49 protein-coding genes and 1 riboswitch (1 of these 50 running past the window's edge) are annotated in these 57671 nt (G+C 52.3%); of the genes, 26 read left to right on the top strand and 23 right to left on the bottom strand.

Annotated features, from left to right (window positions below; all coding sequences use genetic code 11):
- A protein-coding gene (locus OGY71_RS00780; RefSeq protein WP_126957433.1) for an SLC13 family permease crosses the window boundary here: on the top strand, positions 1-389 show its end. The gene continues 916 nt to the left of window position 1, outside the view; only the last 389 of its 1305 coding nucleotides appear in the window; the start codon falls outside the window, past its left edge; the stop codon is at positions 387-389.
- A 113-nt stretch (positions 390-502) separates the two neighbouring features.
- Positions 503-1975 carry a DASS family sodium-coupled anion symporter gene (locus tag OGY71_RS00775; protein ID WP_218667709.1) on the top strand — a complete coding sequence of 491 codons (1473 nt, stop codon included), beginning with the start codon at positions 503-505 and terminating at the stop codon, positions 1973-1975.
- A 39-nt stretch (positions 1976-2014) separates the two neighbouring features.
- Here the strand turns inward: OGY71_RS00775 and tpiA are convergent, their stop codons facing one another.
- Positions 2015-2782 carry a triose-phosphate isomerase gene (tpiA, locus tag OGY71_RS00770; RefSeq protein ID WP_003028783.1) on the bottom strand — a complete coding sequence of 256 codons (768 nt, stop codon included), beginning with the start codon at positions 2780-2782 and terminating at the stop codon, positions 2015-2017.
- Between the two features lie 228 nt (positions 2783-3010).
- Complete coding sequence (locus OGY71_RS00765; protein ID WP_149335648.1) at positions 3011-3613, bottom strand: YiiQ family protein; 603 nt, start codon at positions 3611-3613, stop codon at positions 3011-3013.
- 100 nt (positions 3614-3713) lie between these two features.
- Between OGY71_RS00765 and OGY71_RS00760 the strand changes: the two genes are divergently transcribed.
- On the top strand, positions 3714-4142 hold the full coding sequence (locus OGY71_RS00760) for a DUF805 domain-containing protein (RefSeq protein WP_003825201.1): 429 nt from the start codon (positions 3714-3716) through the stop codon (positions 4140-4142).
- A gap of 63 nt (positions 4143-4205) precedes the next feature.
- On the opposite strand, the gene fpr is transcribed toward OGY71_RS00760, so the two are convergent.
- The 4 genes from fpr to OGY71_RS00740 form a co-directional block, all read right to left on the bottom strand.
- A complete protein-coding gene (gene fpr / locus OGY71_RS00755) occupies positions 4206-4952 on the bottom strand; it encodes a ferredoxin--NADP(+) reductase (RefSeq protein ID WP_063941742.1) in 747 nt (248 codons plus the stop codon).
- 95 nt (positions 4953-5047) lie between these two features.
- Entirely contained in the window at positions 5048-6058 is a 1011-nt protein-coding gene (gene glpX, locus OGY71_RS00750) for a class II fructose-bisphosphatase (protein WP_063941743.1), read from the bottom strand.
- 135 nt (positions 6059-6193) lie between these two features.
- Positions 6194-7702 (bottom strand): glycerol kinase GlpK, encoded by a 1509-nt coding sequence (gene glpK / locus OGY71_RS00745; protein WP_003028792.1) that lies wholly within the window; start codon positions 7700-7702, stop codon positions 6194-6196.
- Positions 7703-7724: 22 nt separating this feature from the next.
- Positions 7725-8570: an MIP/aquaporin family protein gene (locus OGY71_RS00740; RefSeq protein ID WP_003825195.1), complete on the bottom strand. Its 846-nt coding sequence runs from the start codon at positions 8568-8570 to the stop codon at positions 7725-7727.
- Between the two features lie 428 nt (positions 8571-8998).
- Between OGY71_RS00740 and zapB the strand changes: the two genes are divergently transcribed.
- The 3 genes from zapB (at position 8999) to OGY71_RS00725 (ending at position 10391) form a co-directional block, all read left to right on the top strand.
- The gene (gene zapB / locus OGY71_RS00735) at positions 8999-9244 is read left to right on the top strand and encodes a septal ring assembly protein ZapB (protein WP_095533156.1); all 246 of its coding nucleotides are present in this window, start codon (positions 8999-9001) and stop codon (positions 9242-9244) included.
- A 92-nt stretch (positions 9245-9336) separates the two neighbouring features.
- Entirely contained in the window at positions 9337-10005 is a 669-nt protein-coding gene (locus OGY71_RS00730) for a hypothetical protein (protein WP_032934070.1), read from the top strand.
- Positions 10002-10391, top strand: a complete 390-nt coding sequence (locus OGY71_RS00725; RefSeq protein ID WP_003825190.1) for a hypothetical protein — start codon at positions 10002-10004, stop codon at positions 10389-10391. Before OGY71_RS00730 ends, OGY71_RS00725 begins: the two co-directional genes overlap by 4 nt.
- Before the next feature lie 37 nt (positions 10392-10428).
- On the opposite strand, the gene rraA is transcribed toward OGY71_RS00725, so the two are convergent.
- The 7 genes from rraA to priA all read right to left on the bottom strand — a co-directional run bounded on the left by rraA (position 10429) and on the right by priA (position 18415).
- Positions 10429-10914, bottom strand: a complete 486-nt coding sequence (gene rraA / locus OGY71_RS00720; RefSeq protein WP_003825188.1) for a ribonuclease E activity regulator RraA — start codon at positions 10912-10914, stop codon at positions 10429-10431.
- Between the two features lie 92 nt (positions 10915-11006).
- Positions 11007-11936: a 1,4-dihydroxy-2-naphthoate polyprenyltransferase gene (gene menA, locus OGY71_RS00715; protein WP_003825185.1), complete on the bottom strand. Its 930-nt coding sequence runs from the start codon at positions 11934-11936 to the stop codon at positions 11007-11009.
- Positions 11937-12003: 67 nt separating this feature from the next.
- Positions 12004-13335, bottom strand: coding sequence for an ATP-dependent protease ATPase subunit HslU (gene hslU / locus OGY71_RS00710; RefSeq protein WP_003028803.1), 1332 nt, complete (start codon positions 13333-13335; stop codon positions 12004-12006).
- Between the two features lie 9 nt (positions 13336-13344).
- Entirely contained in the window at positions 13345-13875 is a 531-nt protein-coding gene (hslV, locus tag OGY71_RS00705) for an ATP-dependent protease subunit HslV (RefSeq protein WP_003028805.1), read from the bottom strand.
- 91 nt (positions 13876-13966) lie between these two features.
- Positions 13967-14941: a cell division protein FtsN gene (gene ftsN / locus OGY71_RS00700; protein ID WP_072025521.1), complete on the bottom strand. Its 975-nt coding sequence runs from the start codon at positions 14939-14941 to the stop codon at positions 13967-13969.
- Between the two features lie 93 nt (positions 14942-15034).
- Positions 15035-16060 (bottom strand): DNA-binding transcriptional regulator CytR, encoded by a 1026-nt coding sequence (gene cytR / locus OGY71_RS00695; RefSeq protein WP_003825179.1) that lies wholly within the window; start codon positions 16058-16060, stop codon positions 15035-15037.
- A 156-nt stretch (positions 16061-16216) separates the two neighbouring features.
- Positions 16217-18415, bottom strand: a complete 2199-nt coding sequence (gene priA, locus OGY71_RS00690) for a primosomal protein N' (RefSeq protein WP_063941745.1) — start codon at positions 18413-18415, stop codon at positions 16217-16219.
- Positions 18416-18747: 332 nt separating this feature from the next.
- Here priA and rpmE point away from each other — a divergent pair, with 332 nt between their 5' ends.
- The 3 genes from rpmE to OGY71_RS00675 all read left to right on the top strand — a co-directional run bounded on the left by rpmE (position 18748) and on the right by OGY71_RS00675 (position 21483).
- Positions 18748-18960 (top strand): 50S ribosomal protein L31, encoded by a 213-nt coding sequence (gene rpmE, locus OGY71_RS00685; protein ID WP_003028810.1) that lies wholly within the window; start codon positions 18748-18750, stop codon positions 18958-18960.
- Between the two features lie 339 nt (positions 18961-19299).
- Positions 19300-19980 carry an oligogalacturonate-specific porin KdgM family protein gene (locus tag OGY71_RS00680; protein ID WP_003825173.1) on the top strand — a complete coding sequence of 227 codons (681 nt, stop codon included), beginning with the start codon at positions 19300-19302 and terminating at the stop codon, positions 19978-19980.
- A gap of 78 nt (positions 19981-20058) precedes the next feature.
- A complete protein-coding gene (locus OGY71_RS00675; protein ID WP_003825170.1) occupies positions 20059-21483 on the top strand; it encodes an MFS transporter in 1425 nt (474 codons plus the stop codon).
- Between the two features lie 58 nt (positions 21484-21541).
- On the opposite strand, the gene metJ is transcribed toward OGY71_RS00675, so the two are convergent.
- Positions 21542-21859 (bottom strand): met regulon transcriptional regulator MetJ, encoded by a 318-nt coding sequence (metJ, locus tag OGY71_RS00670; protein WP_003825168.1) that lies wholly within the window; start codon positions 21857-21859, stop codon positions 21542-21544.
- Between the two features lie 265 nt (positions 21860-22124).
- Here metJ and metB point away from each other — a divergent pair, with 265 nt between their 5' ends.
- From metB to katG, 4 genes are all read left to right on the top strand, one after another.
- Complete coding sequence (metB, locus tag OGY71_RS00665) at positions 22125-23285, top strand: cystathionine gamma-synthase (protein ID WP_003028818.1); 1161 nt, start codon at positions 22125-22127, stop codon at positions 23283-23285.
- Between the two features lie 2 nt (positions 23286-23287).
- Positions 23288-25720, top strand: a complete 2433-nt coding sequence (locus OGY71_RS00660; protein WP_149335650.1) for a bifunctional aspartate kinase/homoserine dehydrogenase II — start codon at positions 23288-23290, stop codon at positions 25718-25720.
- A 372-nt stretch (positions 25721-26092) separates the two neighbouring features.
- The gene (gene metF / locus OGY71_RS00655) at positions 26093-26980 is read left to right on the top strand and encodes a methylenetetrahydrofolate reductase (RefSeq protein WP_003825161.1); all 888 of its coding nucleotides are present in this window, start codon (positions 26093-26095) and stop codon (positions 26978-26980) included.
- Between the two features lie 168 nt (positions 26981-27148).
- Positions 27149-29329 carry a catalase/peroxidase HPI gene (gene katG / locus OGY71_RS00650; protein ID WP_003825159.1) on the top strand — a complete coding sequence of 727 codons (2181 nt, stop codon included), beginning with the start codon at positions 27149-27151 and terminating at the stop codon, positions 29327-29329.
- A gap of 86 nt (positions 29330-29415) precedes the next feature.
- Here katG and gldA read toward each other — a convergent pair whose 3' ends face one another.
- Genes gldA through ptsP form a run of 3 tightly spaced genes read right to left on the bottom strand, consistent with a single transcriptional unit; the run spans position 29416 to position 33711 of the window.
- The gene (gene gldA, locus OGY71_RS00645; protein ID WP_003825158.1) at positions 29416-30519 is read right to left on the bottom strand and encodes a bifunctional L-1,2-propanediol dehydrogenase/glycerol dehydrogenase; all 1104 of its coding nucleotides are present in this window, start codon (positions 30517-30519) and stop codon (positions 29416-29418) included.
- Positions 30520-30531: 12 nt separating this feature from the next.
- On the bottom strand, positions 30532-31194 hold the full coding sequence (fsa, locus tag OGY71_RS00640; RefSeq protein ID WP_286612641.1) for a fructose-6-phosphate aldolase: 663 nt from the start codon (positions 31192-31194) through the stop codon (positions 30532-30534).
- A gap of 15 nt (positions 31195-31209) precedes the next feature.
- Positions 31210-33711 (bottom strand): phosphoenolpyruvate--protein phosphotransferase, encoded by a 2502-nt coding sequence (ptsP, locus tag OGY71_RS00635; protein WP_286612671.1) that lies wholly within the window; start codon positions 33709-33711, stop codon positions 31210-31212.
- Positions 33712-34019: 308 nt separating this feature from the next.
- Between ptsP and OGY71_RS00630 the strand changes: the two genes are divergently transcribed.
- From OGY71_RS00630 to OGY71_RS00610, 5 genes are all read left to right on the top strand, one after another.
- Positions 34020-35099, top strand: a complete 1080-nt coding sequence (locus tag OGY71_RS00630; RefSeq protein ID WP_003825153.1) for a PTS fructose transporter subunit EIIC — start codon at positions 34020-34022, stop codon at positions 35097-35099.
- Positions 35100-35113: 14 nt separating this feature from the next.
- The gene (locus OGY71_RS00625; RefSeq protein ID WP_003825151.1) at positions 35114-35434 is read left to right on the top strand and encodes a PTS fructose-like transporter subunit IIB; all 321 of its coding nucleotides are present in this window, start codon (positions 35114-35116) and stop codon (positions 35432-35434) included.
- A gap of 169 nt (positions 35435-35603) precedes the next feature.
- Positions 35604-37901 (top strand): formate C-acetyltransferase, encoded by a 2298-nt coding sequence (locus OGY71_RS00620; protein ID WP_286612639.1) that lies wholly within the window; start codon positions 35604-35606, stop codon positions 37899-37901.
- A complete protein-coding gene (locus tag OGY71_RS00615) occupies positions 37867-38745 on the top strand; it encodes a [formate-C-acetyltransferase]-activating enzyme (protein WP_286612637.1) in 879 nt (292 codons plus the stop codon). Before OGY71_RS00620 ends, OGY71_RS00615 begins: the two co-directional genes overlap by 35 nt.
- A gap of 1 nt (position 38746) precedes the next feature.
- Positions 38747-39103: a PTS fructose-like transporter subunit IIB gene (locus OGY71_RS00610; protein ID WP_286612635.1), complete on the top strand. Its 357-nt coding sequence runs from the start codon at positions 38747-38749 to the stop codon at positions 39101-39103.
- On the opposite strand, the gene OGY71_RS00605 is transcribed toward OGY71_RS00610, so the two are convergent.
- The 4 genes from OGY71_RS00605 to argE form a co-directional block, all read right to left on the bottom strand.
- Positions 39090-39950 (bottom strand): helix-turn-helix transcriptional regulator, encoded by an 861-nt coding sequence (locus tag OGY71_RS00605; protein ID WP_003825144.1) that lies wholly within the window; start codon positions 39948-39950, stop codon positions 39090-39092. The genes OGY71_RS00610 and OGY71_RS00605 overlap by 14 nt on opposite strands.
- Before the next feature lie 151 nt (positions 39951-40101).
- The gene (locus OGY71_RS00600) at positions 40102-41835 is read right to left on the bottom strand and encodes a phosphoethanolamine transferase CptA (RefSeq protein ID WP_126957417.1); all 1734 of its coding nucleotides are present in this window, start codon (positions 41833-41835) and stop codon (positions 40102-40104) included.
- 210 nt (positions 41836-42045) lie between these two features.
- A complete protein-coding gene (gene ppc, locus OGY71_RS00595) occupies positions 42046-44697 on the bottom strand; it encodes a phosphoenolpyruvate carboxylase (RefSeq protein WP_003825139.1) in 2652 nt (883 codons plus the stop codon).
- Between the two features lie 269 nt (positions 44698-44966).
- Positions 44967-46118 carry an acetylornithine deacetylase gene (argE, locus tag OGY71_RS00590; protein ID WP_003028848.1) on the bottom strand — a complete coding sequence of 384 codons (1152 nt, stop codon included), beginning with the start codon at positions 46116-46118 and terminating at the stop codon, positions 44967-44969.
- Positions 46119-46273: 155 nt separating this feature from the next.
- On the opposite strand from argE, the gene argC reads away from it, so the two are divergent.
- The 4 genes from argC (at position 46274) to oxyR (ending at position 50791) form a co-directional block, all read left to right on the top strand.
- Complete coding sequence (argC, locus tag OGY71_RS00585; RefSeq protein WP_286612632.1) at positions 46274-47278, top strand: N-acetyl-gamma-glutamyl-phosphate reductase; 1005 nt, start codon at positions 46274-46276, stop codon at positions 47276-47278.
- A 10-nt stretch (positions 47279-47288) separates the two neighbouring features.
- Entirely contained in the window at positions 47289-48062 is a 774-nt protein-coding gene (argB, locus tag OGY71_RS00580; protein WP_003028854.1) for an acetylglutamate kinase, read from the top strand.
- Between the two features lie 108 nt (positions 48063-48170).
- Positions 48171-49541, top strand: a complete 1371-nt coding sequence (gene argH / locus OGY71_RS00575; RefSeq protein ID WP_003825132.1) for an argininosuccinate lyase — start codon at positions 48171-48173, stop codon at positions 49539-49541.
- Positions 49542-49873: 332 nt separating this feature from the next.
- Entirely contained in the window at positions 49874-50791 is a 918-nt protein-coding gene (gene oxyR, locus OGY71_RS00570) for a DNA-binding transcriptional regulator OxyR (RefSeq protein ID WP_003028858.1), read from the top strand.
- Here the strand turns inward: oxyR and sthA are convergent.
- Positions 50774-52174 carry a Si-specific NAD(P)(+) transhydrogenase gene (gene sthA / locus OGY71_RS00565; protein WP_003028860.1) on the bottom strand — a complete coding sequence of 467 codons (1401 nt, stop codon included), beginning with the start codon at positions 52172-52174 and terminating at the stop codon, positions 50774-50776. The two genes, oxyR and sthA, sit on opposite strands and share 18 nt — an antisense overlap.
- Positions 52175-52365: 191 nt before the next feature.
- Between sthA and fabR the strand changes: the two genes are divergently transcribed.
- Both fabR and OGY71_RS00555 read left to right on the top strand, forming a co-directional pair.
- Positions 52366-53001: an HTH-type transcriptional repressor FabR gene (gene fabR / locus OGY71_RS00560; RefSeq protein WP_003028862.1), complete on the top strand. Its 636-nt coding sequence runs from the start codon at positions 52366-52368 to the stop codon at positions 52999-53001.
- Positions 53002-53016: 15 nt separating this feature from the next.
- The gene (locus tag OGY71_RS00555) at positions 53017-53376 is read left to right on the top strand and encodes a YijD family membrane protein (RefSeq protein WP_003825114.1); all 360 of its coding nucleotides are present in this window, start codon (positions 53017-53019) and stop codon (positions 53374-53376) included.
- Between the two features lie 82 nt (positions 53377-53458).
- On the opposite strand, the gene trmA is transcribed toward OGY71_RS00555, so the two are convergent.
- Positions 53459-54559 (bottom strand): tRNA (uridine(54)-C5)-methyltransferase TrmA, encoded by a 1101-nt coding sequence (gene trmA, locus OGY71_RS00550; RefSeq protein ID WP_063941750.1) that lies wholly within the window; start codon positions 54557-54559, stop codon positions 53459-53461.
- Between the two features lie 115 nt (positions 54560-54674).
- Positions 54675-54861, top strand: a riboswitch (cobalamin riboswitch).
- Between the two features lie 65 nt (positions 54862-54926).
- Between trmA and btuB the strand changes: the two genes are divergently transcribed.
- Together btuB and murI are read left to right on the top strand one after the other, a co-directional pair.
- Positions 54927-56783 (top strand): TonB-dependent vitamin B12 receptor BtuB, encoded by a 1857-nt coding sequence (gene btuB / locus OGY71_RS00545; RefSeq protein ID WP_286612630.1) that lies wholly within the window; start codon positions 54927-54929, stop codon positions 56781-56783.
- Complete coding sequence (gene murI, locus OGY71_RS00540; protein WP_003825097.1) at positions 56728-57579, top strand: glutamate racemase; 852 nt, start codon at positions 56728-56730, stop codon at positions 57577-57579. Before btuB ends, murI begins: the two co-directional genes overlap by 56 nt.
- The last annotated feature ends 92 nt before the right edge of the window (positions 57580-57671 follow it).

Genomic DNA, 57671 nt, shown 5'->3' with positions numbered 1-57671 from the left:
GTATTGGTAGCGCCGTTGGCGAAGCGCTGTTACAGGTGATGCCGCTGGATGCGGAAAAGCCGTTTACCAGTTTCCTCGCGCTGACCGGTATTACCACTGCGCTTAATTTTATTATGACGGCGAACGGTGTTCCGGCGCTGTATACCACGTTGGCGCAAAGCTTTGCCGATGCGACGGGATTCCCACTGCTGTCGGTGATTATGATCCAGGTGCTGGGTTATTCCACACCACTGTTGCCGTATCAGGCTTCACCGATCGTGGTGGCGATGGCGCTCGGGAAAGTACCTGCAAGGGCGGGGATGCTGCTGTGTATCGCACTGGCGGCGGCAACATATCTGATTCTTCTGCCGCTGGATTACGCTTGGTTTACGGTGTTGGGAAAACTGTAGCTGTATCAAAATGTTAATTTTTTGTTTTGTGAGTGAGTGAATTGTATTATGCGCGGCAATATTGGTTAATGCCTGAGCGCAGATTTGCGCACTGGAAATTCAAGGATTGATTCATGGACAGTTTAACCCCCATCCGCTGTTGGCCTGCCATCATCTCGCTCGTGATTACGCTGACCATCTGGTTTGTTATCCCGTGTCCACCTGACGTAACCCCGCAAGCGTGGCACCTGCTGGCACTGTTTATTGGTACGATCGCTGCGATTATCGGTAAAGCCATGCCGATTGGCGCAATTGCGATTGTGGCGATTATGCTGGTGGCGATGACTGGCGTTACTAACCCCGGCAAACCCTCCGCGGCGTTGAACGATGCGTTGAGTGGTTTTTCTAACCAGCTAATCTGGCTGATCGGTTTATCCATTATGCTGTCGCAAAGTCTGTTAAAGACTGGCCTGGGAGCGCGTATTGGCTACGGGTTTATTGCGCTATTTGGTAAAAGAACGCTGGGCATTGCGTGGGCATTAACCCTTGCGGAAACGCTAATTGCACCCGTAACGCCAAGCAATACCGCGCGTGGCGGCGGCATTATCCACCCGGTAATGCGGGCGATTGCGGAGAGCCTCGGCTCGCAGCCAGGCCATGCCGAGAATGGCTCAACGGGCCGTTATCTCGCGCTGGTGAACTACAACATTAACCCGATCAGCTCGGCAATGTTCATCACTGCGACCGCACCTAACCCGTTAATCGTCAGCTTTTTGACGAAGGGGACGGATGGCGTGCTGAACATGACCTGGGGAATGTGGGCTATTGCGGCGCTTCTTCCTGCTCTGGTATCACTGGTTGTCATGCCGATTGTAATCTGGTGGCTCTATCCGCCAGCTATCACGCGCACGCCAAATGCGCCGCAGTTCGCGCAGCAAAAACTGGATGCGCTGGGTCCACTATCACTGGCAGAAAAAATCACCCTGGCAGTGTTCATTTTGCTGCTCTGCCTGTGGGCGGGTGTTCCAGCGATGCTGATGGGCAGTGCCTGGAGCGTAAACCCTACCAGCGCCGCGTTAATTGGATTGTCGATTCTATTGATGGCGGGCGTATTGAGCTGGGATGACATTCTTAAATGCCGCGGGGCATGGGATACGATAGTCTGGTTTGCCGCGCTGGTGATGATGGCAGATTTTCTCAGCAAACTGGGGTTGGTGGGATGGCTGGCAACCAGTGTTGGTAGTGCAATCGACCATCTTGGCGTGCACTGGAGTGTTGCAACGCTGCTGTTGATTCTGCTTTACGTCTACTCGCACTACTTTTTCGCCAGCACAACTGCGCATATTACGGCTATGTTCGCTGCGTTCTTCGCCGCAGGATTAGGCCTCGGCGCGCCACCAGCATTGCTTGGTTTAATGCTCGGTTTCTCCTCCTCTTTGATGATGTCGCTCACGCACTATGGCACGGGTACTGCGCCGATCATCTTTGGTTCGGGCTATGTCACGCTGGCGGAGTGGTGGAAAACGGGCCTGGTGATGAGTGTGGTCAACCTGACCATTTGGGGGGTGACCGGCGCCTTCTGGTGGCACTGGTTGGGATACTGGTAGTTAATACAGCGGGAGGAGTGTTCCTCCCGCCTTAACAACTTAAGCCTGTTTAGCGGCTTCTGCTGCTTTAACGATGACTGCGAAGGCGTCTGCTTTCAGAGAAGCACCACCAACCAGCGCACCGTCGATGTCCGGCTGAGCAAACAGTTCTGCCGCGTTAGCTGCGTTTACAGAACCGCCGTACTGGATGATAACTTGTTCAGCGATTTTCGCGTCCGCTTTAGCAATGTGGTCACGAATAAATTTGTGAACAGCCTGAGCCTGAGCAGGAGTTGCAGACTTACCGGTACCGATAGCCCATACTGGTTCGTAAGCGATAACGACGCCTTCGAATGCTGCTGCGCCCTGAGTTTTCAGAACCGCGTCGATCTGACGTGCGCAAACTTCTTCAGTTTTGCCTGCTTCGTTTTCTGCTTCGGTTTCACCGATGCACAGAACCGGAGTCAGACCTTGCTCTTTCAGCACAGCGAATTTTTTAGCGATCAGCTCGTCAGATTCTTTGTGGTAAGTACGACGCTCAGAGTGACCGATAATGATGTACTGCGCGCCGATATCTTTCAGCATTTCAGCACTTGTTTCACCGGTGAATGCGCCAGACAGGTTCAGATCAACGTTCTGCGCGCCCAGAATGATGTGGCTACCGGCAGCGGCGTGTTTCGCCAGGTCGATATACATTTCCGGCGGAGCAATTGCTACTGCACAGCCAGCAACGCCAGCCAGTTCTTTACGCAGATTAGCAACCAGTTCGTTTACCATGTGGCGGCTGCCGTTCAGTTTCCAGTTACCCATCACTAAAGGATGTCGCATTTCATTTCTCCACGCTTGTCAGCGAATTAAGGAATATGGCCGCCCCTCAGGGCAGCATGGTCTGTGAAACAGTATAGAGATTCATCCCCCGAAAGGCTTTGCTTTTTGTCATTTCCCCGTCATTCTCCACGTTGCAGGTGCGTTGGCTGTACTCTCTCACCCCAGTCACTTACTGATGTAAGCTCCTGGGGATTCGTTGCGTCGCCGCCTTCCTGAAACGTGAATAATTTAGGGGGAATTCGACCCTTCGAGGTTTTCAGATAGAGCCAGCTTAATCGGTTCAACAGCGAAGGTCAGCCCCTTTTCACCGTTATCTGCCACGACATAGCGAATTGCGCCTTCTGTTTCGGCGTAATAGTGCTTACCTTTGCCTGCAGCGAGCAGTTTTTGCAGCTTTTTCTGGCTCTGTTCCTTCGTCAGTAGTGGTGCGACAGTGCGGATGACGGCGGTCATGTATTCCAGCGCTTTCGCTTTAGCTGCCTTTTGCTCTGGTCCTTGAATTGGTAACCAGGTTATCTGCATGCTTTTGATTTTCAGGGTGCCGCGCTCAAGGGCGGAAGACGCATACAGGTTTTCATTGATTTTACTGGCCGCGCGGGTGAGATTTGCCCGATCGCGACTGCTGTCGATAGCGCGGAACTCATTCAGGATCAGCTTCGGATTCTGTGTATTAAAGTTTTCGCGAAACTGGCTAATCGACAGGTCAAAGGTCGGCGCGCCCGCCAGTAAATAGGGGGCTGTGGTTGCCGTCGATGGCTCTTTCGCCAGTGCCGCAGTGCTCGCGGCTAAGGCTGAAAACAATAATAAAAACAGTGTAAATCCGTGCTTCATCAATCGTACCTTTCATTCTCACTGCTCACGATTAAAACGGTAACCGTCGAGCTTGTCAAAAGGGTAAACTGTTCTGGAAGGTAATAATAAAGGAACTTACATGACCATACAGCAGTGGTTATTCTCATTTAAAGGGCGCATCGGGCGCCGTGATTTCTGGATTTGGATTGGCCTATGGATCGTCGGCATGCTGGTTCTGTTTTCGCTGGCGAGCAAACAATTACTCGATATTCAGACCGCGGCTTTTTGTCTGGTGTGTCTGCTATGGCCAACGGCGGCAGTGACGGTAAAACGTCTGCATGACCGGGGGCGTTCCGGAGCGTGGGCGCTGTTGATGATTCTGGCGTGGATGCTGCTGGCCGGAAATTGGGCGATGTTACCCGGCGTCTGGCAATGGGCGGTAGGCCGCTTTGTTCCAACGTTGATTCTGGTCGGTATGCTTATCGATCTGGGTGCGTTCATTGGCACCCAGGACGCAAATAAATATGGTAAGGATACGCAGGACGTAAAGTACAGAGCTGGCTCGTAGGCCGGATAAGCGCAAGCGCCATCCGGCAAAATGCCCGGGTGTTTACCGGGCAGTAAAACGTTCTTACCAGTAGTGCTCTGCAGTCATATGGCCCGGTCGGCGGCGCAGGTGTTTGGTCATCTGCCGGGTCTCTTTCAGCAACTGCTGCGTGTCGCGTACCATCTGCGGGTTCCCACACAGCATCACATGGCAGGTTTCTTTATCCAATGGCAGCCCGACTGCTTTTTCCAGCTCACCGCTTTCAATCAGCGCCGGTACACGCCCGGTCAGCGAATCTGCCACGGTTTCACGGCTGACAACCGTCTGGATACGTAATTTACCTTCGTAGCGCTTTTCCAGCGCCTGCATCAACGGTAGATAGCTCAAATCGGCGGCATAACGCGCGGCGTGGACCAGCACCAGGTTTTTGAAGCGATCCAGGTCCTTGCCTAACTGCAGAATCGACAAATATGGGCCGATAGCCGTGCCGGTTGCCAGCATCCACAGCGTGTCGCAATCGGGGACTTCATCCAGCACGAAGAAACCAGCCGCTTCACTCACCACCTGGACTTCATCGCCAGGCTTCAGTGCTGCCAGACGAGGGCTGAGTTTGCCGTCGGGAACCGTCACCAGATAAAACTCTAAATCGGAGTTATCAGGGGCATTGACGTAAGAATAGGCACGCTGGACGCGTTCGCCGTCGATCTCAAGGCCAAGCTTGGTGAATTGACCTGCAGTGAAAGGAAGAACCGGAGCTCGCACGGTCAAACTAAACAGGGCATCGGTCCAGTTCTGTACCTTCGTGACTTTGCCTGTTACCCAATCTGCCATGGTTTTCTCCTGTCTGCTTTGATTGCCTTATCTTCGTTCGTTGGACGAAAGATTTCCAGCCCATATGGGCTGGAAGGCTCTATTGATCAAATCAATTACAGGATGTGCGCCTGCACATCGGGATCTTTACGATCGAGGTAGTGAATCGACTGAATGCGGCGGATCGTACGTGATTTGCCGCGGATCAGCAGCGTTTCGGTGGTCGCGATATTACCTTTACGGCTAATCCCTTCCAGCAAATCGCCTTTGGTGATGCCGGTGGCGGAGAAAATGACGTTGTCGCTACGCGCCATTTCATCGAGGCGCAGCACTTTGCCCGCTTCAATGCCCATGGCGGCGCAACGAGCCAGTTCTTGTTCGCCAATGCGACGGTTCTCTTCGCTGTCGCCTTTGACGTCATGACGTGCCAGCAAACGGCCTTGCATGTCGCCGTCCAGCGCGCGGATGACGGCGGCAGAAACCACGCCTTCAGGTGCGCCGCCAATGCCGTACAGCACGTCAACTTCACTGTCTGGCATGCAGGTCAGAATGGAGGCTGCAACGTCACCGTCTGGAATAGCAAAGACGCGCACGCCCAGTTTTTGCATTTCGGCGATCGTTTCATTATGGCGTGGCTTGGCCAGAATGGTGACGGTCAGTTCACTCAGTGGCTTATTGAGTGCAGCGGCAACGTTATGCAGGTTGGCTTCCAGCGACAGGTTCAGGTCGATAGACCCTTTTGCGCCTGGGCCGACAATCAGCTTCTCCATGTACATGTCTGGTGCGTTCAGGAAGCAACCTTTATCGCCAACAGCCAGTACGGCCAGCGCGTTTGCCTGACCCATTGCCGTCATGCGTGTGCCTTCGATAGGATCGACGGCGATGTCGACCGCATCACCAAGACCGGTCCCGACTTTCTCACCGATAAACAGCATCGGCGCTTCATCGATCTCGCCCTCGCCAATCACGATGGTGCCGTCAATGTTGACCTGGTTGAGCATAATACGCATGGCGTTTACCGCCGCGCCGTCAGCGGTATTTTTGTCGCCGCGGCCCAGCCATTTATAGCCAGCCAGCGCGGCCGCTTCGGTCACGCGTGAAAATTCAATGGCAAGTTCTCGTCTCATTGCAAACTCGTAGCTAAAAGGAATGGCGCGAAGTGTAGCACAGGGGAGGGGGCGAGATTATTGATGTGTGTGCGGGGTTGCCCCCGCACGAAGATATTGCCGGATAAGGCACAGTTGCCATCCGGCTATGACGTATTACTCGTCGTGATCTTCCCACGCCATGGCGCGTTTGACCGCTTTTTTCCAGCCGCTGTAACGGAAGTTACGTTCGGTGGTTTCGATGCCTGGGCGGAATTCACGCTCGATGACTGCTTTTTCCTGCAGCTCATCCAGATTCTGCCAGAAGCCTACTGCCAGACCTGCCAGGTATGCCGCACCCAATGCGGTGACTTCGCGGACTTCCGGGCGCTCAACGCGCGTGCCGAGAATGTCGGACTGGAACTGCATCAGGAAGTTGTTGGCGACCGCACCGCCATCAACACGCAGGGCGTGCAGGCGAATACCGGAGTCAGCCTGCATCGCTTCCAGAACATCACGAGTCTGGTAAGCGATAGACTCAAGCGTGGCGCGGATGATGTGGTTGGAGTTTACCCCACGGGTCAGACCAAAGATGGCGCCGCGAGCATACGGGTCCCAGTACGGTGCGCCCAGGCCAGTAAATGCCGGAACGACGTACACACCGTTGGTATCTTTCACTTTGGTGGCGAAATATTCGGAGTCGAATGCATCGCTGATGAGTTTCATTTCATCACGCAGCCACTGGATGGAGGCGCCAGCCATAAATACCGCACCTTCCAGCGCGTAGTTCACTTCCCCGGTTGGTCCGCAGGCGATGGTGGTTAGCAGTCCGTTTTCGGACTTAACGGCTTTCTCGCCGGTGTTCATCAGCATGAAGCAGCCGGTACCGTAAGTATTTTTCGCCATCCCCTCCTTCACGCACAGCTGGCCAAACAGCGCCGCCTGCTGATCACCGGCGATACCGGAGATAGGAATACGAATACCGCCTTTACCACCGATGTTGGTCTGGCCGTACACTTCAGAAGAGCGACGCACTTCAGGCAGCATTGCACGCGGAATATCCAGCGCATCCAGCATCGTGTCATCCCAGTCCAGGGAGTGGATGTTGAACAGCATGGTACGCGAGGCGTTGGTGTAATCTGTGACGTGTACGCGCCCCTGCGTCATTTTCCAGATAAGCCAGGTGTCTACGGTACCAAACAGCAGTTCGCCGCGACGAGCGCGCTCACGCGAGCCTTCTACGTGGTCGAGGATCCACTTCACCTTGGTACCGGAGAAGTACGGGTCAATAACCAGACCGGTGTTGTTACGGATGTACTCTTCCATGCCGTCACGTTTGAGCTTTTCGCAGATATCCGCAGTACGACGGCACTGCCACACAATGGCGTTATAGATTGGTTTACCGGTTTCGCGTTCCCAGACGATGGTGGTTTCACGCTGGTTGGTAATACCGATCGCTGCAATTTCATCGGAACTGATATCGGCTTTCGCCAGAACTTCTACCAGCGTGGAGCTTTGGGTCGCCCAAATTTCCATTGGGTCATGTTCTACCCAACCGGCTTTCGGGTAGATTTGTTCGAATTCGCGCTGTGAAACGGCAACGATATTCGCATCGTGGTCCATTACGACCGCGCGGGAGCTGGTGGTGCCCTGGTCGAGCGCAACGATATATTTTTTTTCAGTCATAATTTTTTGTCCCGTAGTCACATTACTGCGAAGCTTTTTGTTGAGTGTTGGCCGCAACGTCTTTTTCTTCAATCGCGCAGACATCGCACGGTAAATGACGACCAATCAGTTTGCGATATGCCCATGCGCCCAAAATCGCGCCGGTAATCGGGCCAAACACCGGAACCAGGAAGTAAGGGATATCGCGACCACCCGTGAAGGCAATCTCACCCCATCCGGCCATCCAGGCGAAGAGTTTCGGTCCGAAGTCACGTGCCGGGTTCATCGCAAAACCTGTCAGCGGACCCATGGAAGCACCAATAACGGCAATCAACAAGCCGATCAGCAGTGGTGCCAGCGGACCACGAGGTACACCGTTACCATCGTCGGTCAGAGCCAGAATCAGCCCCATTAGAATAGCGGTAATGACCATTTCAACCGCGAAGGCCTGCACAAAATTGATATGCGGGTTCGGATAGGTGGAGAAAGTACCTGCCAGACCCAGGCTCTCGGTACTGCCGCGTACGATATGGTTAGTTTGTTCGAAATCGAGGAAAAGATTGTAATAAAGCCCGTAAACCAGTGCCGCTGCGCAAAAGGCGCCGGCAATTTGCGAAATAATAAAAGGAACAACTTTGCGTTTATCAAAACAGGCGAACAGCCAGAGTGCGATGGTTACCGCGGGATTCAGGTGTGCACCAGAAACGCCTGCGGTCAGATAGATAGCCATCGCTACCCCCAGACCCCAGATGATACTGATTTCCCACTGACCAAAAGTAGCCCCAGCCACTTTAAGTGCAGCGACACAGCCCACACCGAAGAAAATCAACAACCCGGTACCGAGGAATTCAGCAATGCACTGGCCTTTTAAGGTTGATGTTTGACTCATAATCGGATCCTGAAGAGAGTTTAATGTTTATTGTGTGCGAGAAGGTCACTGACATCCCCGGAGCCGGTAGGCACACTGTTAATTTATCGTTAACGCTCAAAAACGAGAAATATCGAAATTAAAATGTGTGTACTGCATCAACAAAATGAGCGTTTTCGCGCCATTGTGAGGTATTTGTTATACAAAAATAGTGTGAGCTGAATCATTTCACTGATCAATCTGTTAACACTTAAGAGTTATGACAGTAATGTCACCAGGAGAAAGACTAAAAGTGTTGCAAACCGCAATCTGCGCGGGATGCCGCTGGACAGGGATGACGCGGCTTCATACAATCGGTGTTAAGTAGAGTGCGCTCGTTTTTATTAAGGCGTCGCCGGTTATCGGGACGAGGATTTTTATCCATCAACGCCTTGCAATTCAGGAGAGGTATGACGATGTCATTAGAAGTGTTTGAGAAACTGGAAGCAAAAGTACAGCAGGCGATTGATACCATCACGCTGTTGCAGATGGAAATCGAAGAGCTGAAAGAAAAGAACAACTCACTGTCGCAGGAAGTTCAGACTGCACAGCAGCAGCGTGAAGAGCTGGAGCGTGAGAACAACAGCCTGAAAGAACAGCAGAGCGGCTGGCAGGATCGACTGCATGCCCTGCTGGGTCGTATGGAAGAAGTCTAATTCTGATTTCTTGAAAAAGGCATCCATAATGGATGCCTTTTTGCTATGTAGAGATTAGGATATCGTATTTTTTAAATATCAAAGAATACGATATGACAAAAAGAAACGATATTATTGATGATTCGGATCGACTTATCACCAGAGATATTAGATATGGTCTTATCTATACAGATAATTTAGGATGGATTGATTTAGGCCATGCTAATCCGGCAGGGGCTGAAAAATTATGGTTTGAAATGACAAGGCCTCGTGGTGGTGATAGTGAGTTTTATGAAGTGAATTATCATCAAAGTATGTCCAAAAACATTCATGGCATAAATATCAATACTGGTATATATCGTAGATTTATGGTGCGCCGAGGATTGCAGGAGCGAACCTTACAAGGTATTGCTTTATCAATATTCTTAGGTACGTCACATCGCTTTGAGTCCTTACAGGACTTTTGGCCTTATGTTTATTTAACGGATAGTGGTTATAGTGCTGAAGATTTGGTCTCAAATCTATTTGGTTTTTACCAAGCGGTAAATTATGCAGATTACACCTCTTACCTTCAGATATGCTCGAAAGAAAAGGCTTATCGAATCTGGGACTTCTATGGCCCAGTTGGTGAGTTTAAGAATAAAAGTGTTATTCCGTTACTGTTTCCTGACCCTATCAATAAAGATAAGAGACATGAACCCTATTCGGGTGAATTACCTTTATTTATGGATGTAATAAGACCTATTGCTAATCCTGATTATGTTCGGGAACTCCACATATGAAATCCAGGAGATCAGGTTTTATTATTGTGTTTATGCTTTTTATTGCGCTATTTTATTGTCATTTTATGGTGAGCATCTATACAGAAAAAATCTACACTCAGCAGAATTTATTATTTTATCATCTGCTAACACCGAAACCTCTTAAACAGGCTCCAAGGATATCTAACGACTGGTTTTTTGTAAGCTATGCAGATGATGGTAGTCATCTTCAACGCAGTGAGATAATTTTTACCGGGATACAAAAGAGTGGCATTCAGATAGCTGAGGATAAATTAAATGCTTATATCGAAACTTATCCTGTCAGTCGTGAGACGATGAGTATCGTTGTCGAAGAAAAATATAAAAAGTATGATATTAAAGTCATTCATTACGAATCAAATGAATGAAAAAAAGGCCATCAAAATTGCTGATGGCCTTTTTCGCTTACTCGATATCGAGTGGGTCTTCGGAGAGGATTATCCCGGTGTTGTCGGCGTACAGGTGGTCGCCGGAGAAGAACGTCACGCCGCCAAAGTTGACGCGCACATCGCTTTCCCCGATACCTTCTCCTGAAGCACCTACCGGAATAGCGGCAATCGCCTGAATGCCGATGTCCAGCTCTCCCAGATCGTCTACCTGGCGGACTGAGCCGTAGATGACCAGACCTTCCCATTCATTCTGTACGGCCAGCCGTGCCAGTTCGGCATCGACCAGCGCACGACGGACAGAACCGCCGCCATCGACCAGCAGAATGCGACCACGGCCGTTTTGTTCGAGCAGATCGTACAGCAACCCGTTGTCCTCGAAACATTTTACCGTGATGATTTGCCCGCCAAACGACGACCGTCCTCCAAAGTTAGAGAACAGCGGTTCCACGACGTTGACATCTTCCTGATAGATGTCACAAAGCTCGGATGTATCGTATTTCATAGGCTTAACGTTCAGTTGCTGCGAGAATTTTTAGTATATCGCGCTATGTGTACTGTTGGCAAAATCATCAATTGTTAATTGATATTTGTCAGTTAAAGAGACCACTGACTTAAGAAAATTCCAACGACAAACAGCAGGTTAGTTAACAATGCCGCTTTTACGGTGCGTTCCAGCATCGGACGCATTGCTGCTGGGTCCATCTCGCGCATAACATAGCGAGCCTGTTTGATCAGCAGCGGAGCGGCGAGGATAAACAGCCATCCCCACAGGCTTTGCAGTGAGAACAGGTTGAACAATGCCAGACAGACCAGCGTGCCCATCAGCAGACAGGCGTGGTAGCGGCGGGCATTGACAGCGCCTAAACGTACGACCAGCGTGTTCTTGCCATTCTCTCTGTCGCTGTTGATATCGCGCAGGTTGTTGACGTTGAGCACGGCGGTTGCCAGCAGGCCGCAGGCGGTAGCAGGCAGAATCAGCGCTGGAATCAGCGTATGCGCCTGCAGATACCAGCTTCCCATCACACTGAGCCAGCCGAAAAATACCAGCACAGAAATATCGCCCAGGCCGATATATCCGTAAGGGCGATTACCCACGGTGTAGGTGATCGCGGCGATAATCGACAGACCGCCGAGCACCAGGAAACCGACAAAATCCGCCAGCGTGTGACAGGCTACAGCTACCAAGGCCAGCCCGGACAGACAGATCAGCACCACGGTGACGATCAGCGCGCGCTTCATCTGCTGTTGGGTGATAACCCCTTTTTGCATACCGCGCAGCGGTCCAATGCGGTCGGGCTTGTCGCTGCCTTTGACGGCATCGCCATAGTCGTTAGCGAGATTGGACAGAATTTGCAGCAGTCCCGCCGTAATCAATGCCAGCAGAGCAACCAGCGGATCGAAGTATCCTTGCCACCATGCTAATGCCGTACCGACGATGATCGCCGCGAAGGCGAGCGGTAAGGTCTTAGGTCGTAAACTTTCCAGCCAGGCTTGTGAGCGGCTAATTTGTTGTTGTTCAGTCATATTTAGCGCCAATAAAAATGGGGCTTTATCAGCCCCATCAACAGTGATGAAAATGCATTGAACGCGATTATAGGATAAAACGGCTCAGATCTTCATCTGCGACCAGCGCATCCAGATGTTTGCTCACATATTCGGCATCAATTGTGATGCTTTGGCCGTTCAAATCGCTCGCATCATAGGAAATATCTTCCATCAGACGTTCCAGAACGGTATGCAGACGACGTGCACCGATGTTTTCGGTGGTTTCGTTAACCTGCCAGGCCGCTTCGGCAATGCGTTTAATACCGGATTCAGTGAAGTTGATGTCCACACCTTCAGTCGCCATCAGCGCTTTGTACTGGACGGTGATGGAGGCATTCGGTTCGGTAAGGATACGCTCAAAATCGCTGGTGGTCAGCGCCTGCAGCTCGACACGAATCGGCAGACGACCCTGCAGTTCTGGGATCAGGTCGGACGGTTTGGCTACCTGGAATGCACCAGAAGCGATAAACAGAATGTGATCTGTTTTCACCATGCCGTGCTTGGTGGAGACAGTGCAGCCTTCAACCAGCGGCAGCAGGTCGCGCTGTACGCCTTCACGGGACACGTCCGGGCCGGAAGATTCGCCGCGCTTACAGATCTTGTCGATTTCGTCGATAAACACGATCCCGTGCTGCTCAACGGCGTCGATAGCTTCTTGTTTCAGCTCTTCCGGGTTCACCAGTTTGGCCGCTTCTTCTTCAATCAGCAGCTTCATCGCGTCTTTGATTTTCAGCTTACGCGGTTTTTGTTTCTGACCGCCGAGGTTCTGGAACATGGACTGCAGCTGGCTGGTCATCTCTTCCATTCCCGGAGGCGCCATAATTTCAACGCCCATCGGTGCGGCCGCGAGATCGATTTCGATCTCTTTATCATCCAGCTGGCCTTCACGCAGTTTTTTACGGAATGCCTGACGTGCTGCAGAAGGTTCCTGCGGCTGCTCTGACTGTCCCCAGTTATTTTTAGCCGGTGGGATCAGCACGTCGAGAATGCGCTCTTCCGCCATCTCTTCGGCACGGAAGCGGTTTTTCTCGATTGCCTGCACGCGGACCATTTTAATGGCAGCATCGGTCAGATCGCGGATGATGGAATCAACTTCTTTACCAACATAGCCGACTTCGGTGAATTTTGTTGCTTCGACTTTGATGAACGGCGCGTTGGCCAGTTTTGCCAGACGACGGGCAATTTCGGTTTTACCGACGCCGGTCGGGCCAATCATCAGAATGTTTTTCGGCGTGACTTCATGGCGCAACTCTTCGTTGAGCTGCATACGACGCCAGCGGTTACGCAGGGCGATCGCCACGGAACGCTTCGCGTTATCCTGGCCGATGATGTGTTTGTTCAGTTCGCTGACAATTTCGCGTGGGGTCATTTCAGACATGGGGGATCCTTACGCTTTGGAGTTCAATTCTTCGATGGTATGGAAGTGGTTGGTATAAATGCAGATATCCCCTGCAATATCCAACGCTTTCTCAGCAATCTCGCGTGCGCCAAGCTCGGTGTTTTCAAGCAGAGCGCGTGCAGCAGCCTGGGCGTAGGGACCGCCGGAGCCGATAGCAATCAGATCGTTTTCTGGCTGGATGACATCGCCGTTACCGGTGATGATGAGCGATGCAGTTTCATCTGCGACGGCCAGCAGCGCTTCGAGTTTGCGCAGCATACGGTCGGTACGCCAGTCTTTTGCCAGTTCAACGGCAGCTTTCACCAGGTGACCCTGGTGCATTTCCAGCTTGCGTTCAAACAGTTCAAACAGCGTGAATGCATCCGCAGTACCGCCCGCAAAGCCCGCGATGACTTTATCGTTGTACAGACGGCGGACTTTCTTCACGTTGCCTTTCATTACGGTGTTACCCAGTGTGGCCTGACCATCACCGGCGATTACCACATGGCCGTTACGGCGTACGCTTACTATTGTTGTCACGAGCAGACCCCTTGGTTACAAATGCAATGTACAGGCCCCGCACAGTGTACGGGGCGTAATGCAAGTATAGATGGGGGAGATTTTGGGGGTTTCAACCCCCAGTGGAGAGTCGAATGCAGTTTGTGTGACCAGCAACCTTCAGGCGGCTGATGGTGTTGTCGGCATTCTCTTTGCCTTTGACCGGACCAATGACCACACGATTCCAGCCGTTATTGGTGGTTATACGGGAGTTAAAGCCTTCAAAGGCCAGCTGTGCACGCACAGTTTCTGCCTGCTCAGCGCCTTTAAATGATCCGCACTGAACCATCCAGCGGCGTTCATCTTTTTTCTCAGCCGTCTGTTTTGGCGGCTGCGTTTCATTGGTTATTGGCGCGGCCGGCTGCGGTTTTGGCTGAGCAGCGGTGGTATGCGCTGGCGTTTGCAGCAGATCCTGATACGGCTGTTGCGCCGCCGGTTTTGGCTGCGCTTTCGGCTGCTGTACCGGCGCGGCTTGTGCTGTACGCGTTTGCTGCTGCTGATACGGCTGTTCTGTTGCCCGTGGACGCGGCTGCTGAGCCTGCTGCTGGGCATTGTTCCACTGCTGCTGTTGCACCTGACGCTGACGCTGCAGTGTTTGCTGGCGCTGTTCAGCCGTTTGCTCGTTCCACGGTACTTCGTTGAGCTGTGTCGGCTGTTGACGCATATCAGCCTGCATTTGCGCCAATAGCTGACGCTGCTCATTGGTTAGCTGATCGGCATTCAGCACCTCGCCGCCCGCAGACGGTTCGGTAGGCGCACGTACGCCAGGCTGACGGCTCTCCAGCTCTTTGATGTATCGCCAGCGCTCTTCCGGTTTTGGCGGAATGCCATTACCGGTGACTTTCTGGTTTTGCAGCGTTTCGGACTCTTCTTTCTTGTGATGCGTAATGAAGTACAGACCACCGATAAAGGTCACGAGTACGGCTGCAGCAATAGCAACCATTGCGGGCGATACCGCAGGCGTATTGCGTTGTTTTTTCCGTGATGTGCTCTTCTTGCGCCGCGAAGGTGCCGGTTGGCCGCGACGTACATAATCTCGTTGTGCCACTATCGTTTCGCTGTATTTATTCGTTCGTCAGCCCGCCATGTTACTTAAGCGGCGGGCCTTTGACCAGACAGGGGAGTCCGAAAGCACTTTACTTTACGTCAGTGCCCGGGTAGTACCCCGAATAATAAGCTCGCAGTCCAGTAAACGTGAGCCACTGCTGACGCTCTGCCCTTGTAATTGATCGAGCAGTAACAGCATAGCTTCACGTCCGATATCGAAACGCGGCTGTGCGACGGTTGTCAGGGGTGGATCACAAAATTCCGTGAGCGAAATGTTATCAAAGCCAATAATGGATAAATCATCAGGGACTTTCAGACCCTGGCGTTTGGCGTAAGAGAGTGCGCCCAGCGCCATGACGTCGCTGTGACAAAAGACCGCGGTAGGCGGCTGCGGTAGTTCAAGGAGCTGCTTCAGCGCATTGGCTCCCGCTTCATAGGTAAAGTCACCGCGCGCGATAAAATGCGGATCGACCGTAATTCCGCTGCGGCGTAATGCCTGAACGTAGCCTTGCAGACGGTAATGGCACAGCGGCATATCTTCGGGGCCGGCGATACAGCCAATGCGTTTATGCCCCAGTTCCAGCAGATAATTCATCGCGTTAAAGGCGGCGGTGAGGTTATCAATGTGTACGGTAGGGAGTTCCAGCTCTGGCGCGAACTCGTTCGACATGACCATCGGCGGTAAATTGCGCTGCTCTTCCACGCTGGCATCAAACGGCAGGCGCGAGCTGAGCAGTACCATGCCATCGATCTGCTTGGTGATAATGAGGTTAAGAAACGTCTTTTCCTGTTGGTTCTGGTGCGCGCAGTCGCCAATAAGCACCAGGTATCCCTGTTCTGCGGCAGTCACTTCAATGCCACGAATCACTTCGCTAAAAAACGGATCGCAGATATCCGGCACAATCACCAGAATGGTACGCGACTCATTACGCTTAACGTTACGTCCCATTGATTGGGGTAGATATCCCACTTCCAGCGCTGCCTGCTCAACCTTGTTACGGGTTGACTGCGAGACTTTGTCCGGGTTCATTAATGCGCGGGATACGGTTGCCGTTGAGACTTTCGCCTTCAGAGCAACATCTTTCATCGTAGCGGCGGCAACCTGCTTATTCGGTTTCACTCTTTCTCCTCGCCAGAGAGCTGCTGGCACAGACTCGTCCCTGGATAACCTTCATCTGAAACATTTTTATCAGATAGTGAATGGAAGCGGTTACAGAATTTTCATAAAAAGTGTGATGGATCTTTAATTTTACGATCCGCCTCGCATCGTGAGGGTTTATCCCTCGATGGGATCGACATCCAGCACCCATTTAACCTTGCGTGCATCGGGTAGCGTATTGATCAGTGCCAGCGTGCCGCTGACGATATGTTGCAGGCGAATTCGTGATGGATGTTGCAACAATATTTGCCAACGATAACGACCACCGCGTTTGGGCGCCAGTGCGGGAACCGGGCCGAGCACCCAGAGTTTGTCATCGGCCAACGGGCTGGCTTGAATGAGATTCCGTAGCTGCTGCAAGAACATTGGTGCATGCTGGTTGTTATGATCTTCTGCCCGCACGATCACATGGCTGGTCCACGGTGGAAGCTGGAGCGTTTGTCGCTCGGCCAGCGCCTGTTCGGCAAACGCGTCATAGCCTTTATACAGCAAGGTTTGCAGCAGCGGATGTTCAGGATGGTGCGTTTGCAGCACCACTTCGCCTTGCTTCCCGGCGCGTCCGGCACGGCCAGAGACCTGCGTATAGAGCTGGGCGAAGCGTTCTGCTGACCGGAAATCTGCGGAGAATAGCGCGCCGTCAACGTCCAGCAGCGCCACCAGAGTGACGTCCGGGAAGTGGTGGCCTTTGGCCAGCATTTGCGTGCCTATAAGTATTCGTGCGCCGCCGCGATGCACTTCCGCCAGATGCTGCTCCAGCGACCCTTTACGGCTGGTGGTGTCGCGATCTATACGTGAAATTGGTACACCGGGGAAAAAAGGTGCCAGAGCCTGCTCAAGCTGTTCGGTGCCGAGTCCTACCGGAACCATATGCGTCGAACCGCAGGAAGGGCACTGACGCGGTATTGGGCGCTGGCTGTCGCAGTGGTGGCAACGCAGGTGGTGCTGCGCCTGATGTAGCGTGTAGTAATGATCGCAACGCGGACATTCGGCAATCCAACCACAGTCGTGGCACAGCAGCGCAGGCGCAAAACCACGACGGTTCAAAAACAGGATCACCTGGTTATCCGCCTGCAGGTGCTGACGCATACGGGCGATCAGCGCAGGGGCTAGACCGGCCTGCACCTGCTGACCTTTGAGATCCAGCACGTGCTGAGTGGCTGGGCGCGCATTTCCGGCGCGGCGCGTCAGGCGCAGCATGCGGTATTTGTTCTGCCGCACGTTACACAGCGTTTCCAGTGCCGGAGTGGCTGAGCCGAGAATAATCGGGATTTGCTCGCTATGGGCGCGGTAAACCGCGAGGTCGCGCGCATGATAGCGCCAGCCTTCCTGCTGTTTATAAGAGCTGTCGTGCTCTTCGTCGATGACAATCACGCCGAGATTTTTAAACGGCGTAAACAGCGAAGAACGCGTGCCGATAACAATCGCCGCCTCGCCATTTTTTGCTTTCAGCCAGGCTGAAAGACGTTCACTGTCGTTTAAACCGGAGTGCAGGACTTCGACCGGCGCATTAAAACGTTCGCGAAAACGGGCAATAGTTTGCGGCGTCAGGCCAATCTCCGGCACCATCACCAGCGCCTGCTTGCCTTGGGCAAGGACGTTTTCCAGAACGCTGAGATAGACTTCTGTTTTGCCTGATCCCGTTACGCCCGCTAATAGCCAGGCGCTAAAACTGTCTGAGGCGCTGTGAATCGCCCCGACGGCGGTGGCCTGCTCGGTGTTCAGTCGCAGACGCTCACCGGAAACCGCGTAGTCCGTACGCCAGTCGCTAAAGCCTGGTGTTTCGCTCGCCAGATCGCACAGCCCTTTTTTCCGCAGTGCCTGTAATGCGGCATCATTAAATTCCAGTTCAGCCACCTGGTCGCGCCAGATTTTCCCCTGGCGTAGCGCAGCCAGCGCCTGTTGCTGCTTGGGAGAACGCTTTAGGCTGTTGAGGTCAATAATCTGGCCTTCTTCAGTGGCAAACCAGTACCACATGGGCGCGTTTGTCGCCGGGCGTCCCTGGCGCAGTAAAATTGGCAGAGCGTGAAACAGTACGTCACCGATGGGATGATGATAATAATCAGCCGCCCACAACAGCAGACGCCAGACAGAGGTCGAGTAGACCGGTTCGCTGTCCAGCACTTCGAGAACGGCTTTCAATTCGCTCCGCGGCAGTTCACTGTGCTCGCTGACGGAAAGGACGATACCCACGCGCTCCTGCTGCTTGCCAAAGGGCACGCGTACACGACACCCGGCTTTGGCACTCAAGCCTTCCGGCAGGAGGTAGTCAAAGGTACGAGGAAGCGGAACGGGTAAGGCAACGTGCGCAACGGGCATTGAATCATCCTGACTTGAAATCTGGCGGGTTAGTATACACATTAGTGAAGGGTAGAATGCGGATCAGTTTGCATGAGCAGGTTAATTTCTGTATGATTCGCCGCCTTTGATGCAAATTGATTGCGTCAAATACTGACCATTACCCGAGAGTTTCGCGCGGCTGGAAGGCGGCAAGCGAGCGAATCTCTGGGAGCATAGTGAACTATGTGACCAGAGTGAGTGAACGCAGGCAACGCATCAGCAGTGTGAAAGGTGACGGGGAATAATTAACATCGCGTGGTGTCTGGCGTTAGGGCTGGAAGAGCGACGCGGCCTTAAACCGAGGTTTTCCCATGAAAAAAGATATTCACCCGAAATACGAAGAAATTACTGCAAACTGCTCTTGCGGTAACGTCATTAAAATCCGCTCTACTGTCGGTCACGATCTGAACCTCGACGTGTGCAGCAAGTGCCACCCGTTCTATACTGGCAAGCAGCGTGATGTTGCTACCGGTGGTCGTGTTGATCGCTTCAACAAGCGTTTCAGCATCCCAGGCAGCAAGTAAGTTTCAGCTGTCAGAAAAAAGCGCCTTATGGCGCTTTTTTTGTTTCTGCGTTTCAGAACTGAAATATATATTGATGCATTGAATAGTCTATTTAATTTAATAAATAAAACGCTGTTTTATTTTTTCGGTAAAATATTGAGACTGGTGATCTGCATCCTTTTTATCTTCTGTCTTTTGCCACTTTTACTAGTTCCTGGCAAAATGCCAAAGGTTTCTGCTTTCTTTCTAAAATACACTTTTGTGGAAATATAAAATTAATCTAAAAGCCTTTTTGTTTTCCCATTTTATGGACAAAACGAGATGGATAATTTCCGTTATTGAGTGTGAAGAGAGATTGTCATGAAATTTAAATCTGCGTTATTACTGATTCCATTATTCTCTGCGGCCGCACAAGCGGGTTATGTTGATTACCGGCATGAATATTATGACGATGGACGTAATTACGATCGTGTTTATATGTCTCACCGTTTTGCCACGGGTTTTGGTGTCGCAGTCGAAGCCATTTCTCGTTCCGAAAACACGCAGTCAAATGATGCGTGGAATAATATGGAAAGTAACGGTAACGAGTATACCGCAAGCTACCAGTTCACATGGCAGGGTCTTGTCTGGCAGCCCGGCATTGCGATCGAAACGGGCGATAATATCGCGATTTATAAGCCTTATATCCGCGTGCAGTACAACATCAACGACAACTGGTGGACCGCGTTCCGCTATCGTCAGGAGTACATGCGCAGAAACACTGACGGCAAAGATGACCGCATGGTCTATCGTCCGGAAGCCTGGCTTGGTTATAACGTCAATGACTGGATGTTTGAGCTAAATGGTATTTATAAAATTGCCGATAGCGAAGATTTATATAACAACCGGAAAGATGATTATGAATATAACTTCCGCGTGGCGTATAAACTAGGCTCATGGGTTCCATTTGTTGAAGTTGGCAACGTTTCCTCGGGTTATAACACTACCACCACAGACGATCGTCAGACCCGTTATCGTGTCGGTCTTGGTTATAACTTCTAATCGGTAATAGTTTTCGTATTGGCTGATTACGTCGATAAGCATAGTTTGTGTGAATAATATGTCTAAGGAGTTGACATCATGTCTAATGATGGAACTATTATTGGAAATAATGAAACCACTGCCGTCAGGCCTTTCGGAATTAGAGATAAAATCGGTTATTTATGTGGTGACCTCGGAACCTGTTTTATTCTTGGCTTAGTTAATAGTTTTTTAATGATTTATTACACTAACGTCCTCGGTATTTCCGGCGTTATTGTTGGCTCACTCTATTTTGTGACCAAACTCTTTGATGCGTTCGTTGATGTTGGTGTAGGGCGCTTATGCGATACCTCTAAACTGACGGTACATGGACGTTTCAACCCGTGGGTGCGTCGCATGAAGTATCCATTTTGCATCATTGCGGTTGTCCTGTTCCTGCCGTTTGTGAATGATTTTTCTTATACGGCGAAAATCATCTACATCTGTTGCTCCTATTTCATTTACGGTTCGCTGTTATCGACCGTGAGTATTCCGTACGGTGCTATGTCTGCGGCGATTAGCTCGAATCCGGATGATCGTGTATCGCTTTCAACCTGGCGTAGCGTTGGGTCAGCAATTGGCGGTGGGGCAACTGGCTTTTTCATTCCGATCCTGATGTACACCACCCTGGTGGACGGAAGCCAGGTGATTTCCGGGCAACACTTCTTCTGGATTTCCATTGGTTGCGCAGTGCTGGGCTTGATCTTTTTATCCTTGACCTGTCATTTAACGACGGAGCGCGTGCGCGTGGAGAGAAAAGAGAGCATGCCCGTTTCGGTGTTGCTGAAGGGACTGGCACGCAATAAGGCGCTGATTGTTTTAGTGGTTGTGGATTTGCTGATTGTAATTAATCAGGGGTTGTCCGGTACCAACATGACTTACCTGTTTAATGACTATTTCCACAATAAAGAGGCGATGTCAGTCGCGTTGCTGTTTACCTTTGGTTCCCTGGTTTTGCTGGCGCCATCGGCATCCTGGCTCACGAAGCGGTTTGGTAAAAAAGAAGCCAGCGTAGGCGCGTTGCTTTTTGCCGTGGTCATGTATGTGATTATGTACTTTGTCCACATTACGGATGCAAAGGTCTATCTGGTTTTCTTGTTCCTGGCGACGCTGGGTGCAGGGTTATTCAACCTGATGATTTGGGCGTTTATGACTGATGTTTGTGACTACCATCAGTATGTCACTGGCGATCGCGAGGATGGCACGGTTTATGGTGTGAACTTCTTTGCGCGCAAGGTTGGTCAGGCATGCGCAGGGGCGATTGGTGGCTTTATGTTGGCTATCATTGGCTATCAATCATCGTCAACAGGTGGTGCAGTGCAAACCAGCATTGTGCAGGAAAATATTTATACGATGGCGAATCTCTTGCCGGCGCTATGCCTGTTTTTGGCGGCGGTCATTCTGATTTATTTCTATCCATTGAACCGTACGGAAACGCTCAAAATGGAAGAAACATTGAATAAACTCAATGGTATTAGTAAGTAACACAGTGAGAAAAGGCGGGAGCATTCCCGCCTCTACACATCCATTGCTGTTCTAACTATCAGTATTCCCACGTTTCCGGGTTGATACCCAGTTCACGCATGATTACCTTTGCTTCTTCCGGGATTTCATCACTGCGTTCTTTACGCAGGTCGTCATCGTTGGGTAAGGGTTGCCCAGTAAAAGCATGCAGAAACGCTTCACACAGCAGTTCACTGTTGGTGGCGTGGCGCAGGTTGTTCACCTGACGACGCGTACGTTCATCGGTAAGGATTTTTAACACCTTCAGAGGAATGGAAACCGTAATTTTTTTGACTTGCTCACTCTTCTTACCGTGCTCAGCGTATGGGCTGATATATTCGCCGCTCCATTCAGCCATGAGATACCTAATCCTCTTCGTCATTAATATTGAGGCCAGAACCTGAGCCCGGACCATAATTGCGCGTAGTTTATCGTAGTGGCGTGGCCCTGACACGAAGTAAGCCGACGCAGATGTACGCTAATGCATATAATTTTAACGGCTATTTCCAGTTTGCTCAATCTATACGCAAAGAAGTTTAGATGTCCAGATGTATTGACGGCTATCGTAACTATGATTACTCTGGTGTCTGACTTTTCACCGACTCAGCCAGGATCTCCTCAATATGACGCGTAAACAGGCCACCATCGCAGTGCGTAGCGGGTTAAATGACGACGAACAGTACGGTTGCGTTGTCCCGCCGATTCACCTCTCCAGCACCTATAACTTTACCGGATTTAATGAACCTCGCGCCCATGACTATTCGCGTCGCGGCAACCCAACGCGCGATGTTGTTCAGCGTGCGCTGGCGGAACTGGAAGGCGGTGCTGGTGCTGTGCTGACCAATACTGGCATGTCGGCGATTCATCTGGTGACCACGGTCTTCCTCAAGCCAGGCGATCTGCTGGTCGCACCGCATGACTGCTACGGCGGGAGCTACCGACTGTTTGACAGTCTGGCAAAACGTGGCTGTTACCGCGTCCTGTTTGTCGATCAAGGAGATGAGCAGGCATTGCAGGCCGCATTGGCGGAAAAACCGAAGCTGGTGCTGGTAGAAAGCCCAAGCAACCCGCTGCTGCGCGTGGTGGATATTGCGAAAATCTGCCAGCTGGCGCGTGAAGCTGGCGCGGTCAGCGTGGTCGACAACACTTTTTTAAGCCCGGCACTGCAAAATCCACTGGCATTGGGCGCCGATCTGGTGTTGCATTCATGCACGAAATATTTAAACGGTCACTCAGACGTGGTGGCTGGTGTTGTGATAGCGAAAGATCCGGAAACGGTCACTGAACTGGCATGGTGGGCGAATAATATTGGTGTGACCGGCGGCGCGTTTGATAGTTATCTGCTGTTGCGCGGCCTGCGTACTCTGTCTCCTCGAATGGAGGTGGCGCAACGTAATGCTCAGGCGATAGTCGATTATCTGCAAACTCAGCCGCTGGTGAAAAAATTGTATCACCCGTCATTGCCGGATAATCAGGGCCATGAGATTGCTGCGCGTCAGCAAAAAGGCTTTGGCGCGATGTTAAGTTTTGAACTGGATGGCGATGAGCAAACGCTGCGCCGTTTCCTCGGCGGGTTGTCATTGTTTACGCTGGCGGAATCGTTAGGGGGCGTTGAAAGTCTGATCTCCCACGCCGCAACCATGACACACGCGGGCATGGCACCAGAAGCGCGTGCTGCTGCCGGGATTTCCGAAACGCTGCTGCGTATCTCCACCGGTATTGAAGATGGCGAAGATTTAATTGCCGACCTGGAAAATGGCTTCCGGGCTGCAAACAAGGGGTAAACATGAGTGTGATTGCGCAGGCAGGGGCGAAGGGTCGTCAACTGCACAAATTTGGTGGTAGTAGTCTGGCAGACGTGAAATGTTATCTGCGTGTCGCAGGCATTATGGCGGATTACTCGCAGCCTGATGACATGATGGTTGTTTCAGCCGCAGGCAGTACCACTAACCAGTTGATTAGCTGGCTGAAATTAAGCCAGACCGATCGCCTTTCTGCGCATCAGGTTCAACAGGCGTTACGTCGCTATCAAAGTGAGCTTATCAGCGGTTTGTTACCGCCTGATATAGCGGATGGACTGATTGGCGCGTTTATTCACGATCTGGAGCGTCTGGCTGGATTACTCGACAGCGGTGTGAACGATGCCGTCTATGCTGAGGTTGTTGGGCATGGTGAGGTATGGTCCGCGCGTTTGATGTCTGCGGTCCTTAACCAACAGGGGCTGGAGTCAGCCTGGCTGGATGCGCGCGATTTTTTACGTGCTGAACGCGGTGCCCAGCCGCAGGTAGATGAAGGTCTTTCTTACCCGCTGCTACAGCAACTGCTGGCGCAGCATCCGGGTAAACGGCTGGTCGTTACCGGCTTTATTAGCCGCAGCAATTCCGGTGAAACGGTCCTGCTGGGGCGTAACGGCTCCGACTACTCGGCGACGCAGGTTGGCGCGCTGGCGGGCGTTTCTCGCGTAACTATCTGGAGCGATGTCGCCGGGGTTTACAGCGCGGATCCGCGTAAAGTAAAAGACGCCTGTTTGCTGCCGCTGCTGCGTCTGGATGAAGCCAGCGAACTGGCGCGTCTGGCGGCACCGGTTCTCCATGCCCGTACCTTACAGCCGGTTTCCGGTAGCGATATCGATCTCCAGCTGCGTTGTAGCTATACGCCGGAGCAGGGTTCAACGCGCATTGAACGCGTACTAGCCTCCGGTACCGGGGCGCGTATTGTGACCAGTCATGATGACGTCTGCCTGATTGAGTTTTTGGTTCCGACTGGCCAGGACTTTAAGCTGGCTTATAAAGAGATTGATCAGGTTTTAAAACGTACCCAGGTGCGTCCGCTGGCTGTGGGTGTGCATCCTGACCGCCAACTGCTGCAATTTTGCTATACCTCCGAAGTCGCTGACGGCGCACTGAAAATTCTTGATGAAGCTGGTCTGCCAGGCGAGCTGCGTCTGCGCCAGGGGCTGGCTCTGGTGGCGATGGTCGGGGCGGGCGTCACCCGTAATCCGCTGCATTGCCACCGTTTCTGGCAACAGTTGAAAGGTCAGCCGGTTGAATTCACCTGGCAATCGGAAGAGGGTATCAGCCTGGTCGCGGTACTGCGTACTGGGCCAACAGAGAGCCTGATTCAGGGCCTGCATCAGTCAATTTTCCGCGCCGAAAAACGCATTGGTCTGGTGTTGTTCGGCAAAGGCAACATTGGTTCGCGCTGGCTGGAGCTGTTCGCTCGCGAGCAGAGCACGCTCTCGGCGCGCACCGGATTAGAGTTTGTGCTGGCGGGTGTGGTTGATAGCCGTCGTAGTCTGCTGAATTACGAAGGGCTGGATGCCAGCCGCGCGTTAGCTTTCTTTGATGACGAGGCAGTAGAGCAGGATGAAGAGTCTCTATTCCTATGGATGCGTGCTCACCCGTATGATGATTTAGTGGTGCTGGACGTTACTGCCAGCGAGCAACTGGCGGATCAGTATCTGGATTTTGCCAGCCATGGTTTCCACGTTATCAGCGCCAACAAACTGGCGGGGGCGAGCAGCAGTCATAATTATCGCCAAATTCATGACGCTTTTGAAAAAACCGGTCGCCACTGGCTGTATAACGCCACCGTGGGAGCAGGTTTGCCGATCAATCATACCGTGCGCGATCTGATTGATAGCGGAGATACCATTCTGTCGATCAGCGGGATCTTCTCAGGCACGTTGTCGTGGTTGTTCCTGCAATTTGATGGCACGGTCCCGTTCACCGATCTGGTGGATCAGGCGTGGCAACAGGGTCTGACTGAACCCGATCCGCGCGTAGATCTTTCCGGCAAAGATGTGATGCGTAAGCTGGTGATTCTGGCGCGTGAAGCAGGTTACGACATCGAACCGGACCAGGTTCGCGTGGAATCGCTGGTGCCTGCGCACTGTGAAGAAGGCTCTATTGACCATTTCTTTGAGAATGGTGATGAGCTGAACGAACAGATGGTGCAGCGTCTGGAAGCGGCGCGTGAAATGGGGCTGGTGCTACGCTATGTGGCGCGTTTTGATGCTAACGGTAAAGCGCGCGTTGGTGTTGAAGCGGTTCGTCCTGAACACCCGCTGGCGGCGCTGTTGCCGTGCGATAACGTATTTGCCATTGAAAGCCGCTGGTATCGCGATAACCCGCTGGTGATCCGTGGACCGGGCGCAGGTCGTGACGTCACCGCCGGCGCTATTCAGTCAGACATCAACCGTCTGGCGCAACTGCTGTAGTTTTTGTTGCCGGATGATCCGGCCGACGGTTCGTTTGTGACCCTGGCCGGATAAAATACGTCAACAGCCTTCTGCATAATCACTTCAACTCTCATCCTGGGTTAAACCTACCCGTATTGCGTCTTACCCGCGCTCTGGCCAGAGGCGAGGCTGTCACCGCTCTCGTTAACGGCTTGCAGACGGCCATGACGCAATCCCCCATCATTTCAGGCTGATGTGAATTTTTTTCACGTTGGCTGAGTATTCCTCACCTTTAACGATGATTTTTGTGTTGACGCCAGCGTGCTTTTCCGTCATTTTTACATCTAGACGTCTAAACGTATAGCAGTTCACAACACAACATATAACGACAAAAGATTGATGAGGTAAGGTATGAGCTTTTTTCACGCCAACCAGCGGGAAGCCCTGAATCAGAGCCTGGCGGAAGTGCAGGGTCAGATTAACGTTTCGTTTGAGTTTTTCCCGCCGCGCACCAGTGAAATGGAGCAAACCCTGTGGAACTCCATCGATCGCCTGAGCAGCCTGAAGCCGAAGTTTGTTTCAGTCACCTACGGTGCAAACTCTGGTGAGCGCGACCGCACGCACAGCATTATTAAAGGTATTAAGGATCGCACGGGTCTTGAAGCGGCTCCGCACCTGACCTGTATTGATGCAACCCGCGATGAGCTGCGGACCATTGCTCAGGACTACTGGAATAACGGTATTCGTCATATTGTTGCTCTGCGCGGTGACTTGCCGCCGGGAAGCGGTAAACCGGATATGTATGCCTCTGACCTGGTGACTCTGCTGAAAGACGTTGCGGATTTTGATATCTCCGTTGCGGCTTATCCGGAAGTACACCCAGAAGCGAAGAGCGCTCAGGCCGATCTGCTGAACCTGAAGCGGAAGGTAGATGCCGGTGCAAACCGCGCGATCACCCAGTTTTTCTTCGATGTAGAAAGCTATCTGCGTTTTCGCGATCGCTGCGTTTCTGCGGGTATCGATGTGGAAATTATTCCGGGCATCTTGCCGGTATCTAACTTTAAACAGGCGAAAAAATTTGCCGATATGACCAATGTTCGTATCCCTTCCTGGATGTCGACCATGTTTGATGGTCTGGATGATGATGCCGAAACCCGTAAGCTGGTGGGTGCGAATATTGCCATGGACATGGTGAAGATCCTCAGTCGCGAAGGGGTGAAAGATTTTCACTTCTATACGCTCAACCGCGCCGAGATGAGCTACGCAATTTGTCACACACTGGGTGTAAGACCGAATTAAACAGATGCCCCAGCCCTCTACGGAGGGCTTTTTATTGATCATTTTGATCTACATCTCTGTAACTTAAAATATAAAAGGAATTAGCTATCGAATCTGTGGGTTATTTCGACTATATCTTATCTCTGGTGGTGTATATCGTAGTCAGAACACTGTAAAGGGAGCATATAGATGAGCATGTCCGACGATAGCCAGAACGCATCAACTGCCGGTAAGTGTCCTTTTCATCAGGGCGGTCACGATCAGAGCGCGGGAGCAGGAACGAATAACCGCGACTGGTGGCCAAATCAACTCCGCGTTGATCTTTTAAACCAACATTCTAATCGTTCGAACCCGCTGGGTGAGGACTTCGACTACCGTAAAGAGTTTAGCAAACTCGACTATTCTGCCCTGAAAGGGGATCTCAGAGCCCTTCTGTCCGAATCTCAACCGTGGTGGCCCGCTGACTGGGGAACCTATGCCGGATTATTTATCCGCATGGCATGGCACGGTGCAGGGACCTATCGCTCCATCGATGGACGCGGTGGCGCGGGTCGCGGACAGCAGCGTTTTGCTCCACTGAACTCCTGGCCAGATAACGTCAGCCTGGATAAAGCGCGTCGCCTGCTGTGGCCTATCAAGCAGAAATATGGTCAGAAAATATCCTGGGCCGACCTGTTTATCCTCGCGGGCAACGTGGCGCTGGAAAACTCCGGCTTCCGCACCTTCGGCTTCGGTGCTGGTCGTGAAGATGTCTGGGAACCGGATCTCGACGTAAACTGGGGTGATGAAAAAGCCTGGCTGACCCACCGTCACCCGGAAGAGCTGGCGAAAGCGCCTTTGGGCGCGACCGAAATGGGTCTTATCTATGTAAACCCAGAAGGGCCGGACCATAGCGGCGAACCGCTCTCAGCGGCAGCGGCGATTCGCGCGACCTTCGGTAACATGGGCATGAACGACGAAGAAACCGTGGCGCTGATTGGCGGCGGTCATACGTTGGGCAAAACCCACGGCGCAGCACCGGCTTCGCACGTTGGGGCCGATCCAGAATCCGCGCCGATTGAAGCGCAGGGCCTGGGCTGGGCCAGCAGCTACGGCAGCGGCGCGGGTGCAGACGCAATTACTTCCGGTCTGGAAGTTGTGTGGACGCAGACGCCGACTCAATGGAGCAACTATTTCTTCGAGAACCTGTTCAAATACGAGTGGGTACAAACTCGCAGTCCGGCAGGCGCGATTCAGTTTGAAGCCGTTGACGCACCAGAAATTATTCCCGATCCGTTTGATCCATCGAAAAAACGTAAGCCGACGATGCTGGTTACCGACCTGACGCTGCGTTTTGATCCTGAGTTCGAAAAGATCTCCCGCCGTTTCCTGAACGATCCGCAGGCGTTTAACGAAGCGTTTGCCCGTGCATGGTTTAAGCTGACGCACCGTGATATGGGGCCAAAATCGCGCTACATCGGACCGGAAGTACCAAAAGAAGATCTGATTTGGCAAGACCCGCTGCCGCATGCGTTCTTCAACCCAAGCGAAGAAGATATTCTGAAGCTGAAGGCGACCATCGCCGCTTCTGGGTTGTCCGTGGGCGAACTGGTATCGGTAGCGTGGGCTTCCGCATCAACTTTCCGCGGTGGGGATAAACGTGGCGGCGCTAACGGTGCGCGTCTGGCGCTGGACCCACAGCGTGGCTGGGATGTGAATGCTACCGCGGCACGCGTACTGCCTGTGCTGGAAGGCATTTATAAGTCAGCCCATACCGCTTCGTTAGCCGATATTATCGTGCTGGCCGGGGTTGTTGGTATAGAGCAGGCGGCTAGCGCTGCGGGTGTCAGCATCAAAGTACCTTTTGCGCCGGGCCGCGTGGATGCGCGCCAGGATCAAACGGATATTGAGATGTTCGAACTGCTCGAGCCGATTGCCGATGGTTTCCGTAACTACCGCTCTCGTCCTGACGTGTCGACCACCGAGTCGCTGCTGATCGATAAAGCACAGCAGCTGACGCTGACCGCACCGGAAATGACTGTGCTGGTGGGCGGTATGCGCGTACTGGGTGCCAACTTCGACGGCAGCCAGCATGGCGTCTTTACCGATCGTCCAGGCGTACTCAGCACTGACTTCTTCGTCAATCTGCTGGATATGCGTCATGAGTGGAAGGCGGTTGATGAGTCAAAAGAGCTGTTCGAAGGTCGTGACCGTCTAAGCGGCGAAGTAAAATACACGGCAACCCGCGCCGATCTGGTGTTCGGTTCTAACTCCGTACTGCGCGCAGTGGCTGAAGTTTATGCCTGCAGCGATGCTCACGAGAAGTTTGTGAGAGATTTCGTTTCCGCATGGGTGAAAGTAATGAACCTGGATCGTTTCGATCTGCTGTAACAGCTAATGCCGGATGTCGCTTGCGCGGATCCGGCATGGTATGAATAAAAAAATCCCCGCTTTTGCGGGGATTTTCTATTTGCAGGTTATTCCCACTCTTGCAGGTAACGTTGACCGTACTGATCAGCCACCAGCAGGGCGGCATACACCTGGTCCGGCGTCGCGCCGCCAGGCATGTTGTGGATGGTTTCGCCTTCGGCACAGGCTGCCTCAGCCACAATGCGCATTTTCGCTGGGATATCCTGTTTGATATCCAGTTGCGCCAGGGTAATCGGTAGGCCAACGGAATGGCACAGTGCTGCAACGGTTTCAATTTCATCGACCGGCGCGTTTTCCAGCACCAACTGCGTCAGCGTACCGAAAGCCACTTTCTCGCCGTGATAGTAGTGATGCGCATCCGGGATTGCGGTCAGACCGTTATGAATGGCGTGAGCCGCTGCCAGACCACCGCTTTCAAAACCGACGCCACTCAGATAGGTGTTGGCTTCAATAACACGTTCCAGTGCCGGTGTAACCACGTGCTGCTCGGCTGCCAGCATCGCTTTTTCACCTTCTTCGATTAGCGTATTAAAGCACAGCTCTGCCAGCGCCAGCGCCGCCTGAGTACACTGACCGCCCGCCATGGTGGTTGCGCCGCTACGTGAACAGGCACGGGCTTCGAACCAGGTCGCCAGCGCATCGCCAATACCCGCAGCTAACAGACGTGCCGGTGCGCCCGCGACAATTTTGGTATCCACAATGACCCTGTCCGGGTTGTTGGGCAGCAGCAGATAGCGATCGAATTCACCGGCATCGGTGTAAATGACGGACAGCGCGCTGCACGGCGCATCGGTAGAGGCGATGGTTGGGGCAATGGCGACAGGCACGCCCATAAAGTGCGCCAGCGCTTTGGCGGTATCCAGCGTTTTACCGCCGCCAATACCAAGTACTGCGCCACACTGCGCTTTTTCTGCCACGCCGCGCAGACGGTCGATTTCGTTTTGTGAACATTCGCCGCCAAACGGTGCAATTTCCAGCGCCAGTCCGGCATCCTGGAAGCTTTTTTCCAGTGCGCCCTGGGCAAAACCTAAGACAAACTTGTCCCCAACGACCAGCCAGCGTTCTGCCAGTGGTTTGAGGTAGCTGCCAAGACGGGTAATAACATCGGCACCCTGGATGTACTTACCAGGTGATTGAATAATGCGATCCATACTTTATTTCCCTCACAGGTTGATGTGACCAAATGCGTTGTTCCAGTCCTGCTCAAACTTCTCTATTGCTGACTCTACCGCAGGGGTATTGAGCATTTGTTGCGCTACGTCTAATGGCAGGGTGATAGCTTCACATCCTGCCAGTAAGCAATCCAGCGCCTGACGCGGGGTTTTAAAGCTGGCTGCCAGTACCATGCTGTTTGGCGCATGCAGTTCCAGTAACGTTTGCAGTTCCTGTACAGTGCGAATTCCGTCGCCGCCCTGCGCGTCGATACGGTTAACGTATGGTGCGATATATTTAGCTCCCGCCAGCGCAGCCAGTAGCCCCTGAGAAGCACTGTAAACCGCGGTTCCTAGCGTGGTGATGCCCTCTTTTTTCAGCATCTTAATCGCGGCCAGACCTTCGGATGTCACCGGGATTTTCACTACCAGACCGGGCACCGCGTTGCTCAGGCGTTTGGCCTCTTCCACCATGCCCTGTGTGTCTCGGCTCATGGTTTGGGCAAACAAAATACCCTCTTCGCCGATGGCGTTTTGCAGGCGTGGCAGTACATCCCAGATGGATTCTTTGCTTGCCGCTACAATGCTTGGGTTGGTGGTGACTCCTGCGATAGGGAAGATGCGTGCCAGACGTTCAACTTCCGCGACGTTGGCGGTATCAAGATAAAGTTCCATACAAAAACATCCTCTTTAAAGTTCAAGTTCATGTTGCAACAGGCTGGCGATAGCGTCGGTTGAGGCGGCGCTAACCAGCGCGTTACGGAATTCTTCATGCATAATGCGGCGCGCCAGACGCGAGAAAATACGCATATGCTGATCGCCAGCGGCATGTTTGTTGAGCGTCAGCATAATAATGAACTGCGCATCATCATCACCCCAACGTACAGGCGCTTGCAGGCGCGCTACACTGATGGTGGACTGCTCAATATGTTCGGATTTGCTGTGTGGAATGGCGAAGCTAAAACCTAATCCGGTAGAGAAGACGGCTTCGCGTGCCCACAGATCTGCTTCCAGTTTACGTGGATAGCGGCAACGGCCTGCCAGCAGGAGGTTGTCGGTCATCCCTTTGATGACCTCTTCTTTACTGCGCCAGTCGCTATCCAGCGTGATGCACTCGGCGGTAACCAGCGGAGTATCCTGTTGGGTCATGCGGAACTGGGCCAGCAGATGTTCGACCTCCAGCGAAGTTCGACAAGCCATCGCTTGATTCAGCAACTGACGGCAGGCGCGGCTGTCGAGTTGCGCCATCCGCGCTTTGGCGGCGGGAATGGAGGGAGCGCTCATGCTAAGTTCGTCCAGGCCCAGCCCCACCAGCAGTGGCAGTACAGAACCTTTGGCACCCAGTTCACCACACAGGCCAATCCATTTCCCCTGTCGATGTACTGCCTGCACGGCGTAATCCAGTGCGCGCAGGAAGGCCGGATTCAGGCTGTTGTAGTGGCGGGTAACTTTGGCGTTGTCGCGGTCGACCGCCAGTAAGTATTGCGTTAGGTCATTGCTGCCAATACTAAAGAAATCAATCTCTTCGCAGCATTGGTCAATGATGAACATCACAGACGGAACCTCCAGCATAATACCGAGCTGGATCTTCTCATCAAACGGAATGTGTTCACTTCGCAGTTGCTGCTTGGCTTCTGCCAGTTTCTCTTTGACCCACAGGATCTCTTCCATCGAGGAGATCATTGGGATCATGATTTTCAGGCTACCGTGCGCTGAGGCGCGCAGGATCGATCGCAGTTGCGTAGTAAACAACGTGGCATATTCTTCATAAATACGCACCGCGCGATAACCGAGAAATGGGTTTGTCTCAGCAGGAATATTCAGATAATCAACGGATTTATCACCGCCGATATCCATGGTGCGTACAATAATGCTGTGTCCCTTTGCGGGTTCCAGCGCCTGGCAGAAAATGTTGTATAGCTCGTTCTCATCCGGGGCGCAGGTACGGTCCATATACAGCATTTCCGTACGGAACAGGCCAACCGCTTCCGCACCGTTACTAAAGGCTGCCTGCGCTTCCACGGAGTGGGCGATGTTGGCGGCGACTTCCATACGGATGCCATCAGCCGTGCGTGCCTCCTGGGTCAGCCAGATACGTTGTTGTTCCCGAATGGCATCCTGGATACGGGCTTCCTGCTGGTAGTAACGTACGACAGATTCATCAGGGGCAACGACGACTGCTCCTGCGTTACCATCGATATAAACTGTTTGCTGCAGCCATGGCCTCAAAGATTCAATATCTACGCCAACCAGCGTAGGGATGTTGAATGACCGGGCGAGAATCACCGTGTGTGACGTAGTACCACCGCTTTTTAACAGCAAGCCTTTCAGCATTGTTTTATCCAGTTCGAGGAACTGGCTCGGTGTTAGCTCATCCGCCATGCAAACCGTAGGCTGGGTCAGTTTTCCCGGCGCAGGGAAGCGCTGTTCTCCATAAATTTGCTGCAGAAGCTGGAAGCAAACATCGCGTACATCCAGCGCACGCTCCTGTAAATAACTGCTGCTTGAACGGGAGAATTCATCACAAAAATGTCCGGCACTTTCAACAACCGCCTGGGCGCAGCTTAACCCGCGTGATACGCCGGCGAGCAGGTGCTGGCGCAGTGAGAGGTCGCTTGCCAGCGAGCGGTGTGCTTGCAGAATCGCGCTGGTAGCGCCGTCGCTGTCGAGTAAGCGAAACTCAATATTCTTCATCAACAGCGTTAAACCGTTATCCAGTGCTGCTTGCTCGGTTTCAATATCCTGAGCGGATGGAAGGTTACTGAGCGCGTTGAGATCCAGCGAAGAAAGCAGACTCAGAACGCCTCCTGCGCTGCCGCTGCAGACGGTGCGAGCGCGGAAAAGCTGTGGATTTAAATGGGTGAGCGATGCCGGAAGTGGCTCCAGCTCGTTGTTTTTGGCTTCCGCTAGCGGTGCATCGCAGTGCGGAAATTCATTACGTAACCATTGGCTCAGATGCTGGTGAGCTGCCTGTTCATCTGTACCGGAAATCAGCAACTGACAGCTATCACCCGCCAGAGTATCGGTGCCAATCAGCGATAACGCGCTCTTAGCGTTGCCCTTACGTTCGGTACGCAGGTTGTGCCACTCAATGTGCGAGGTAAAGGTGTTGCACTGCGTTTCTATGTGGCTTGCCGGGCGTGCATGTACGCCATTGGGTAGCTCACAGGTAAATTCCACAATCAGGGCCATAGCCTCATCTCCCATAACGATTTCTCGCTACAGGATAAAAGGGCAACGCCTGAGCATGCCATGTGACAAAACTGCCAAAAACTGGATAAATGTAATGTAACCATCAAAGTGAGACATCCCTCACAAGTCAGCGTATCCCCTATAAATTCCGAGAAACTGCAAGTTATGAGGCGGATCGCATTTTTGTACTGACATTACAAAAGTCCAGCAAATGGCCTTTTTATCCACTGTTTGCGTCGCGTCGGATTGCCTATTGTTTTCCGCAACAAGTTTATGTATATGGGCTTTAGGCAGCCCGGGAGCGACGTATGAAAGAGTTGGTACAAATCCTGAAAAATACTCGTCAGCACCTGATGACCGGTGTTTCGCATATGATTCCCTTCGTCGTAGCGGGCGGTATTTTGCTGGCTGTCTCCGTCATGCTGTATGGCAAGGGCGCGGTACCGGATGCTGCGACCGATCCTAATCTCAAAAAGCTTTTTGATATTGGGGTCGCTGGGTTGACGCTGATGGTGCCATTTCTTGCCGCTTATATCGGCTATTCCATTGCTGAACGTTCTGCTCTGGCCCCTTGTGCGATTGGCGCATGGGTGGGAAACAGCTTCGGTGCAGGTTTCTTTGGCGCATTAATTGCCGGGATTATTGGCGGTATCGTCGTCCATTATCTGAAGAAGATCCCGGTTCATAAGGTGTTGCGCTCGGTAATGCCTATCTTTGTTATTCCTATCGTCGGCACTTTTATCACCGCAGGCATCATGATGTGGGGCTTGGGAGAACCCGTTGGCGCGTTAACCACGAGCCTGACCGAGTGGCTGCAGGGTATGCAGCAGGGCAGCATCGTATTGCTGGCGGTAATTATGGGACTGATGTTGGCCTTCGATATGGGAGGGCCAATTAACAAAGTTGCCTACGCTTTCATGCTGATTTGCGTGGCGCAGGGGGTTTATACCGTGGTGGCAATCGCTGCGGTGGGGATCTGCGTGCCGCCGCTGGGTTTAGGTTTGGCGACGCTGATTGGTCGTAAGAACTTCTCTTCTGAAGAACGCGAAGCCGGTAAAGCTGCGCTGGTAATGGGTTGTGTTGGCGTAACAGAAGGCGCGATTCCGTTTGCTGCAGCCGATCCGCTGCGCGTCATCCCATCGATTATGGTGGGTTCCGCCTGCGGCACGGTAACCGCCGCCCTGTTTGGTGCGCAGTGTTATGCCGGCTGGGGCGGACTGATTGTTCTGCCTGTAGTGGAAGGAAAACTGGGTTATATCGCGGCGGTTGCCGTTGGTGCTGTAGTGACCGCCGTGTGCGTTAACGTACTGAAAAGTCTGGCGCGGAAAAAAGTGTCTCAGGTCGATCAGAAAGAAGATGACCTGGATTTAGATTTTGAAATGAATTAAGTGAGGAATGAGTCATGACCAAGATTATCGCAGTAACCGCATGTCCTTCTGGCGTTGCCCACACCTATATGGCAGCCGAAGCGCTGGAAAGCGCCGCTAAAGCCAAAGGTTGGCAAGTAAAGGTTGAGACTCAGGGGTCGATCGGTCTGGAAAACGAACTGACCGCGGCGGATGTGGCGGAAGCCGACATGGTTATTCTGACCAAGGACATTGGTATTAAATTTGAAGAACGTTTTGCAGGCAAAACTATCGTTCGCGTCAACATCAGCGATGCAGTGAAACGTGCCGACGCCATCATGAACAAGATTGGCGCGCATCTGGCGCAAACCGCTTAACTTTTCATTTTTAGAGCCTGCTTCATCAGGCGTTATCGTTGCAGGCAGTTTGAACACGGACAGCGCGCAGGAACCCGAGCGTACACGCAGTACGTGAGGGGCGCGAGCACTGCCCTGGCTCAAAATGACAAATAAGATAGCTTGATGGACAGGTTCCAGGGAGTTCCTCATGACTAACCGTATCCAACGTTTAAAAAACGCTCTGTTTCAGAACAACCGTGAAATTTCGCTTGAGCGTGCGCTGTTATATACCGCCAGCCACCAGCAGACGGAGGGAGTGCCGGTTATTCTGCGTCGGGCGAAAGCCACCGCATATATTCTTGAGCACGTTGAGATTTCGATTCGTGATGAGGAACTGATTGCCGGAAACCGTACCGTTAAACCGCGTGCGGGCATTATGTCGCCGGAAATGGATCCTTACTGGCTGCTTAAAGAGCTGGAGCAGTTTCCAACCCGTCCGCAGGACCGTTTTGACATCAGCGAAGAGGATAAACATCGCTATCGTGATGTGCTGTATCCGTACTGGGAAAAGCGGTCGATGAAAGATTTCATCAACGGTCAGATGACCGATGAGGTAAAAGCCGCCGTCAGTACCCAGATTTTTAGCATTAACCAGACTGACAAAGGTCAGGGACATATCATTATTGATTATCCACGCCTGTTGAATCACGGGCTTGGCGAGCTGGTAGCGCAGATGCGGGCGCATTGTCTGCAGCAGCCGGATAATCACTTTTATCAGGCTGCGCTGTTGCTGCTTGAGGCTTCGCAAAACCATATTCTGCGTTACGCTATGTTGGCAGAGAAGATGGCGGAAAGCTGCCCGGATGCGCAGCGACGCCAGGAATTACTGACGATTGCTGAAAACTCCCGGCATAACGCCCAGAGCAAGCCGCAAACCTTCTGGCAGGCATGTCAGCTGTTCTGGTACATGAACATTATTTTGCAATATGAATCCAACGCCAGTTCGCTTTCACTCGGACGCTTCGACCAGTATATGCTGCCGTTTTATCAGGCTTCGCTGACGCAGGGGGAAGACCCGGCATTCTTACAAGAGATCCTCGAATCCCTGTGGGTAAAATGTAATGACATTGTGCTACTGCGATCCACCAGCAGCGCGCGCTATTTCGCTGGCTTCCCAACAGGCTACACCGCGCTACTGGGGGGATTAACGGAGAATGGTCGTAGTGCGGTAAATGTACTGTCTTTCCTCTGTCTTGATGCGTATCAGAACGTACAGCTGCCACAACCAAATCTCGGTGTGCGCACGAACGCGTTGATCGATACACCGTTCCTGATGAAAACAGCACAGACCATTCGTCTTGGTACCGGTATCCCGCAAATCTTTAACGATGAAGTGGTGGTGCCCGCGTTTCTGAATCGCGGTGTTTCGCTGGAGGATGCGCGGGATTACGCGGTAGTAGGCTGTGTCGAGCTGTCTATTCCAGGCCGAACATATGGTTTGCACGATATCGCCATGTTTAATCTGCTGAAAGTGATGGAAATATGTCTGCATGAGAACGAAGGCAACCGCACGCTGACGTACGACGATCTCCTGGCGCATATTCGTGCCAAAATCAGCCACTACATCACGTTGATGGTCGAGGGCAGTAATATCTGTGATATCGGTCACCGTGACTGGGCGCCGGTGCCGCTGCTCTCCTCGTTTATTAGCGACTGTCTGGATAAAGGGTGCGATATTACCGACGGCGGCGCGCGGTATAATTTCTCCGGCGTACAGGGGATCGGTATTGCAAACCTGAGCGATTCGCTGCATGCGCTCAATGGGCTGGTATTCGAACAACAGCGCTTATCTTTTGATGAGCTTTTGTTGGTGCTAAAAGATAACTTTGCTACCCCGGAAGGCGAGAAAGTTCGCGCCAGGCTGATCAATCGCTTCGAAAAATACGGCAACGATATCGATGATGTAGATAACATCAGCGCCGAACTGCTGCGTCATTACTGCAAAGAGGTAGAGAAATACCAGAATCCACGCGGCGGGCAATTTACGCCGGGTTCGTATACCGTCTCTGCGCACGTGCCGCTGGGTTCGGTCGTTGGGGCAACACCGGATGGCCGCTTCGCCGGGGAACAACTGGCAGATGGGGGCCTGTCGCCGATGCTGGGACAGGATATGCAAGGACCGACGGCGGTATTGAAGTCGGTCAGCAAGCTGGATAACACGCTACTTTCCAATGGGACGTTGCTGAATGTGAAGTTTACGCCAGCCACACTGGAAGGTGAGGCCGGTTTACGCAAGCTGGCGGATTTTCTGCGGGCATTTACCCAGCTCAAGCTCCAGCACATCCAGTTTAACGTGGTAAATGCCGACACATTGCGCGAAGCACAGCAGCGCCCGCAGGATTTCACCGGGCTGGTGGTGCGCGTGGCGGGTTACAGCGCCTTCTTTGTCGAGCTGTCGAAGGAGATCCAGGATGACATCATTCGCCGCACCGCGCATCAACTGTGAAGTAATTGACCCTCGTGGCGAGGAAGTCGCGCGTATATTCAACATTCAGCGTTACTCACTGAATGATGGGCAGGGTATTCGTACGGTCGTCTTTTTTAAAGGCTGTCCGCATACCTGCCCTTGGTGTGCTAACCCCGAATCACTCTCACCGCGTATTGAAACGGTACGGCGGGAGAGTAAATGCCTGCACTGCACACCCTGTCTGCGTGATGCTGACGAGTGCCCCTCCGGTGCGTTTGAGCGTATTGGTCGTGATATCACGCTGGACGAGCTGGAACGTGAAGTGATGAAAGATGATATTTTCTTTCGCACCTCTGGCGGGGGGGTGACGCTTTCCGGCGGTGAAGTGCTGATGCAAGCGCCCTTTGCCGCACGATTCCTGCAACGTCTGCGGCGCTGGGATGTGCGCTGTGCAATTGAAACGGCTGGCGATGCGCCGGCCGGTCGCTTGTTATCGCTGGCAAAAGAGTGTGATGAGGTGCTGTTCGATCTCAAAATAATGGATCGAGATTTGGCACGTGAGATCATCAACATGAATCTGCCGCGTGTGCTGGCGAATTTACGGCTATTGGTGGAGGAAGGGGTTAATGTCATACCTCGCCTGCCGCTGATTCCAGGCTTTACGATGAATTCAGATAACACGCAGCATGTGTTGACGATGTTGTCATCACTAGGCATAAAGCAGGTACACCTGCTACCGTTTCATCAATATGGCGAGCCAAAATACAGCCTGCTCGGTATGCCCTGGTTGATGAAAGAAGTGCCCGTACCGACGGCGCAAGAGGTGGATAGTATACGTAAGATGGCAGAATGCGCCGGATTTCAGGTAACAGTAGGAGGATAGTATGACCATCGCACCTGTACGATATCTGGTTGCTGTCACCGCGTGCGTAAGCGGCGTGGCCCATACCTATATGGCAGCTGAGCGGCTGGAGAAACTCTGCCAGCAAGAAAAATGGAGTATCAAGATCGAAACTCAGGGCGCATTGGGTACCGAAAATCGCCTGACGGAAGAGGATATTAACCGCGCTGATGTGGTGTTGCTGATTACTGATATTGAACCGGCAGGAGCAGAGCGTTTTACGCAGAGCCGATACGTTCAGTCGGGCATTAGCGCATTTCTGCGTGAGCCGGATCGGGTGATGAGCGCCGTGCGAAAGCTGTTTTCAGCGCCACAGCATACGCATCTTACTCTGGATTAGCTTCTTTCTCCGTCAATTGGCTGTGGTACTGCCGACGGTATTCTGATGGCGAACGTTCGGTATTTTTGCGAAACAGGCGGCAGAAGTAGTTGCTGTCAACAAACCCACAAATGTGCGCCACCTCTTTAATCTTCAATTCGTAACCCTTCAACAGCGTTTTTGCGTGTTCCAGTCGCGTGTGGTTCAGGTATTCGTTAAAACCGATAGCGCCCGTTTTTTGAAAAAGGTGGGAAAGATAATTGGGTGAGATGTAGAACGCCTGCGCGACGGATTCTCGGGTGAGCGGTGAAGCGTAGCGTTCGTCAATATAGTTGCGAATGGCTTCGAAAAGCGCCTGACTGCGTGATGCGGTTTGGATCTGGCTGCCGAGCAAATCGCGGCAGTGGCTCAGCAAGCTCGCAACGATTAGCCTGGCGGTTTGCTGCTCCTGCGGCTGCATCTGCATTTCATTGAGCGTTTGCAGCAGAAATGAGCCAATACGCGGTCCACGCCGCGCGACGTGCTGACGGGTAAGGTTTTGATATTGCTTACCGTCCCACTGCACGATGCTAAAACCCAGTTGCTGTTTGCCAAATAAGATACTGAGCGTGGTCACCGGTGTGAGCCACTGTGGAAAGTTCCAGCCACCAGCCGGAACGAACAAGGCATCGTAAGGCTGTAACGTCGCGGATGCGCCAGCAACACCGTTATCGGTGAATTCACCTTCCAGCACAATCTCCAGTCGGGGAAAATCGACCTGATACGCCAGTTCCGGCGTTGAGCTACTGGTGCTGGCAAAGTAAATCTGGCGCAGCGGCGTGGGGCCGTTGATCAGGCGAGAGAGCAGGTGGCTGATGTCGTGATACATGTTAATCCCTTGCAGGCAGCAGACAGGGAAACAGTAACGTTGAAAACAATCGCCCTCAAGTGATTATTGCCGGATGGCGGCTAATGCCTTATCCGGCCTACAAGTCTTTGCGAGCTGTAGGCCGGATAAGCGTAGCGCATCCGGCAGACTGTTACTGATTACCGATTTGATCGCCGTAAGGCAGGGTATCGTAATCAATCAGGGCATTCTTTTTGTACGGGTTGCCAATCCAGCGGGTCGTCTCTTTGAACTGCGGGCTGGTAATGGCACGAGTTGGATCGAAACCATCATAGGTGAAGCCCGCTAAATCAGACCAGGTGTGGATAAGCTCTGAGCTGCTGTATTTACGATTCACATCCTGTGAGAAGTCACGCGGGTGTGCAGCCTGCCATTTTTCCGAGGTCCACAGCAGGAACGGCACCGTATACATATGACGCGTTGGGTTGTCTTCATTACGACCCTGCGTTTTATGCGGCGGCGTATCGTATACCTCTTCTCCATGATCGGAGAAGTACAGCAGGAAGCCGTTCGGATCGGTCGCTTTATAGTCTTTGATCAGACTGGCAATGATATGGTCATTGTAAACATTCGCGCTGTCGTAATCGTTGTAAGCTTCCAGCTCATCGTCACTCAGGCCAGCGGGCACATTGTCGATATTATTGTCGAACTTACCCTGACCATCCGGATAGCGGAATTTGTACTTAATATGCGTTCCCAGCAGGTGCACGATGATGAACTTTTTCGGTGCAGGGTCAGCCAGTACTTCTTTAAACGGTGCCAGCACGTTGCTGTCATATTCGCGTGCACTTTGTGTACGCTGCTGGTTCATATAGAACTGTTTATCCGTCTGCTTAGAGAACACTGTCAGCATGGTGTTGCGGGCAGTCATCGTCTGCTGATTGGTGATCCAGAAGGTTTTATAACCTGCCTGTTTCATCATGTTCATCAGGGACGGCTGAGTCAGATACAGATCCGGGTTCTTCTCGTTAGCGAAGGTCAGCGCCTGCTGCAGGATTTCAATGGTGTACGGACGGGAGGTCACGACATTATTGAACACGGTGAAGTTAGGATCGGATTTATGCAGCGCATCCAGTTCCGGCGTTGTTTCGCGTGGGTAACCGTACAGGCTCATGCGGCCACGTTGCGTTGATTCGCCAATCACCAGTACCAGCGTACGCGGTGCATCACCTGAGCTGTCTTTAAAGTTGGCCAACGGCGGTAGGGCATTGTTCTCATTCAGCAGGCTGTTCAGCGCGGTCAACTGCTGACGATACTGATAATAACCGGAGATGAATTGCCATGGCGCAGCTGGTTCCATGCGTGAGGCGAGACCATTCAACGTTTTTTCAAATGGTTTATGTTTGATAAACGTGTTCACCGTCATCGGATGCAGAATCAAACCGTATAACAGTGCAAACGACACCAGATAGCGCCAGGGTGATGGAATATGCACAGGACGCAGACGTGTCCATAGCAGAATTGCCACAGCTGTATAGGCCAGCGCAATTAAGACAATCTTCAGACTGAAATATTGGCTCAGATATTCGCTGGCTTCGTTCGCATTGGTTTCAAACATTACGTACAGAACGCTTTGCGAGAACTCTTGTCCGTAAATGACGTAATAGCTTAGAGCAGCCAGCGAGGCCGCCCATAGCATTACGCCAATGACGGCAGCAATAACGCGGATACGGTTTGGAAATAAGAATACCGGAATCAACCACAGCGAACTGAACAGTAAGGAGTCGCGTAAACCATTAGTTCCGCTATAGCCGGATAAGAGAATAACGACCTGGAGTAAACTGGAAAAAAAACAAAAATAGAGGAGCGCCCAACCCAGGGCTTTCCAGCTAAATTTAGGTTTAGACTGGGGGTGTAAGGATTGCATAATGTAAGCCTGTCTTTAATTGTAGCGCCAAGAGTAGCACTTAAACATTAAGAGGAACTGAAGCATCACGATCTTAGGATCGTGTTTTGCCATCTATATATTCATTTAGTGAATATATTCGAGGGGGAATATATTGAAAATGAAGTGGTTGTAACAGCGGTTTTTGCCGTCGCCTCCGAATAATAGCACGAAGGCGACGGGGGAGGGATGTTAGCCTGTATTACGCATACCAGCGGCGACACCAGCGATTGTGACCATCAATGCTTGTTCCACGCGAGGGTCCGGTGCATTGCCTTGCTCTTCCGCCAGGCGTGAGCGGTGTAACAGCTCTGCCTGTAATACGTTTAGCGGGTCAGTATAAATATTTCTTAACTGAATGGACTCGGCAATCCACGGCAGGTCGGCCATCAAATGTGAGTCGTTGGCAATCGCCAGTACGACATCGATATCTGCTGCCAGGCGTTGGCGTAGCTCTGCACCCAACGGCCACAGATCTTTTTTGACCAGGCGCTGATCGTAATACTCTGCCAGCCACAGGTCTGCTTTCGCGAAAACCATTTCCAGCATGCCAAGGCGTGTGGAGAAGAATGGCCAGTCGCGGCACATGGCTTCAAGTTCGCTTTGCTTGCCGTCTTCAACCACTTTTTGCAGCGCGGTACCTGCACCCAGCCAGGCCGGGAGCATCAGGCGGTTCTGCGTCCAGGCGAAGATCCACGGAATTGCGCGCAGAGACTCTACCCCGCCGGTCGGACGGCGTTTTGCCGGACGTGAACCGAGCGGGAGTTTACCCAGTTCCTGCTCCGGTGTAGCTGAGCGGAAATAAGGGACGAAGTCTTTGTTTTCACGCACATATCCACGATAGAGCTCGCAGGAAATATCGGAAAGTTCATCCATGATATGACGCCAGCTATCTTTCGGTTCTGGCGGTGGTAACAGGTTGGCCTCCAGAATTGCTCCGGTATACAGCGACAGGCTGCTGATGGTCACTTCCGGCAGGCCGTACTTAAAGCGGATCATCTCCCCTTGTTCTGTCACGCGCAGACCACCTTTCAGGCTGCCCGGCGGTTGAGAGAGTAGCGCCGCATGGGCAGGCGCGCCGCCGCGACCAATGGAACCACCGCGACCGTGGAACAGCGTCAGTTCGATACCGGCTTTTTCGCAGGTTTTGATTAGCGCGTCCTGAGCCTGGTATTGCGCCCAGGAGGCCGCCATCACGCCCGCGTCTTTTGCGGAATCAGAGTAGCCAATCATGACCATCTGTTTGCCCTGAATAAATCCGCGGTACCAGTCGATATTCAACAGTTGCGACATGACGTCATCGGCATTGTTGAGGTCGTCCAGCGTTTCAAATAGCGGAGCGACCGGCATAGCAAAACCAATTCCGGCTTCTTTCAGCAGCAGATGCACGGCCAGCACATCCGACGGAGTTTTCGCCATCGAGATAACATAGGCGGCAATGGAGCCATATGGGGCTTCGGCAATGACCCGACAGGTGTCGAGCACTTCGCGGGTGTCGTTGCTCGGTTCCCAGTTACGCGGCAGGAGCGGACGCTTGGAATTCAGTTCGCGGATCAGGAAAGCCTGTTTATCCGCTTCCGACCAGTTTTCGTAGTCGCCAATGCCCAGATAACGGGTCAGTTCGCCCAGGGCTTCAGTATGACGGGTGCTTTCCTGACGAATATCAATACGCACCAGCGGTACACCGAAACACTTCACGCGCCTAAGGGTGTCGAGCAATTCGCCATTGGCGATAATGCCCATGCCACAGGCCTGTAGAGACTGGTAGCACGCGTATAGCGGGTCCCAGAGCTGTTCGTTTTGGGTGAGAAGTCCCGCAGGTTTCGGCAATTTCTCGCCTTTCAGACGGGCTTCAAGCCAGGCCTGGGTTGCCATCAGACGAGAACGCAGGGTTTTCATCAGATAGCGATAAGGTTCAGCTGCACCTTCTTCGCCTACCAGCGCCATCAGCTCCGGCGTGGCATCCACCATCGACAGCTCAGAAATCAGAAACTGGATGTCTTTCAGGAACAGGTCTGTCGCTTTCCAGCGGCTAAGCAGCAGCACGTGACGGGTGATATCTGCCGTTACGTTCGGGTTACCATCACGGTCACCTCCCATCCAGGAAGTAAATCGAACCGGGACAAAATCAACCGGCAGCTTATAACCCAGATGCTCTTCCAGTTGTTCATTCAGCTCGCGCAGGTAGTTCGGCACACCTTCCCACAGGCTGTTTTCAACTACCGCGAAACCCCATTTGGCTTCATCAACCGGGCTTGGGCGCAGCTTGCGGATCTCATCCGTATGCCAGGACTGAGCAATGAGCTGACGCAGACGGCGCATCAGTTGGTTGCGTTCATAATCGACGAGGTCTTTGTTATCAAGCTGCTTGAGGCAGGCGTTCACTTCACCCATTTTATGGATCAGCGTACGACGAGTGATCTCGGTCGGGTGGGCGGTGAGTACCAGCTCCAGAGAGAGTGATTCTACGGCTTTCTTGATGGTGGCGTCATTGAGGTTGGGCTGCTCTTTCAGTTTACGCAGAGTGCGAGCAATCACTTCCGGGTTGCTGGCTGCTTCGCCTTTTGGCGAAATGCTGTGGTATTGCTCGGCGGTGTTGGCCAGGTTCAGGAACTGGCTAAATGCGCGGGCAACCGGCAGCAGCTCGTCGTTAGACAGATTTTGCAGTGTGGTGAGCAATTCCTGGCGATTAACTTCATTGCCAGCGCGAGATGATTTGGACAGCTTACGAATTGTTTCTACGCGATCAAGAATGTTCTCTCCCAGCGCATCCTTGATGGTCTCTCCCAGCACTTTGCCGAGCATACTGACATTACTACGCAACGCGGAATATTGTTCGTTCATATTAACCCAGACACCCCATCTATTTTGAATATGTCCTGTATCTTTCGCGCCTGACTATCACGCGAAATCTTGCGGACTTAACTTTTTAGCCGTCTTTTATAAAGCCACGTAAAACACGTGACGTCAATTGCTGCGAAATCGGTTCAGCAAACGAATAAATGCCGTGAATTTACGTTATTTAATTCACATCCAATCAAATAAGCGTTGCTTATGGAAATGTTAAAAAATCACCCCGCTTACCACTTAAGGATTAGCGGGGTGACAAGTAGTTAATGCCAGCAAAAATGATGCACAACCTGGGTGATTAATTCGCGAGTTGGCTTAATAAAGCGTGTTTCCAGATATTCATCCGGCTGATGCGCCTGATTAATAGAACCTGGACCCAATACCAGCGTCGGGCAAAGCGTCTGGATAAATGGCGCTTCGGTGCAGTAGTTCACCACTTCAGTCTGTGCGCCCAGCAGTTTCTCAACCACCTCCACCAGTTGATGGTCAGGCGGACACTCATAGCCTGGAATCGGCGGATGCAGTTCCGATACGGTCAGGCGACCCGGCCAGCGTTCGCTGACAGGGGCCAGCGCTTCGTTAAGTAACCCATTGAGATCGTTTAGCGTCATACCCGGTAGCGGTCGAATATCCATATGCAGTTCGCAGCAGGCGCAGATTCTGTTGGCGGCGTCGCCGCCGTGGATGTGGCCCAAATTTAACGTTGGATACGGAACGGTAAAGGCATCATGGTGATAGCGCGCTTTCAGGTCATCGCGCAGATGCATGATATGGCCGATGGCATCATGCATCAGTTCAATCGCATTAACGCCACGTGCCGGATCGCTTGAATGACCCGATTGTCCCAGAATGCGTATCGCATTAGAGATATGACCTTTGTGTGCACGAACCGGTTGCAGTGAAGTGGGTTCGCCAATAATCGCGCAGTCTGGGCGCAGAGCAGTGGTTTCAGAAAAGTAGCGAGCTCCCGCCATGCTGGTCTCTTCGTCAGCAGTGGCCAGAATGTAGAGGGGCTTTTTCAGCTTTGTGACGTCGACATCACGCAACGCGTCGAGGATAAAGGCGAAGAAGCCTTTCATGTCCGCCGTACCCAAACCATAGAGCTTATTGTCATGTTCGGTCAGGGTGAACGGATCGCGCGTCCAGCGTCCATCGTCAAAGGGTACGGTATCGGTATGACCCGCCAACAACAGACCACCAGCGCCCTGTCCAATGCTCGCCAGCATATTGAATTTATTTCGTGTATCGGGAACCGGTTGGACCTCCACATTGAAGCCTAAATCTTTAAACCAGCCCGCCAACAGAGTGATTAAACCTGCATTGCTTTGATCGAGCGCTTCTTCGGTAGCGCTAATCGATGGCGTGGCAATCAGAGCGCGGTAAATCTCGATAAATGGCGGTAAATTGTTTTTCATTGTTGACACACCTCGGGTCATGATAGTATCAATATTCATGCAGTATTTGTGAATAAAAATACATTAACGTTGAGCGTAATAAAACCCACCAAGTGTAAGGTGAGGTGATAAAGGCTTATACCTGGCAACAGAATCTAAGAAGGTGAGCAGCCCCGATGTTGAATACGCTGATTGTGGGCGCCAGTGGCTATGCCGGCGCAGAGCTTGTGACCTATGTAAATCGCCATCCTGATATGACCATAACCGCTTTGACCGTCTCAGCGCAAAGCAATGATGCAGGAAAATTAATCTCCGATTTGCATCCGCAGTTGAAAGGCATTGTCGATTTACCGTTGCAGCCAATGCCAGATATCAGCGAGTTTAGCTCAGGGGTGGATGTTGTGTTCCTCGCAACGGCTCATGAGGTAAGTCATGACCTGGTGCCGCAGTTTTTGCAGGCCGGTTGCGTGGTGTTTGACCTCTCTGGCGCGTTTCGCGTAAATGACGGCGCGTTCTATGAGAAATATTATGGTTTTACCCATCAGCATCCCGACCTGCTGGAGCAGGCAGTTTACGGGCTGGCGGAGTGGAACGCGGACAAGCTGAAAGAAGCGAATCTGATTGCTGTGCCGGGTTGTTACCCGACGGCGGCGCAGCTTTCGCTGAAACCACTGATTGACGCCGGACTGTTGGATCTCAGCCAGTGGCCGGTAATTAATGCGACCAGCGGCGTGAGCGGCGCGGGCCGTAAAGCGGCTATCTCTAATAGTTTTTGCGAAGTAAGCCTGCAACCGTATGGCGTGTTTACCCATCGTCATCAGCCGGAAATCGCCACTCATCTGGGGGCTGAAGTGATTTTCACCCCACATCTGGGCAACTTCCCGCGCGGAATTCTGGAAACTATCACTTGCCGCCTTAACGCGGGTGTAACTCATGCTCAGGTAGCTCTGACGCTGCAACAGGCGTATGGCGATAAACCGCTGGTGCGTCTGTATGACAAAGGGGTTCCAGCGCTGAAGAATGTGGTTGGATTACCATTCTGTGATATAGGGTTTGCTGTGCAGGGTGAGCATTTGATCGTTGTGGCGACGGAAGACAACTTATTGAAAGGCGCGGCGGCACAGGCGATGCAGTGCGCAAATATTCGTTTTGGCTTTGCCCAAACGCAGTCTCTTATTTAAGGGTGCAACAATGAATCCATTAATTATCAAGCTGGGCGGCGTTTTACTGGATAGCGAAGAGGCGCTGGAGCGCTTGTTTACCGCACTGGTGAATTACCGTGAGTCGCACCAGCGTCCGCTGGTCATTGTGCACGGTGGCGGCTGCGTGGTCGACGAGCTGATGAAGCAGCTGAATCTGCCGGTGAAAAAGAAAAATGGTCTGCGCGTCACGCCTGCCGATCAAATTGACATTATTACCGGTGCCCTGGCGGGAACGGCGAATAAAACCTTGCTGGCCTGGGCGAAAAAGCATCACATCGCGTCTGTTGGTCTGTATCTTGGCGATGGCGACAGCGTAAAAGTGACGCCGCTCGATAAAGAACTGGGTCATGTTGGGCTGGCGCAGCCGGGTTCGCCTAAACTGATTAACACGCTGCTGGAAAGCGGTTTTCTGCCGGTAGTGAGCTCTATTGGTGTCACTGATGATGGTCTGCTGATGAACGTGAATGCCGATCAGGCTGCAACGGCGCTGGCGGCAACGCTGGGTGCGGATCTGATCCTGCTCTCTGATGTGAGCGGTATTCTGGATGGCAAAGGCCAGCGCATTGCCGAAATGACCGCGGCGAAAGCGGAACAGCTGATTGAACAGGGCATTATTACCGATGGCATGATCGTGAAGGTGAATGCGGCGCTGGATGCCGCGCGTACGCTGGGCCGTCCGGTGGATATCGCCTCCTGGCGTCATGCTGAGCAACTTCCGGCGCTGTTTAACGGCACGCCAATTGGTACGCGTATTCTGGCTTAACTATTAATGTGCCGGATGGCGGCTTCGCCTTATCCGGCCTACGTGGGTTTTGTAGGCTCGGTAAGCGCAGCGCCACCGGGCAAAAATATCATATTAAGGAAATTTGTTATGGCACTTTGGGGTGGGCGTTTTACACAGGCAGCAGATCAGCGGTTCAAACAGTTCAACGACTCGTTGCGTTTTGACTACCGCCTGGCAGAACAGGATATTGTTGGCTCTGTGGCCTGGTCCAAAGCGTTGGTAACAGTCGGTGTACTGACCGCCGATGAACAGCTGCAGTTGGAAGAGGCGCTGAATAACCTGCTGGAAGAGGTTCGTGCGAATCCTCAGCAGATTCTGCAAAGCGATGCCGAAGATATTCACAGTTGGGTGGAAGGTAAGCTGATTGATAAAGTCGGCCAGCTTGGTAAAAAACTGCATACCGGGCGTAGCCGTAATGACCAGGTCGCGACCGATCTCAAGCTGTGGTGCAAAGACACGGTTATCGAATTACTGTCGGCCAATCGTCAGTTGCAAACTGCGCTGGTGGTGACGGCGGAGAATAACCAGGACGCCGTTATGCCGGGTTACACCCACCTGCAACGTGCGCAGCCGGTGACGTTTGCTCACTGGTGTCTGGCCTATGTTGAAATGTTGGCGCGTGACGAGAGCCGTTTGCAGGATGCGCTCAAACGCCTGGACGTCAGTCCGTTAGGCTGCGGCGCGCTGGCGGGTACGGCGTATGAAATCGATCGCGAGCAGTTGGCGGGTTGGTTGGGCTTTGCCTCGGCAACGCGCAACAGCCTGGACAGCGTTTCTGACCGTGACCACGTGCTGGAGTTACTCTCCGACGCCTCTATCGGCATGGTACACCTGTCGCGTTTTGCTGAAGATCTGATTTTCTTTAACACCGGCGAAGCGGGCTTTGTTGAACTCTCCGACCGTGTGACTTCCGGTTCATCTCTGATGCCGCAGAAGAAAAACCCGGATGCGCTGGAGCTGATCCGTGGCAAATGCGGTCGCGTGCAGGGTGCGCTGACCGGCATGATGATGACTTTAAAAGGCCTCCCACTGGCATACAACAAAGATATGCAGGAAGACAAAGAAGGGCTATTCGACGCGCTCGACACCTGGCTGGACTGTCTGCATATGGCCGCGCTGGTGCTGGATGGCATCCAGGTGAAACGTCCGCGTTGTCAGGAAGCGGCGCAGCAGGGTTATGCTAACGCCACTGAGCTGGCGGATTATCTGGTGGCGAAAGGCGTCCCGTTCCGCGAAGCGCACCATATCGTGGGGGAAACGGTGGTCGAGGCGATTCGTCAGGGCAAACCGCTGGAAGCGCTGTCGCTTGCCGACTTACAAAAGTTCAGCCAGGTGATTGGCGATGACGTTTACCCGATCCTCTCGTTGCAATCGTGTCTGGATAAACGTGCAGCGAAAGGTGGTGTGTCGCCGCAGCAGGTTGCGCAGGCGATCGACTTCGCGAAGGCACGCCTGTAGGTCGGATAAGGCGAAGCCGCCATCCGGCACTGTGCGCCGTTCTGCCTGATGGCGCTACGCTTATCAGGCCTACCAAACCATAACCCGGCCGAGCTTTGCGACGCCGGGCTTTTTTATGCAAAAAAAATGCGGACTCAAGGTCCGCAAAAGTTCACGTTGGCTTTAGTTATTTCGAGTATGAGAGAAACTCTCAAACGGACAGTAGCTTCAAGGGTTAAAGGGGTACCGTTCCGTTTCTGTGGTGCATTATTAAACAGAAAGCTTGATAGGGATAATCGTTCGTTGCTATGCTACCTATCGCTACGAACTATCGTGGCGATGGAGGATGAATAATGAATATTCGTGATCTTGAATACCTGGTGGCACTAGCCGAACATCGTCACTTCCGACGAGCGGCAGACTCCTGTCACGTTAGCCAACCCACGCTGAGCGGGCAGATCCGCAAGCTGGAAGATGAGCTTGGCGTCATGTTGCTGGAGCGTACGAGTCGCAAGGTGCTGTTCACCCAGGCCGGTTTGCTGCTGGTGGATCAGGCGCGCACCGTGCTGCGCGAGGTCAAAGTGCTCAAGGAGATGGCAAGCCAACAAGGCGAGACAATGTCTGGCCCGCTGCATATTGGTTTGATCCCAACGGTGGGGCCATACCTGCTGCCGCATATTATCCCTATGTTGCACCAGACCTTTCCAAAACTGGAAATGTATCTTCATGAGGCGCAGACGCATCAGCTGTTGGCGCAACTGGATAGCGGTAAGCTCGACTGCGTCATCCTGGCGCTGGTGAAAGAGAGTGAGGCGTTCATCGAAGTACCATTATTTGATGAGCCTATGCTGCTGGCGATCTATGAAGATCACCCATGGGCAAACCGTGACTGTGTACCGATGTCCGATCTGGCGGGTGAAAAACTGCTGATGCTGGAAGATGGCCACTGTCTGCGCGATCAGGCGATGGGTTTCTGCTTTGAAGCGGGTGCTGATGAAGATACCCATTTTCGGGCAACCAGTCTGGAAACGCTGCGTAACATGGTGGCGGCAGGCAGTGGTATTACCTTGCTGCCTGCGCTGGCCGTTCCGCCGGAGCGTAAGCGTGATGGTGTCGTTTATCTGCCATGCATTAAACCCGAACCGCGTCGCACGATTGGTCTGGTGTACCGTCCTGGTTCGCCGCTGCGCAGCCGTTATGAACAGCTGGCAGAGGCCATCCGTGGATCAATGGATGGCCATTTCGACAGTGCGTTAAAACAGGCGGTTTAAGCCATTTAGCGCCGCTACCCGATAGGCTTCTGCCATGGTTGGGTAGTTAAAGGTGGTGTTAACGAAGTACTCGATAGTGTTACCACCACCTTTTTGCTCCATTATCGCTTGTCCGATGTGAATAATTTCGGCCGCGCGCTCCCCAAAGCAGTGGATCCCCAAAATCTCTTTGGTTTCGCGATGGAACAGGATCTTCAGCGTTCCGACACTCATACCCACGATTTGTGCACGTGCCAGATGCTTAAACTGGGCGCGGCCAACCTCGTATGGAACTTTCATTGCCGTGAGCTGCTGTTCTGTTTTACCAACGGAGCTGATTTCCGGAATGGTGTAAATTCCGGTTGGGATATCTTCGATCAGATGCGCGGTGGCTTCGCCTTTTACCAGTGCCTGGGCGGCAATGCGTCCCTGGTCGTAGGCCGCTGATGCCAGGCTCGGATAACCGATCACATCCCCTACGGCATACACATGCGGCAGCGCCGTCTGGTACATACTATTCACTTTGAGCTGCCCGCGGCTGTCGGTTTTCAGACCAATGTTTTCCAGCGCCAGCGAATCGGTATTACCGGTACGGCCATTGGCGTACAGCAGGCAGTCGGCCTTCAGTTTTTTACCGGACTTCAGGTGCATGATGACGCCGTCATCGCAACCTTCAATCTTCTCATACTCTTCGTTGTGGCGAATGACCACACCGCTGTTCCAGAAGTGGTAAGAGAGCGAGTCGGACATCTCCTGATCGAGGAATGCCAGCAGACGATCACGGGTGTTGATTAAATCAACTTTGACGTCCATTCCACGGAAGATCGACGCATATTCACAGCCAATGACCCCCGCGCCATAAATCAGCACATGACGGGGTTCGTGGTGCAGGCTCAGGATAGAGTCACTGTCGTAAACCCGGGGATGCGAAAAGTCGACATCAACAGGGCGATAAGGACGCGAACCGCAGGCAATAACAAACTTATCCGCAGTCAGCGTTTCCACCGTACCGTCGTGACATTCCAGGGCAATCGTGTGTTCATCAACAAAACGGGCATTTCCCTGCAAAATTTCGCAGTGGTTGCGTTCGTAAAATCCTTGCCGCATACGTGTTTGCTGATTAATAACGTTATCAGCGTGGTTGAGAATATCGGCGAAAGAAGAACGAAGGAGTCGGGAGTGGTCGCTGTACAGTGGGTTCTGATTGAATTCAATAATGCGGCTGACGGCGTGGCGGAGAGCTTTCGACGGGATGGTGCCCCAGTGGGTACAACCTCCGCCGACGTTATGATAGCGCTCAATTACCGCGACGCGCGCTCCTTGCTTAACCAGACCCATTGCCGCGCCTTCGCCGCCGGGACCGGAACCTATTACTATTGCATCGTAATCGTAAGAATGTGACATGGTCAGGCTTACCTGTTCTTATACATAAAAGCAACAGAATAGTAACATCGTTGTTGAGATAACCCAATTATCGTTGTGCTTTTTTGCGAAGTCGAAGCACAAACTGCGCGTAAACAAACATTCACAAAGCCATGCCAACCGCCTAATCTCTGGTATAGTGCCAGCAAGGTATGTGGAAGGATTCAGACATCGTGATGGGCGTTAGAGCGCAACAAAAAGAAAAAACCCGGCGTTCGCTGGTAGAAGCCGCATTTAGTCAACTGAGCGCTGAGCGCAGTTTTGCCAGTCTCAGTTTACGCGAAGTTGCTCGTGAAGCGGGCATTGCGCCAACCTCGTTTTATCGCCATTTCCGCGATGTGGATGAACTCGGCCTGACGATGGTGGACGAGAGCGGTCTGATGCTGCGTCAGTTGATGCGTCAGGCGCGCCAGCGTATCGCGAAGGGCGGGAGTGTGATCCGCACCTCGGTCTCAACATTTATGGAGTTCATCGGCAACAATCCCAACGCCTTCCGTTTATTATTGCGCGAGCGTTCGGGGACATCCGCAGCGTTTCGTGCAGCGGTCGCTCGTGAAATTCAGCACTTCATTGCGGAACTTGCGGACTATCTGGAACTCGAAAACCATATGCCTCGTGCGTTTACTGAAGCGCAAGCCGAAGCCATGGTAACCATTGTGTTCAGCGCCGGGGCAGAAGCACTGGATGTTGGCGCTGAACAGCGCCGACAGCTGGAAGAGCGGCTGGTATTGCAACTACGCATGATCGCGAAAGGCGCATTTTATTGGTACCGCCGTGAACAAGAGAAGATGACGCACCACTCCGAGTAACGAGAAGGACAAGCAATGAAACAGTCAGGTCAAGATAAAGGTACGCTGCTGCTGGCGCTGGTTGCTGGCTTATCGATCAATGGTACATTTGCGGCGCTGTTTAGCTCCATTGTGCCATTCTCCGTATTCCCGATCATTTCGCTGGTGCTGACGGTGTATTGTCTGCATCAACGCTATCAGAACCGCACCATGCCTGTGGGATTGCCGGGCCTGGCTGCAGCCTGCTTTATCCTCGGCGTTCTGTTGTACAGCACCGTGGTACGCGCTGAATATCCGGATATTGGCTCTAACTTCTTCCCGGCGGTACTGTCTGTAATTCTGGTGTTCTGGATCGGCTTTAAAGTCCGTAACCGTAAACAGGAAATTGCGGAGTAACAGTTGTAGCGGTAGGCCGGATAAGGCAACGCCGCTATCCGGCAATCTGAACAGGTAGCGCTTATCCAGCCTACGTTCTGTCTTACTTCTTGGTTAACAGTACGCCGCACTCCATATGGTGCGTATACGGGAACTGATCGAATAGCGCCAGACGTGAAACATTGTGCGTCTGGCTTAACGTTTCCAGGTTCTTACACAATGTCTCCGGATTGCAGGAGATGTACAGAATGCGCGGATACGCCTGCACCATTTTCTCCGTTTCACTGTCCAGACCGCTGCGCGGTGGGTCAACGAAGATAGTTTCACACTGGTAACTCTTCAGATCGATTCCCTGCAGGCGGTTAAATTCGCGAACCCCGTTCATTGCCTGAGTAAACTCTTCGGCCGCCATGCGGATAATTTGTACGTTATCAATATGGTTAGCCGCAATGTTGTACTGTGCAGCAGCCACGGATGGCTTGGCGATTTCCGTCGCCAGTACGCGTTTGAAGTTTTGTGCGAGGGCTAACGAGAAATTGCCATTGCCGCAATACAGCTCCAGCAGGTCGCCTTTTGAGCCCCTGGTGACATCAATCGCCCACTCCAACATCTGAATATTCATGGCGGCGTTCGGCTGGGTGAAGCTGTTCTCAACCTGGCGATAGATAATCTCTTTACCCGCAACCGGCAAGCGTTCGTCAATGTAGTCCTGATCCAGCTCGATTTTGGTTTTGGTTGCCCGGCCAATCAGATGCACGTTCAGGTTTTTCGCCCGCAGCGCATCCCGCAGCGCTTCAGCTTCCTGACGCCATTCATCATCCAGCTTTTTATGGTACAGCATCGATACCACCGCCTGATCGCTCAGGGTTGTGAGGTAATCAATCTGAAACAGTTTGTGACGCAGGACGTGGTTGTTGCGAACGCCTTCGATCATTGCCGTCATCAGCGTGTTGATAAGCTCACTGGCTGCCGGGAAGCTGTCGACACGGATACGGTTTTTGGTCTGGCTGTCGAACATGATGTGGTACAGATCATCACCTTCATGCCACAAACGGAATTCCGCGCGCATACGGTAGTGGCTGACCGGTGAGCGAAACACTTCCGGAGCCTGTGCATAAAATGGCGTCATTAAGCTCTGCAGACGCACCACTTTTTCAGCTAACTGTGCGTCGTACTGTTCTGTCGGAAGGTGTTCGGGGGTCATGATGCGTCCTGAAAAATAAAAGTACGCGGGGATTGTAGGGATTGCTCATCAGATGTCCAGTCATTGATGATTTCCGATATTGTGATACGCAGTCTGGACAGTGGGTTGTAACAAACTGTAGCATCCGTTTTCCGGTCCTGTGAGTTAAAAGGGAATCCAGTGTGAATCTGGAGCTGACGCGCAGCGGTAAGGAAGGTAGGGGATGAGCGCACCTGGTGCAGACACTGCGGCATGCCGTGGGAAGTTATCGTCTCTTTAAGTTGCCTCCAAGCCCGAAGACCTGCCGGCTAACGTCGCATCTGGCTTTCATCATCGCGTACTATCGGTGGGACCTGCGGCATCCTTCTTATATTGTGGATGCTTTACAATGATTAAAAAATCGTTGCTGTGCACGGCACTTTCCGTCACGGCATTTTCTGGTTGGGCACAGGATACTAGCCCAGATACTCTCGTCGTTACTGCCAACCGTTTTCAGCAGCCTGTTAATACCGTGCTGGCACCTACTGAAATTGTGACACGCGAAGATATCGATCGTTGGCAATCAAAAGATCTGACTGATGTGATGCGTCGTCTGCCTGGTGTGGATGTTGCGCAAAATGGGGGGATGGGACAATCCAGTAATATCTATATCCGTGGTGCAGAAGCGCGCCATACTTTAGTTTTAATTGATGGTATTCCTTTGGCAAAGTCGGGAATTACAGGTATTGCCGATTTTAGTCAAATCCCCCTCTCTTTGATTCAACGTATTGAAATGATTCGTGGCCCGCGCTCGGCAGTCTATGGTGCGGATGCAATTGGCGGTGTTATCAATATCATTACCCAGAATACGCAACCCGGCGGCAAAGTTCAGGTTGGGGTGGGTTCTAATCATTACCAGCAATACGATGCGAGTCTGCGTCAGGAGCTTGGCGAAGATACACTGGCGACGATTGCTGGCTCTTTCACTGATACAAAAGGCTACAACGTCCAACCCGATTCTTCATATTCGGGAGATAGTGACCGTGATGGCTTCCGTAATAAGACATTTTGGGCTGGAGTGACCCACAAATTTACTGACGAATTATCCGCTTTTGTTCGTGGTTATGGTTATAGCAACAATACGGACTATGATGCAGGCTATAAAGATGGGGGTGATGAGCACCAGGTTTACAACCACACCTATGAAACAGGACTTGCATGGAATAATGATTTTTACTCCACACAACTTACTGGTAGTTATCAGAAATATAAAGACTATAACTATTCCAGTACGCAAGGCTTGTATCAAGCAGGGACCACACTTGATGATATGACGCAGAAAAACGTCCAGTGGGGCAACAGCTTCATAGTAGGGAAAGGAACGGTTAGTGCGGGTATTGACTGGCAACAACAAAAACTGACATCAGTTGATACGTATAACTCTAATGATTATAAGCGTGATAACACCGGTTATTATCTGACTGCGCAACAAAAGGTGGATACGGTAACTCTTGAAGGCGCGCTACGTGGAGATGATAACGAACAATTTGGTTGGAATGGCACCTGGCAAACAGCAGCAGGCTGGGAATTTGTACCTGATTACCAAGTAACAATTTCCTATGGCACAGGATTCCAGGCGCCTACACTGGGACAAATGTATGGCCAAAGCCGTTTGTATATTACCCCTAACCCTAATTTGGAAGCCGAGAAATCAGGTCAATTTGAAGTCGGATTACAAGGGTTGACAGGACCGGTTAACTGGCGGCTTGCGGCATACCAGAACAAAATTAAAAATCTGATTGATTATTACTCCCCAGATAACGGTATGACAGGGGTGTACTACAATACCCAGTCAGCAACGATTAAAGGTGTAGAGTTAACAGGAGACTTTGATACTGGGCCAGTGACGCATCGTATTAGCATGGGTTATCTTGACCCGCGTCGGGATTCTGATAATGAAGTCTTGGCTCATCGTTCCCGTCAGCAATACAAATACCAACTGGATTGGACGATGCTCGGCTTTGATATGGATTTGTCCTATCAATATTATGGCAAGAGTTACAATAATAACTCGAATCAGTTTTCCAGCACACAGCGTCGTATGCCGTCGTATAGCCTGTTAGATATCTCTGCCTCATATCCAATCACCTCACAGCTGACAGTTCGTGGTAAAATCGCCAACCTGTTCGATAAAGATTACGAGACAGTTTATGGCTACGCAACTGCAGGACGGGAATACACCTTGTCTGGCAGCTACACCTTCTGATCCCCGTCCCACCGTGCTGGTGTTTGATTCCGGCGTCGGTGGGTTGTCGGTCTATGACGAGATCCGGCGTCTTCTGCCGGATCTCCACTATATCTACGCTTTCGACAACGTCGCCTTTCCTTATGGAGAGAAGAGCGAGGAGTTTATCGTCGAGCGTGTTGTTGAGATTGTGACTGCGGTCCAGCAGCGCTATCCCCTCTCTCTTGCGGTCATCGCGTGTAATACAGCAAGCACGGTGTCGCTCCCTGCGTTACGTGAGAAATTTGCTTTCCCGGTTGTGGGCGTGGTGCCTGCGATTAAACCGGCAGCGCGACTCACGGCGAACGGTATTGTGGGGCTACTGGCTACACGTGCAACGGTGAAGCGCTCGTATACCCATGAGCTGATTGCGCGATTCGCTAACGAATGCCAAATTGCAATGTTGGGTTCTGCTGAGCTGGTGGAACTTGCGGAAGCGAAGCTACACGGTGAAACAGTTTCTCTGGAAGAGCTGCGGCGTATTCTGCGTCCGTGGCTGCGGATGTCTGAACCACCTGACACTGTAGTGCTCGGCTGCACTCATTTCCCTCTATTACAGGAAGAGCTTTTACAGGTCCTGCCCGAGGGGACGAGACTGGTGGATTCTGGTGCCGCGATAGCGCGCCGCACGGCCTGGTTGTTAGAGCATGAAGCACCAGATGCGAAATCAACCGATGAGAACGTCGCATTTTGTATGGCAATGACGACAGAAGCTGAACAATTATTGCCTGTGCTACAGCGCTATGGCTTTAAAACGCTCGAAAAACTGTCAGTTTAAGTGGTTTTGATGAAAAAATACGCACTCGGAAGATTATTTTAAATTTCCCCTTGTCAGCCTGAAATAACTCCCTATAATGCGCCTCCACTGAC

The organism is Citrobacter sp. Cpo109 (genome assembly GCF_030332565.1).
GTDB classification, from domain to species: domain Bacteria; phylum Pseudomonadota; class Gammaproteobacteria; order Enterobacterales; family Enterobacteriaceae; genus Citrobacter; species Citrobacter portucalensis.
This window is presented reverse-complemented; position numbering and strand designations above follow the sequence as displayed.

Bases quoted from the DNA above. Each gene is read 5' to 3' on its own strand.
- gldA (WP_003825158.1), bottom strand. From the start codon at position 30,519: ATGGATCGCATTATTCAATCACCTGGTAAGTACATCCAGGGTGCCGAT.
- argH (WP_003825132.1), top strand. From the start codon at position 48,171: ATGGCACTTTGGGGTGGGCGTTTTACACAGGCAGCAGATCAGCGGTTC.
- OGY71_RS00630 (WP_003825153.1), top strand. From the start codon at position 34,020: ATGAAAGAGTTGGTACAAATCCTGAAAAATACTCGTCAGCACCTGATG.
- priA (WP_063941745.1), bottom strand. From the start codon at position 18,415: ATGCCCGTTGCGCACGTTGCCTTACCCGTTCCGCTTCCTCGTACCTTT.
- sthA (WP_003028860.1), bottom strand. From the start codon at position 52,174: ATGTCACATTCTTACGATTACGATGCAATAGTAATAGGTTCCGGTCCC.
- btuB (WP_286612630.1), top strand. From the start codon at position 54,927: ATGATTAAAAAATCGTTGCTGTGCACGGCACTTTCCGTCACGGCATTT.
- rraA (WP_003825188.1), bottom strand. From the start codon at position 10,914: ATGAAATACGATACATCCGAGCTTTGTGACATCTATCAGGAAGATGTC.
- argE (WP_003028848.1), bottom strand. From the start codon at position 46,118: ATGAAAAACAATTTACCGCCATTTATCGAGATTTACCGCGCTCTGATT.
- glpK (WP_003028792.1), bottom strand. From the start codon at position 7,702: ATGACTGAAAAAAAATATATCGTTGCGCTCGACCAGGGCACCACCAGC.
- argC (WP_286612632.1), top strand. From the start codon at position 46,274: ATGTTGAATACGCTGATTGTGGGCGCCAGTGGCTATGCCGGCGCAGAG.
- murI (WP_003825097.1), top strand. From the start codon at position 56,728: ATGGCTACGCAACTGCAGGACGGGAATACACCTTGTCTGGCAGCTACA.
- OGY71_RS00765 (WP_149335648.1), bottom strand. From the start codon at position 3,613: ATGAAGCACGGATTTACACTGTTTTTATTATTGTTTTCAGCCTTAGCC.
- OGY71_RS00605 (WP_003825144.1), bottom strand. From the start codon at position 39,950: ATGTATCACGACATCAGCCACCTGCTCTCTCGCCTGATCAACGGCCCC.
- tpiA (WP_003028783.1), bottom strand. From the start codon at position 2,782: ATGCGACATCCTTTAGTGATGGGTAACTGGAAACTGAACGGCAGCCGC.
- rpmE (WP_003028810.1), top strand. From the start codon at position 18,748: ATGAAAAAAGATATTCACCCGAAATACGAAGAAATTACTGCAAACTGC.
- trmA (WP_063941750.1), bottom strand. From the start codon at position 54,559: ATGACCCCCGAACACCTTCCGACAGAACAGTACGACGCACAGTTAGCT.
- katG (WP_003825159.1), top strand. From the start codon at position 27,149: ATGAGCATGTCCGACGATAGCCAGAACGCATCAACTGCCGGTAAGTGT.
- OGY71_RS00555 (WP_003825114.1), top strand. From the start codon at position 53,017: ATGAAACAGTCAGGTCAAGATAAAGGTACGCTGCTGCTGGCGCTGGTT.
- fsa (WP_286612641.1), bottom strand. From the start codon at position 31,194: ATGGAACTTTATCTTGATACCGCCAACGTCGCGGAAGTTGAACGTCTG.
- oxyR (WP_003028858.1), top strand. From the start codon at position 49,874: ATGAATATTCGTGATCTTGAATACCTGGTGGCACTAGCCGAACATCGT.
- OGY71_RS00760 (WP_003825201.1), top strand. From the start codon at position 3,714: ATGACCATACAGCAGTGGTTATTCTCATTTAAAGGGCGCATCGGGCGC.
- OGY71_RS00620 (WP_286612639.1), top strand. From the start codon at position 35,604: ATGACTAACCGTATCCAACGTTTAAAAAACGCTCTGTTTCAGAACAAC.
- OGY71_RS00660 (WP_149335650.1), top strand. From the start codon at position 23,288: ATGAGTGTGATTGCGCAGGCAGGGGCGAAGGGTCGTCAACTGCACAAA.
- OGY71_RS00680 (WP_003825173.1), top strand. From the start codon at position 19,300: ATGAAATTTAAATCTGCGTTATTACTGATTCCATTATTCTCTGCGGCC.
- metJ (WP_003825168.1), bottom strand. From the start codon at position 21,859: ATGGCTGAATGGAGCGGCGAATATATCAGCCCATACGCTGAGCACGGT.
- OGY71_RS00610 (WP_286612635.1), top strand. From the start codon at position 38,747: ATGACCATCGCACCTGTACGATATCTGGTTGCTGTCACCGCGTGCGTA.
- OGY71_RS00730 (WP_032934070.1), top strand. From the start codon at position 9,337: ATGACAAAAAGAAACGATATTATTGATGATTCGGATCGACTTATCACC.
- fpr (WP_063941742.1), bottom strand. From the start codon at position 4,952: ATGGCAGATTGGGTAACAGGCAAAGTCACGAAGGTACAGAACTGGACC.
- menA (WP_003825185.1), bottom strand. From the start codon at position 11,936: ATGACTGAACAACAACAAATTAGCCGCTCACAAGCCTGGCTGGAAAGT.
- OGY71_RS00775 (WP_218667709.1), top strand. From the start codon at position 503: ATGGACAGTTTAACCCCCATCCGCTGTTGGCCTGCCATCATCTCGCTC.
- zapB (WP_095533156.1), top strand. From the start codon at position 8,999: ATGACGATGTCATTAGAAGTGTTTGAGAAACTGGAAGCAAAAGTACAG.
- OGY71_RS00600 (WP_126957417.1), bottom strand. From the start codon at position 41,835: ATGCAATCCTTACACCCCCAGTCTAAACCTAAATTTAGCTGGAAAGCC.
- OGY71_RS00675 (WP_003825170.1), top strand. From the start codon at position 20,059: ATGTCTAATGATGGAACTATTATTGGAAATAATGAAACCACTGCCGTC.
- ptsP (WP_286612671.1), bottom strand. From the start codon at position 33,711: ATGGCCCTGATTGTGGAATTTACCTGTGAGCTACCCAATGGCGTACAT.
- OGY71_RS00625 (WP_003825151.1), top strand. From the start codon at position 35,114: ATGACCAAGATTATCGCAGTAACCGCATGTCCTTCTGGCGTTGCCCAC.
- glpX (WP_063941743.1), bottom strand. From the start codon at position 6,058: ATGAGACGAGAACTTGCCATTGAATTTTCACGCGTGACCGAAGCGGCC.
- hslU (WP_003028803.1), bottom strand. From the start codon at position 13,335: ATGTCTGAAATGACCCCACGCGAAATTGTCAGCGAACTGAACAAACAC.
- metF (WP_003825161.1), top strand. From the start codon at position 26,093: ATGAGCTTTTTTCACGCCAACCAGCGGGAAGCCCTGAATCAGAGCCTG.
- metB (WP_003028818.1), top strand. From the start codon at position 22,125: ATGACGCGTAAACAGGCCACCATCGCAGTGCGTAGCGGGTTAAATGAC.
- OGY71_RS00725 (WP_003825190.1), top strand. From the start codon at position 10,002: ATGAAATCCAGGAGATCAGGTTTTATTATTGTGTTTATGCTTTTTATT.
- ppc (WP_003825139.1), bottom strand. From the start codon at position 44,697: ATGAACGAACAATATTCCGCGTTGCGTAGTAATGTCAGTATGCTCGGC.
- OGY71_RS00615 (WP_286612637.1), top strand. From the start codon at position 37,867: ATGACATCATTCGCCGCACCGCGCATCAACTGTGAAGTAATTGACCCT.
- OGY71_RS00740 (WP_003825195.1), bottom strand. From the start codon at position 8,570: ATGAGTCAAACATCAACCTTAAAAGGCCAGTGCATTGCTGAATTCCTC.
- argB (WP_003028854.1), top strand. From the start codon at position 47,289: ATGAATCCATTAATTATCAAGCTGGGCGGCGTTTTACTGGATAGCGAA.